This window comes from Burkholderia oklahomensis C6786, assembly GCF_000959365.1.
Lineage (GTDB): Bacteria > Pseudomonadota > Gammaproteobacteria > Burkholderiales > Burkholderiaceae > Burkholderia > Burkholderia oklahomensis.
In genome coordinates this window covers 1,671,818-1,728,627 of the sequence record NZ_CP009556.1, presented here as the reverse complement: position 1 = coordinate 1,728,627, position 56,810 = coordinate 1,671,818, and the positions used below count along the sequence as shown (strand labels likewise).

The 56,810-nt window shown below is 67.7% G+C and carries 55 protein-coding genes (2 of these 55 running past the window's edge); 24 read left to right on the top strand and 31 right to left on the bottom strand.

What is annotated here, in order from left to right; all coding sequences use genetic code 11:
- The 4 genes from BG90_RS25470 to BG90_RS25455 all read left to right on the top strand — a co-directional run.
- Positions 1–578, top strand: partial view of a GntR family transcriptional regulator gene (locus BG90_RS25470; RefSeq protein ID WP_010119163.1) — the 3' portion only. 148 nt of this gene lie to the left of the window's left edge; the window shows 578 of its 726 coding nt (coding positions 149–726); its start codon lies beyond the left edge, outside the window; the stop codon is at positions 576–578.
- A 90-nt stretch (positions 579–668) separates the two neighbouring features.
- Positions 669–1,961, top strand: a complete 1,293-nt coding sequence (locus BG90_RS25465; protein ID WP_010119164.1) for an MFS transporter — start codon at positions 669–671, stop codon at positions 1,959–1,961.
- 54 nt (positions 1,962–2,015) lie between these two features.
- The gene (locus tag BG90_RS25460; protein WP_010119165.1) at positions 2,016–2,906 is read left to right on the top strand and encodes an amidohydrolase family protein; all 891 of its coding nucleotides are present in this window, start codon (positions 2,016–2,018) and stop codon (positions 2,904–2,906) included.
- 630 nt (positions 2,907–3,536) lie between these two features.
- Positions 3,537–5,015, top strand: coding sequence for a metallophosphoesterase family protein (locus BG90_RS25455; RefSeq protein ID WP_025990256.1), 1,479 nt, complete (start codon positions 3,537–3,539; stop codon positions 5,013–5,015).
- A 163-nt stretch (positions 5,016–5,178) separates the two neighbouring features.
- On the opposite strand, the gene BG90_RS35700 is transcribed toward BG90_RS25455, so the two are convergent.
- Positions 5,179–5,460: a hypothetical protein gene (locus tag BG90_RS35700; protein WP_144411705.1), complete on the bottom strand. Its 282-nt coding sequence runs from the start codon at positions 5,458–5,460 to the stop codon at positions 5,179–5,181.
- Here BG90_RS35700 and BG90_RS25450 point away from each other — a divergent pair.
- From BG90_RS25450 to BG90_RS25435, 4 genes are all read left to right on the top strand, one after another.
- A complete protein-coding gene (locus BG90_RS25450) occupies positions 5,453–6,784 on the top strand; it encodes a cytochrome-c peroxidase (protein ID WP_045568567.1) in 1,332 nt (443 codons plus the stop codon). The two genes, BG90_RS35700 and BG90_RS25450, sit on opposite strands and share 8 nt — an antisense overlap.
- Before the next feature lie 171 nt (positions 6,785–6,955).
- Positions 6,956–7,813, top strand: coding sequence for a class I SAM-dependent methyltransferase (locus BG90_RS25445; protein WP_010119171.1), 858 nt, complete (start codon positions 6,956–6,958; stop codon positions 7,811–7,813).
- A gap of 396 nt (positions 7,814–8,209) precedes the next feature.
- The gene (locus tag BG90_RS25440; RefSeq protein WP_010119173.1) at positions 8,210–8,482 is read left to right on the top strand and encodes a CppA family protein; all 273 of its coding nucleotides are present in this window, start codon (positions 8,210–8,212) and stop codon (positions 8,480–8,482) included.
- Between the two features lie 328 nt (positions 8,483–8,810).
- On the top strand, positions 8,811–9,023 hold the full coding sequence (locus tag BG90_RS25435) for a DUF3079 domain-containing protein (protein WP_010109271.1): 213 nt from the start codon (positions 8,811–8,813) through the stop codon (positions 9,021–9,023).
- 256 nt (positions 9,024–9,279) lie between these two features.
- On the opposite strand, the gene BG90_RS25430 is transcribed toward BG90_RS25435, so the two are convergent.
- The 5 genes from BG90_RS25430 to BG90_RS38115 form a co-directional block, all read right to left on the bottom strand.
- Entirely contained in the window at positions 9,280–9,789 is a 510-nt protein-coding gene (locus tag BG90_RS25430) for a GNAT family N-acetyltransferase (protein ID WP_045568443.1), read from the bottom strand.
- 103 nt (positions 9,790–9,892) lie between these two features.
- Entirely contained in the window at positions 9,893–10,315 is a 423-nt protein-coding gene (locus BG90_RS25425) for a DUF6691 family protein (protein WP_010119174.1), read from the bottom strand.
- A gap of 1 nt (position 10,316) precedes the next feature.
- Positions 10,317–10,751 carry a YeeE/YedE family protein gene (locus BG90_RS25420; RefSeq protein WP_010119176.1) on the bottom strand — a complete coding sequence of 145 codons (435 nt, stop codon included), beginning with the start codon at positions 10,749–10,751 and terminating at the stop codon, positions 10,317–10,319.
- Positions 10,741–11,088 (bottom strand): ArsR/SmtB family transcription factor, encoded by a 348-nt coding sequence (locus BG90_RS25415; RefSeq protein WP_010119177.1) that lies wholly within the window; start codon positions 11,086–11,088, stop codon positions 10,741–10,743. The genes BG90_RS25420 and BG90_RS25415 overlap by 11 nt, the downstream gene beginning before the upstream one ends.
- A gap of 22 nt (positions 11,089–11,110) precedes the next feature.
- Positions 11,111–11,482, bottom strand: coding sequence for a hypothetical protein (locus BG90_RS38115; RefSeq protein WP_157135657.1), 372 nt, complete (start codon positions 11,480–11,482; stop codon positions 11,111–11,113).
- A 113-nt stretch (positions 11,483–11,595) separates the two neighbouring features.
- Here BG90_RS38115 and BG90_RS25405 point away from each other — a divergent pair, with 113 nt between their 5' ends.
- Positions 11,596–12,129: a cytochrome b gene (locus BG90_RS25405; protein WP_010109277.1), complete on the top strand. Its 534-nt coding sequence runs from the start codon at positions 11,596–11,598 to the stop codon at positions 12,127–12,129.
- A 287-nt stretch (positions 12,130–12,416) separates the two neighbouring features.
- Here BG90_RS25405 and BG90_RS25400 read toward each other — a convergent pair whose 3' ends face one another.
- From BG90_RS25400 to BG90_RS25380, 5 genes are all read right to left on the bottom strand, one after another.
- Positions 12,417–14,432 carry a family 2A encapsulin nanocompartment cargo protein cysteine desulfurase gene (locus BG90_RS25400; RefSeq protein WP_045568442.1) on the bottom strand — a complete coding sequence of 672 codons (2,016 nt, stop codon included), beginning with the start codon at positions 14,430–14,432 and terminating at the stop codon, positions 12,417–12,419.
- Positions 14,407–15,339: a family 2A encapsulin nanocompartment shell protein gene (locus BG90_RS25395; protein ID WP_010109279.1), complete on the bottom strand. Its 933-nt coding sequence runs from the start codon at positions 15,337–15,339 to the stop codon at positions 14,407–14,409. The genes BG90_RS25400 and BG90_RS25395 overlap by 26 nt, the downstream gene beginning before the upstream one ends.
- A 121-nt stretch (positions 15,340–15,460) precedes the next feature.
- A complete protein-coding gene (locus tag BG90_RS25390; protein ID WP_010109281.1) occupies positions 15,461–15,748 on the bottom strand; it encodes a helix-turn-helix domain-containing protein in 288 nt (95 codons plus the stop codon).
- Complete coding sequence (epsC, locus tag BG90_RS25385) at positions 15,745–16,743, bottom strand: serine O-acetyltransferase EpsC (RefSeq protein ID WP_010119184.1); 999 nt, start codon at positions 16,741–16,743, stop codon at positions 15,745–15,747. The genes BG90_RS25390 and epsC overlap by 4 nt, the downstream gene beginning before the upstream one ends.
- Positions 16,744–16,825: 82 nt before the next feature.
- On the bottom strand, positions 16,826–17,293 hold the full coding sequence (locus BG90_RS25380) for a rhodanese-like domain-containing protein (protein WP_010119186.1): 468 nt from the start codon (positions 17,291–17,293) through the stop codon (positions 16,826–16,828).
- A gap of 11 nt (positions 17,294–17,304) precedes the next feature.
- Between BG90_RS25380 and BG90_RS36270 the strand changes: the two genes are divergently transcribed.
- Both BG90_RS36270 and BG90_RS25375 read left to right on the top strand, forming a co-directional pair.
- Positions 17,305–17,661 (top strand): hypothetical protein, encoded by a 357-nt coding sequence (locus BG90_RS36270; protein WP_157135658.1) that lies wholly within the window; start codon positions 17,305–17,307, stop codon positions 17,659–17,661.
- A gap of 7 nt (positions 17,662–17,668) precedes the next feature.
- A complete protein-coding gene (locus BG90_RS25375; RefSeq protein WP_010119192.1) occupies positions 17,669–19,768 on the top strand; it encodes a prolyl oligopeptidase family serine peptidase in 2,100 nt (699 codons plus the stop codon).
- On the opposite strand, the gene BG90_RS25370 is transcribed toward BG90_RS25375, so the two are convergent.
- The 6 genes from BG90_RS25370 to BG90_RS25345 all read right to left on the bottom strand — a co-directional run bounded on the left by BG90_RS25370 (position 19,729) and on the right by BG90_RS25345 (position 27,478).
- Entirely contained in the window at positions 19,729–19,995 is a 267-nt protein-coding gene (locus BG90_RS25370) for a hypothetical protein (protein WP_010119194.1), read from the bottom strand. The two genes, BG90_RS25375 and BG90_RS25370, sit on opposite strands and share 40 nt — an antisense overlap.
- 242 nt (positions 19,996–20,237) lie before the next feature.
- Positions 20,238–21,500, bottom strand: coding sequence for an HlyD/EmrA/EmrK family protein (locus tag BG90_RS25365; protein WP_025990260.1), 1,263 nt, complete (start codon positions 21,498–21,500; stop codon positions 20,238–20,240).
- Between the two features lie 253 nt (positions 21,501–21,753).
- Entirely contained in the window at positions 21,754–23,307 is a 1,554-nt protein-coding gene (locus BG90_RS25360) for an efflux transporter outer membrane subunit (RefSeq protein WP_010109291.1), read from the bottom strand.
- Positions 23,308–23,388: 81 nt separating this feature from the next.
- Positions 23,389–24,468, bottom strand: coding sequence for a glycosyltransferase family 2 protein (locus BG90_RS25355; RefSeq protein WP_045568441.1), 1,080 nt, complete (start codon positions 24,466–24,468; stop codon positions 23,389–23,391).
- A gap of 155 nt (positions 24,469–24,623) precedes the next feature.
- Positions 24,624–26,180: a DHA2 family efflux MFS transporter permease subunit gene (locus tag BG90_RS25350; protein ID WP_010109293.1), complete on the bottom strand. Its 1,557-nt coding sequence runs from the start codon at positions 26,178–26,180 to the stop codon at positions 24,624–24,626.
- The gene (locus tag BG90_RS25345) at positions 26,177–27,478 is read right to left on the bottom strand and encodes a glycosyltransferase (RefSeq protein ID WP_045568566.1); all 1,302 of its coding nucleotides are present in this window, start codon (positions 27,476–27,478) and stop codon (positions 26,177–26,179) included. The genes BG90_RS25350 and BG90_RS25345 overlap by 4 nt, the downstream gene beginning before the upstream one ends.
- On the opposite strand from BG90_RS25345, the gene BG90_RS38110 reads away from it, so the two are divergent.
- Entirely contained in the window at positions 27,368–27,706 is a 339-nt protein-coding gene (locus BG90_RS38110; RefSeq protein ID WP_374189774.1) for a hypothetical protein, read from the top strand. The two genes, BG90_RS25345 and BG90_RS38110, sit on opposite strands and share 111 nt — an antisense overlap.
- Before the next feature lie 34 nt (positions 27,707–27,740).
- Here BG90_RS38110 and BG90_RS25340 read toward each other — a convergent pair whose 3' ends face one another.
- Positions 27,741–28,640, bottom strand: coding sequence for an alpha/beta fold hydrolase (locus tag BG90_RS25340; RefSeq protein WP_010109296.1), 900 nt, complete (start codon positions 28,638–28,640; stop codon positions 27,741–27,743).
- A gap of 993 nt (positions 28,641–29,633) precedes the next feature.
- Here BG90_RS25340 and betI point away from each other — a divergent pair.
- From betI to BG90_RS25315, 5 genes are all read left to right on the top strand, one after another.
- Positions 29,634–30,221: a transcriptional regulator BetI gene (gene betI, locus BG90_RS25335; RefSeq protein WP_041282166.1), complete on the top strand. Its 588-nt coding sequence runs from the start codon at positions 29,634–29,636 to the stop codon at positions 30,219–30,221.
- A 36-nt stretch (positions 30,222–30,257) separates the two neighbouring features.
- Positions 30,258–31,727, top strand: coding sequence for a betaine-aldehyde dehydrogenase (gene betB / locus BG90_RS25330; protein WP_010109299.1), 1,470 nt, complete (start codon positions 30,258–30,260; stop codon positions 31,725–31,727).
- A 21-nt stretch (positions 31,728–31,748) separates the two neighbouring features.
- The gene (betA, locus tag BG90_RS25325) at positions 31,749–33,446 is read left to right on the top strand and encodes a choline dehydrogenase (RefSeq protein WP_010119210.1); all 1,698 of its coding nucleotides are present in this window, start codon (positions 31,749–31,751) and stop codon (positions 33,444–33,446) included.
- A 1,187-nt stretch (positions 33,447–34,633) separates the two neighbouring features.
- A complete protein-coding gene (locus BG90_RS25320) occupies positions 34,634–38,011 on the top strand; it encodes a 3-keto-5-aminohexanoate cleavage protein (protein WP_010119212.1) in 3,378 nt (1,125 codons plus the stop codon).
- A 386-nt stretch (positions 38,012–38,397) separates the two neighbouring features.
- Positions 38,398–39,834, top strand: coding sequence for an MFS transporter (locus tag BG90_RS25315; RefSeq protein WP_025990261.1), 1,437 nt, complete (start codon positions 38,398–38,400; stop codon positions 39,832–39,834).
- A gap of 95 nt (positions 39,835–39,929) precedes the next feature.
- Here BG90_RS25315 and BG90_RS25310 read toward each other — a convergent pair whose 3' ends face one another.
- The 3 genes from BG90_RS25310 to BG90_RS25300 form a co-directional block, all read right to left on the bottom strand.
- Positions 39,930–40,151 (bottom strand): hypothetical protein, encoded by a 222-nt coding sequence (locus BG90_RS25310; RefSeq protein ID WP_010109304.1) that lies wholly within the window; start codon positions 40,149–40,151, stop codon positions 39,930–39,932.
- A gap of 146 nt (positions 40,152–40,297) precedes the next feature.
- Positions 40,298–40,786, bottom strand: coding sequence for an OsmC family protein (locus BG90_RS25305; protein WP_010119216.1), 489 nt, complete (start codon positions 40,784–40,786; stop codon positions 40,298–40,300).
- A 42-nt stretch (positions 40,787–40,828) separates the two neighbouring features.
- Positions 40,829–41,761, bottom strand: coding sequence for a 2-hydroxyacid dehydrogenase (locus BG90_RS25300; protein ID WP_010109306.1), 933 nt, complete (start codon positions 41,759–41,761; stop codon positions 40,829–40,831).
- Positions 41,762–42,277: 516 nt separating this feature from the next.
- Here BG90_RS25300 and BG90_RS25295 point away from each other — a divergent pair.
- Together BG90_RS25295 and BG90_RS25290 are read left to right on the top strand one after the other, a co-directional pair.
- Positions 42,278–42,976 carry an HAD-IA family hydrolase gene (locus tag BG90_RS25295; protein WP_010109307.1) on the top strand — a complete coding sequence of 233 codons (699 nt, stop codon included), beginning with the start codon at positions 42,278–42,280 and terminating at the stop codon, positions 42,974–42,976.
- Positions 42,977–43,041: 65 nt separating this feature from the next.
- On the top strand, positions 43,042–43,392 hold the full coding sequence (locus BG90_RS25290; RefSeq protein ID WP_010119218.1) for a cupin domain-containing protein: 351 nt from the start codon (positions 43,042–43,044) through the stop codon (positions 43,390–43,392).
- 28 nt (positions 43,393–43,420) lie between these two features.
- On the opposite strand, the gene BG90_RS25285 is transcribed toward BG90_RS25290, so the two are convergent.
- The gene (locus BG90_RS25285; protein WP_010109311.1) at positions 43,421–43,681 is read right to left on the bottom strand and encodes a hypothetical protein; all 261 of its coding nucleotides are present in this window, start codon (positions 43,679–43,681) and stop codon (positions 43,421–43,423) included.
- 275 nt (positions 43,682–43,956) lie between these two features.
- On the opposite strand from BG90_RS25285, the gene BG90_RS36520 reads away from it, so the two are divergent.
- Entirely contained in the window at positions 43,957–44,412 is a 456-nt protein-coding gene (locus BG90_RS36520; RefSeq protein ID WP_010109312.1) for a DUF3761 domain-containing protein, read from the top strand.
- Positions 44,413–44,441: 29 nt separating this feature from the next.
- Here BG90_RS36520 and BG90_RS25275 read toward each other — a convergent pair whose 3' ends face one another.
- From BG90_RS25275 to BG90_RS25265, 3 genes are all read right to left on the bottom strand, one after another.
- On the bottom strand, positions 44,442–44,789 hold the full coding sequence (locus BG90_RS25275; protein ID WP_010119220.1) for a hypothetical protein: 348 nt from the start codon (positions 44,787–44,789) through the stop codon (positions 44,442–44,444).
- A 162-nt stretch (positions 44,790–44,951) separates the two neighbouring features.
- Complete coding sequence (locus tag BG90_RS25270) at positions 44,952–45,167, bottom strand: hypothetical protein (RefSeq protein WP_010109313.1); 216 nt, start codon at positions 45,165–45,167, stop codon at positions 44,952–44,954.
- Positions 45,168–45,365: 198 nt separating this feature from the next.
- Positions 45,366–45,569 (bottom strand): cold-shock protein, encoded by a 204-nt coding sequence (locus tag BG90_RS25265; RefSeq protein WP_010109315.1) that lies wholly within the window; start codon positions 45,567–45,569, stop codon positions 45,366–45,368.
- A gap of 679 nt (positions 45,570–46,248) precedes the next feature.
- On the opposite strand from BG90_RS25265, the gene rpsU reads away from it, so the two are divergent.
- From rpsU to BG90_RS36865, 3 genes are all read left to right on the top strand, one after another.
- Entirely contained in the window at positions 46,249–46,461 is a 213-nt protein-coding gene (gene rpsU, locus BG90_RS25260; RefSeq protein WP_010109316.1) for a 30S ribosomal protein S21, read from the top strand.
- Between the two features lie 950 nt (positions 46,462–47,411).
- A complete protein-coding gene (locus BG90_RS25255) occupies positions 47,412–47,621 on the top strand; it encodes a hypothetical protein (RefSeq protein WP_025990262.1) in 210 nt (69 codons plus the stop codon).
- Between the two features lie 180 nt (positions 47,622–47,801).
- Entirely contained in the window at positions 47,802–47,975 is a 174-nt protein-coding gene (locus tag BG90_RS36865; RefSeq protein ID WP_010109318.1) for a hypothetical protein, read from the top strand.
- A 68-nt stretch (positions 47,976–48,043) separates the two neighbouring features.
- On the opposite strand, the gene BG90_RS25250 is transcribed toward BG90_RS36865, so the two are convergent.
- The 6 genes from BG90_RS25250 to BG90_RS25225 form a co-directional block, all read right to left on the bottom strand.
- The gene (locus BG90_RS25250; protein ID WP_010119222.1) at positions 48,044–48,502 is read right to left on the bottom strand and encodes a dihydroneopterin aldolase; all 459 of its coding nucleotides are present in this window, start codon (positions 48,500–48,502) and stop codon (positions 48,044–48,046) included.
- Positions 48,502–49,137, bottom strand: a complete 636-nt coding sequence (locus BG90_RS25245; RefSeq protein ID WP_038802089.1) for a sarcosine oxidase subunit gamma — start codon at positions 49,135–49,137, stop codon at positions 48,502–48,504. Before BG90_RS25245 ends, BG90_RS25250 begins: the two co-directional genes overlap by 1 nt.
- Positions 49,127–52,135, bottom strand: a complete 3,009-nt coding sequence (locus BG90_RS25240; RefSeq protein ID WP_010119227.1) for a sarcosine oxidase subunit alpha family protein — start codon at positions 52,133–52,135, stop codon at positions 49,127–49,129. The genes BG90_RS25245 and BG90_RS25240 overlap by 11 nt, the downstream gene beginning before the upstream one ends.
- Positions 52,132–52,440 carry a sarcosine oxidase subunit delta gene (locus tag BG90_RS25235; RefSeq protein ID WP_010119229.1) on the bottom strand — a complete coding sequence of 103 codons (309 nt, stop codon included), beginning with the start codon at positions 52,438–52,440 and terminating at the stop codon, positions 52,132–52,134. Before BG90_RS25235 ends, BG90_RS25240 begins: the two co-directional genes overlap by 4 nt.
- A 373-nt stretch (positions 52,441–52,813) precedes the next feature.
- Positions 52,814–54,058 carry a sarcosine oxidase subunit beta family protein gene (locus tag BG90_RS25230; protein WP_010119230.1) on the bottom strand — a complete coding sequence of 415 codons (1,245 nt, stop codon included), beginning with the start codon at positions 54,056–54,058 and terminating at the stop codon, positions 52,814–52,816.
- A gap of 16 nt (positions 54,059–54,074) precedes the next feature.
- Complete coding sequence (locus BG90_RS25225; protein WP_010119232.1) at positions 54,075–55,460, bottom strand: L-serine ammonia-lyase; 1,386 nt, start codon at positions 55,458–55,460, stop codon at positions 54,075–54,077.
- Between the two features lie 286 nt (positions 55,461–55,746).
- Here BG90_RS25225 and BG90_RS25220 point away from each other — a divergent pair, with 286 nt between their 5' ends.
- Positions 55,747–56,810, top strand: the 5' portion of a protein-coding gene (locus BG90_RS25220) for a GlxA family transcriptional regulator (protein WP_045568440.1). It continues 37 nt past the right edge of the window; 1,064 of the gene's 1,101 nt are visible here — the first part of the coding sequence; it begins with the start codon at positions 55,747–55,749; its stop codon lies beyond the right edge, outside the window.

Genomic DNA, 56,810 nt, shown 5'->3' with positions numbered 1-56,810 from the left:
TGCGCAAGGCGGTCGACCTGCTCGTCGCCGACGGAATGCTCGAACGCTTCCAGGGGCGCGGCACGTTCGTGCGGCGCGCGAGCTTCGACAGCTCGCTGTTCCGCTTCTTCCGCTTCCAGAGCAAGCAGGGCGAGCGCCGGATACCCGAGAGCCGGATCCTGCGCCGCGAGGTCGTCGAAGCGCCGTCGGCCGTCGCCGCCGCGCTGCAGATCCCGAGCCGCGCGTCCGTGATCGAGATGACGCGCCTGCGCCTGATCGACGGCGCGCCGATGCTCGCCGAGGAAATCTGGCTGCCGTACGACCGCTTCGCCGCGTTCGCGCGGCTCGAGCCCGACGCGATCGGCGACCTGCTGTATCCGGTCTACGAAGCGCACTGCAACCAGATCGTCGCGTCGGCCACCGAGACCTTGACGGTCGAGGCGATCGGGCCCGTGCATGCGCGCCTGCTGCGCATCGAGCCGGGCACGCCCGCCGTCGTGATCGAGCGGCTCGCGTACGGCTACGACCGCCGGCCGCTCGAATGGCGGCGCTCGCGCGGCCCCGCGAGCGAATTCATCTATCAGGCGGAGATCCGCTAGGGTCCGCTCGCGCGAGCGCGACCGACCGGCGACCGCCGCGCCGCGAGCAGCGGCAGGCGGCGACCGTCCGGCGCGGAACAGGAGACGACAGTGTTCAAATGGTTCGGCGCGATTTCGGCCCGCGAACGGCGCACGTTCTGGGCCTGCTTCGGCGGCTGGGCGCTCGATGCGCTCGACGTGCAGATGTTCAGCCTCGTGATTCCCGCGATCATCGCGGAATGGTCGCTCTCCCGCACGCAGGCGGGCTTCGTCGGCGGCGCGACGCTCGTCGCGTCGGCGATCGGCGGCTGGGCGGCCGGCATGCTGTCCGACCGCTTCGGCCGCGTTCGGACGCTGCAATGGACGATTGCGTTCTTCTCGGTCGGCACGTTCCTCTGCGCGTTCGCGACGAGCTATCCGCAATTCGTCATCCTGAAGACGCTGCAGGGCCTCGGCTTCGGCGGCGAATGGGCGGCGGGCGCCGTGCTGATGGCGGAAACGATCCGCGCCGAGCATCGCGGCAAGGCGATGGGGACCGTGCAGAGCGCGTGGGCGGTCGGCTGGGCGGCCGCCGTGCTGCTCTATGCGCTCGCGTTCTCGCTGATGCCCGCCGCGCTCGCGTGGCGCGTGATGTTCGGCGTCGGCCTGCTGCCCGCGCTGCTGATCGTCTACGTGCGGCGCGGGATCGTCGAGCCTTCGACGGATGCGCCCAAGACGCCGGCGGCATCGCAAGCCGCGGCGGCCGCGCCGCTCGTCGGCATCTTCGCGCGGGAGACGCTGCGGATGACGCTGATCGGCGCGCTGCTCGGCGTCGGCGCGCACGGCGGCTACTACGCGCTGATGACGTGGCTGCCGACCTATCTGAAGGTCGAGCGGCATCTGTCGGTGCTCGGCACGGGCGGCTATCTCGCCGTCATCATCGTCGCGTTCTTCTGCGGCTGCGTCGCGAGCGCGCACCTGCTCGACCGCATCGGACGGCGCAGCACGATCCTCGTGTTCTCCGCGTGCTGCGTCGCGACCGTGATCGCGTATCTGTTCCTGCCGCTCGGCAACGCCGCGATGCTCGTGCTCGGCTTTCCGCTCGGCTTTTTCGCGGCCGGCATCCCGGCGAGCATGGGCGCGCTCTTCAACGAGCTCTATCCGCGCGGCACGCGCGGCACGGGTGTCGGCTTTTGCTACAACTTCGGGCGCGTCGCATCGGCCGGCTTTCCGGTGCTCGTCGGCCACATGTCGGCCGGCATGCCGCTCGGCACCGCGATCGGCATCGATGCGGCGATCGCGTATTCGATCGTCGTCGCCGCGGTGCTGATGCTGCCCGAGACGCGCGGACGCGCGCTCGACGAAGGCGCCGATGCCGATGCGCGCACGCCTCGCATCGCGACGCCGGGCGCGCAGCATCGCTGATCGTCGCCGCATCGTTTTCAGGTTGTCGTTTCATCGAATGAGGAGCATCGAGCGTTGAGCGAGCAGGAGCGGAAAGCGCGCGCGCACGAAGCGCCGGCGCACGACGAGTCCGGCCGCATCACGGCCGTCGACGCGCATGCGCACGTCTTCGAGACGGGACTGCCGCTCGCCGGCCGGCGTCGCTACGCGCCCGGCTACGACGCGCCGCTCGGCGCGTACGTTGCGCAGCTCGACGCGCATCGCGTGTCGCACGGCGTGCTCGTGCAGCCGAGTTTTCTCGGCAGCGACTGCCGCTACCTGCTGCGCGCGCTCGCGCAACAGCCGGGGCGGCTGCGAGGCGTCGCGGTGATCGACGCCGGCTGTGGGCAGCACGCGCTCGACTCACTCGATCGCGCGGGCATCGTCGGCATTCGGCTGAACCTGATCGGGTTGCCCGATCCGGCACTCGACAGCCCGGCGTGGCGCGCGACGCTCGAGCGCGTTGCGGCGCTGCGCTGGCATGTCGAGCTGCACGCGGAAGCGGGACGGCTCAAACGGCTGATCGCGCCGCTGCTCGCGCATCGCGTGGATATCGTCGTCGATCACTTCGGCCGTCCGGATCCGGCGCTCGGCATCGCCGACGCGGGGTTTCGCCATCTGCTGCGCGCAGCCGCGACACGGCGCGTCTGGGTGAAGATTTCGGGCATCTACCGCAACTGGCCACTCGCGCCCGACGAAGCGGCGGCCCGCGCGCGCGCGGCGTTCGACGCGCTCGAAGCCGAATACGGCGCCGAGCGGCTCGTGTGGGGCAGCGACTGGCCGCACACGCAGTTCGAGCGAACCGAGACGTTCGGCCGTGCGTTCGCGCTCGCGCAGCAATGGATGCGCGACGCGGCGATGCGGCGCGCGATTCTCGTCGAGACGCCCGCGCGGCTCTTTCGATTCGACGAGGGGCGAAGCGCGTAACCGCGGGCGGCGGCGGCGCGCCGATATGCAGCGGGGGGCTGCGAAGCGCTGCGGTACGCTGCGGTTCGACGCGCGCCGGTCATCCACGCCGCGCCGATCTGGCGGGGCGGCAACGATGGCGGGTGCATCGCGCGCGTCGCTTGCCCGGCTCGTATCCGTCTTCCGTCATGCTCCGGCTGCGCACGACGCATTGCCTGCCGCTCGTCGTGCATCGCGTGGCGCTCGATGTCTGTCGTGGCGTTGCGCCGAATGCCGGCCTTCGTGCGGCGCGACATATCGCAGTTGCCGACTTGCGACTTGCGTCAAACGGCCCGCGCTTCATGCACCGAGCGTACGGGCCCTACGCTTCACGTCGAGTTCCGTCGCATTTCTTGCTTCTTGCTTCTTGCTTCTTGCTTCGGACTTCGGACTTCGGACTTCGGACTTCGGACTTCGGACTTCGGACTTCGGACAGCGTACCCCCTGCCATCAGTACCGTGCGTCGCGCTTCGCTCACCGGTTTGTTCGAGGCCCCCCTTACCCTCGGCCCCGTCTCGTCTCGTCCCGTCCCATCATGCAATGATGTCACGCCGCCTTCACATTTATTACATCGGCCATGCGTACTTTTACGGCTTTCCAACGGGAACGACCATGCCACGACCGATTCTTCGCCGCGCCGCCGCGCTCCTTCTGACACTCGCGGGCGCCACGCTGTTCCACGCCTGCACGAGCAGCATCGACAACCAGCCGGACGCCGCGAGCACACCCGCGAACATCCAGGCGGCGTGGGTCGAGATCGGCGACTCCAATCAGGCGATCGCCCGCGTGATCACGAGCTACACGCCGCCCGCCGCGGCGTCGGGCGAGCCGGCGCCCGCCGTCTGCCCGCAGTTGAGCGCCGACGGCAAGCTCGCGCGGATGACGCTGCGCGCCGCCGCGGGCACCGTCGCGCAACGTCCGACCGCGAGCGATCCGGCCGACTCGAAACCGTCGAGCTTTCCGGTGTCCGTGTGCGAAGCGACGCTGCCCGCGGGCGCGAAGGACGTGACCGTCGCCGGACGAGCGCTGCCGCTGCCGAAGGCCGAGCCGCAGCGCGTCGCGATCATCGCCGACACCGGCTGCCGGATGAAGAAGGCCGACAACGCGTTCCAGGCGTGCAGCGACGCGACGGTATGGCCGTTCGCGACCATTGCGTCGAGCGTCGCGCGGCTGAATCCGGATCTCGTGCTGCACGTCGGCGACTATCACTATCGCGAGAACGCGTGCCCGCCCGACATCGCCGGCTGCAAGAACAGCCCGTGGGGCTACGGCTGGGACACGTGGCGCGCGGACCTGTTCGAGCCCGCCGCGCCGCTCTTCGCAAAGGCGCCGTGGGTCGTCGTGCGCGGCAATCACGAGGAATGCGCACGCGCGGGCCAGGGCTGGTACCGCTTCCTCGATCCGCGCCCGTACTCGGACGCGCGCTCGTGCAACGATCCCGCGAACGACGGCAGCGCGAACTATTCGGAGCCCTACGCGGTGCCGCTCGGCACCGGCTCGCAGGTGATCGTGTTCGATACCGCGAAGGTCGGCCGCGCGGCGCTCAAGACGACGGACGTACAATTCCAGATCTATCAGAAGCAGTTCCAGACGGTGGCCGCGCTCGCGAACAAGCCGGGCATGTCGACGACGATCTTCACGAACCATCATCCGATCCTCGCGTTCGCGCCGATCCCGGGCAGCACGCCCGCGCCGGGCAATCTCGCGCTGCAGTCGGTGATGTCGAGCCTCTATGCGCAGGCGTACTACCCGCCCGGCGTGCAAGTCGCGCTGCACGGCCACGTGCACGACTTCCAGGCGATCAACTTCGCGTCCGGGCATCCGGCGACGATCGTGTCGGGCAACGGCGGCGACAACCTCGACGTCGCGCTGCCCGATCCATTCCCGGCGAACCTGACGCCCGCGCCGGGCGTCGTCATCGACAAGCTGTCGCACAACAACAGCTTCGGCTTCCTGATCATGGAGCGGCGCGCGGCGCCCGCGCGCGGCTGGACGTTCAAGGCGTACACGGCCGCGGGCAAGCTGCTCGCGACCTGCGACCAGGCCGGCACGACGCTCACGTGCGACAAGACCGGCTTCATCGCGCCGTGACGGCCGGGAAACGGACCACGCCGGCGCGGCATGCGCCGGCGTTCGCGGAGCGCGCGGGCCGCGCCGCGTCGTCGCGCGCGCCGAATGCAGCCGCCGCCGGCACGATCGACACAATCGACACGGCTGCGGCGCGCGCCGCCCGGCTTGATCGCGCGCCGACGCATCACGTGGCGGCGCGCGTCAGGCGCCCAGCGTCCGCTCGATGCACGCCCGGAATCGCGAGCCGCGCGCTCGCTGTCGCGTTCGCCGATCCGTCACCCGAGGCCGATCCGAAAACGGACGCTGCGATTCCGCCGCCGCTCGCGCCGCTTCGACGCACGACGAGAAAACGCCGCGCCATTTCGACGATCGCGCACACCGCCGGCGGCGCGCTCTTCGCGTCGATGGCGGCACTGGCACTCGCGGCCGGTCCCGCCGCGACGAGCGCAACGAAGGCGATGAGCACGGCAGGCGCGACGGATACGACGACCACGCCGAACACCGCCCGCGCCGCAGCCGAGTCGCCTCGATCGCCGACGACGGTCCTGCTCCCTGGCGCATCGCCGCAGCGCGTCGTCGGCACGATCGGCCGCGCCACGCCGCAGGTCGCGTCGAAGGTCGATACGACGACGGCCGTGTTCCGCCCGGACCCCGCGCTCGTCGCGCTCGGCCGGCGCGTGTTCTTCGATCCTCGGCTGTCGGAGCCGCGCGGCACGTCGTGCGCGAGCTGCCACGATCCGGGCCGCGCGTTCGCGCCGACGCTGTCGCCCGCGGCGCTCGCCGGCCCGCGCGTGCCGCAGGGCAGCCGCGTCGGCCACTTCAGCCGGCGCAACGCGCCGTCGCTGCTGTACGTGCGCTACGTGCCGCGCCGCCACTTCTATCAGGACGACGACGCGCTCGCGCCCGCGCCGTTCGGCGGCCTGTTCTCGGACGGCCGCGCCGACACGCTCGCCGAGCAGCTACGCGGCCCGCTCTTCGATCCGGACGAGATGAACAACGCATCGCCCGCGGCACTCTTGCGAAAGATCGACGGCACCGAGCTCGCCGCGGCGCTCGCCGAGCGTGTCGGCCCGGCGGTCCGGCGCGATCCCGAGCGGATGGTGCGCGCGCTCGGCGACGCGATGCAGGCGTATCTGCAGAGCGACGAAATGGCGCCCTTCTCGTCGCGCTACGACGCATACGTGACGAAGCGCGCGCCGCTCACGCCGCAGGAGTTGCGCGGGCTCGCGCTGTTCAAGAATCCGGACAAGGGCAACTGCATGAGTTGCCATACGCTGTCGGATACCGCGAGCCGCCCCGAGCGCTCGCTCTTCACCGACTTCGGCTACGACGCGATCGCGGTGCCGCGCAACCGCGCGCTGCCCGCGAACCGCGACCCGCGCCGCTTCGACAACGGCCTGTGCGACACGGCCGCGAAGCTGCGCTGGCCGGAGCCGACGCAATGGTGCGGCTATCTGCGCACGCCGGGGCTGCGCAACGTCGCGGTCAAGGAGTCGTTCATGCACAACGGTGTGTTCGACACGCTGCGCGACGCGGTCGCGTTCTACAACACGCGCTCGACCGATCCGAAACGCTGGTATCACGGCCGCGACACGTTCGACGACGTGCCGGCCGCCTATCGCGGCAACATCAACGTGAACTCGACGCCGATGAATCGCCGCCCCGGCACGCCGCCCGCGATGACGGACGCCGACGTCGACGATCTCGTCGCGTTCCTGCGCACGCTGACGGACGAGCGCTACGCCGGACTGATGCCGGCGATGCCGGGCGGCAAGGCGGCGCGGCCGTGACGTTCGCCCAACGAAAGCCGGCCCGAACCCGGAATGGGGCAACTTCCCGGGCGGACTGCCTGGGACGGACCTCCTGGGGCGACTTCCTGGACCAACCTCTTGGGGCGATGCCGGACGATCGATACACTATGACGATCGACGACATTCGTGCCTATTGAACGGGGGAACGTCATGCCGAACAAGTCCATCGCAGCCCCGGACAGCACCGCGGTGCGAGTCGCTCTATGGCGGGCCATGCATGTGCAGATCGATCCGCCGCCGCACGTGCTCGACGATGAGATCGGTCTGCAACTGGCCGCGCCGGACGACGACTGGCGCGAGCGTCCGGACATGGATCCGCAAGCGACCCGCGGCTACCGGGCGGCAATCGTCGGCCGGGCCCGCTTCATCGAGGATCTGGTCTGCGAGCAGGTCGAACGCGGCGTCGCCCAGTACGTGGTGCTCGGCGCCGGCTTCGACACGTTCGCCCAGCGCAGAACGAAGCTCGCGTCGCGCCTTCGGATATTCGAAGTCGACCAGCCCGGCGCGCAGGCCTGGAAGCGGCAGCGCCTGATCGCACTCGGCTTCGGCATCCCGGAATGGCTGCGGCTCGTGCCGGTCGATTTCGAGGCGGGAGGATCCTGGCGGGAACGGCTGGAGGCCGACGGCTTCGACGCCGGTCGGCCGGCCGTCGTGTCGTCGACCGGCGTCTCGATGTATCTGACCCGGGACGCGGTCGCCGCCACGCTGCGCGAGATCGCGACGCTCGCCCCGGGGTCTACGCTGGCGATGACGTTCCTGCTGCCGCTCGAACACCTCGATCCCGCCGAGCGCCCGCAGCACCAGGCCGTCTACGAGCGCGCGCGGGCGGCGGGCACCCCGTTCGTCAGCTTCTTCAGCCCGCCCGAGATGCTCGCGCTCGCCCGCGAAGCGGGATTCCGCGAAGTCCGGCACGTGTCCACCGACGATCTCACCCAGCGCTATTTCGCCGGCCGGGCCGACGGACTGCGGCCGGCGAGCGGCGAGGCGTTTCTGGTCGCGACGACTTGACGGCGCCGCGGAAGCCGATCGGGTTCGGAACGGCGAGTCGCGAAGGCCTCGCCCCGCGACGCGCTGTGTGGCGAACGCGGTGGCTTGGCGCCTCGTCGCGCCAAGCCACCGCGACGACCTGTCCGCCTCATCCTTGACGGCCATCCATCCGCGATTGCCGCGCGTCGATCGATACGCAACGGAGTCCGAGCGACGCTCGCCGAACCACACCCACGCCGCCGCGCGCCACTGCCCGCTCGCTTTATCCCACGCCCTTTCCCCGACGCCCGCGTCCTGCCCACGGCCCATCCACCGGCGTTCGCCGCCCACTCCTTCGCACCCCATTTAATTCGGTTGCACACCCGCAGAATACTGGATAAATTAACAGTACTGTATTTATAACCAGTGAGGTGTCAGATGGAGCACCTGGTTCGCATCGTCAACGATACCGACCGCCAAATCCTCGCGTGGCTGCGCAGCCAGGTCGGCGACGAGCGCGTGGAGCGCGCGGCGCGGCACATGGGGCGCGTCCGCAAGCCCTACCTGTCCGCCGTTTGCCGTTATCTGGGCGTCTGGCCGCCGATTTCGCTGCGTTATCCGGCACGGCGCGCCGAGACTGATCACACGGTCGGCGACCGTTATCTGACGCTGATCCGCCAGCACCTCGCCACACATGCCGTGGGCCGGTAAGCATCGCGCCGGGCGTCCGATTGACGCGAACGACGCCGGGCGGCGCCAAGTGGCGTCGGCTGGCATTGACTGGCATTGACTGGCGTCGGCTGGCGTGGCGCCACGCGACGCAACGTCGCATGGCGCGATTCGATGCGCAATATCAAGGCAAGTACGTCGCCCGATCGACAGAATGGGCAGGTCGCGGCGACAGAAACCTTGTCAGCTCGCCACGCACGAAATCGTGCGCGCGTCGCGCCGTTCCAAGCCATCTACCCCGCCCACCAAGGCGCCGTCCTGACATCGCTCGCCACGACACCCTCCAACGCACTTTGCGAGGCACCCCGGCATGGCGAAGAAATTCCCGCTGCATCCGAAGCACCCTGAACGCAACTGCTGGGGATGCGACCGATATTGCTCGGTCGACGCGCTGTCTTGCGGCAACGGCTCCGACCGGACGCAGCATCCGATCGAATTGCTCGGCGACGATTGGTACGAATGGGAACAGGAAAACGAAGCGGCGGCGCAACAACAAGGGCTGGCGCAAACCGTCGCTCGATGACCGCCGCGAACGTGCGGCGTGGAAAGCGAGTCGTTCAGCGGGTTGATCGCCGGCTCCGGCGAAGCAAGGAAACGCGCATCAAACAGCAGCGATGCCCGAGCGCGCCGGCCATCAACTGACTCGAGCGATCGAAGCGAGCAAGGCGACCAACTCGGCGCGGTGCTTGTCGAGCGAACGGACGTCGCACGACCGCGGCAGAACGAGCACGTCGACGGCGCACGCGGCCGATACCCCTCGCTTATCGTCGGCACCGCGCTCAGCGCAGCATTCGAACCATGTGTTGCTCGTCGTAAAACCGATTGCCGACACGCATCGCGCGCCGCTCGACGCCGAACGTCTCGAATCCAAGCGACGCATAGAGCGCTTTCGCGGGCTCATTCTCGGTATTCACACACAGATTGACCTGCGCGATGCGCCAGTCGCGCGACGCGTGCGTCAACGCCGCGTCGATCAACCGACGGGCGAGCCCCTTGCCGCGCTGCGGGGGCGCGACGAACACCCCCCAAAGCGTCGCCTTATGCCCGACTTGCACGAGCGCTTCCCTGCGCACGCCGACGATCGCGGCCAACTCGCCGGCGGCGGTCAGCGCGCCGAAAACTGCCTGCATATCCGACGCCCGGAGCCGCGCTTCCACTTCCTCGATCGAACGCGCGGCTTCCTCGGCGCGCGTCGGCCAGATCGCGGCCGGCGACGTGTCGATCTCGACGAGACGCAGCGCTTTGAACGCGGACGCGTCGGCCGGTTCGAGCAGGCGGATCGAGATCATCGAGAAGTCGAAATAGAAGACGAGAAGAAGCCGATCCTACACAATCTTGCGTTTTCACGGCGTGGGGCCGCACGCGCACGCTCACGCCGGCCACACGCGCTGCTCAACGCTTCGCTCCGGCGCGCTCGCGCCACTCGAACGCCGCCATCCCGACCAGCATCGCCGCGACGAAGCCGAACGCCTTCGCTCCACCGAGGCCGAGCGACACGACGGCCGGCCCCGGACAAAAGCCGACGAGCCCCCAGCCGACGCCGAACGCCGCGCTGCCCGCGACGAGCCTGAGCGTGACGGACCCGCGCGGCGGCATCTGCATCGGCAGCCCCAGCAGCGAACGCTCGCGCCGCTTCGCCAACGCGAACGCGATCGAGCCGACCGCGATCGCGCCGGCCATCACGAACGCGAGCGACGGATCCCAATGGCCCGCGAGATCGAGAAAACCCTGCACCTTCGCGGGATTCGCCATCCCGGACAGCAGCAGCCCCGCGCCGAACAGCAAGCCCGACAAGAATGCGAACAAGACGCTCATGTCACCCTCCCAAGACGTGGCGCAGCACGAATACCGTCGCGATGCCCGCGGTCATGAACACCACGGTGGCGACGATCGAGCGCAGCGCACCGCGCGAGATCCCGCAGACGCCGTGTCCGCTCGTGCAGCCGCCCGCATAGCGCGTACCGACGCCGACCAGCACGCCGCCGACGATCACTCTCGCCCAGCCGGCGTCGACGACCGGCGTCGGGAACCAGCCGAGCACATGCGCGACGAGCGCGGCCGCGATCAAGCCGGAGAGAAACGCCGCGCGCCATCCGGCATCGCTGCGCCGGCGGGCGAGCAGCCCGCCGACGATGCCGCTGATGCCGGCGATGCGGCCGTCGAAAAACACGAGCAGCGCGGCGGCCGCGCCGATCATCAGGCCGCCCGCGAGCGACAAGCCCGGCGTGAAATGAACGAGATCAACGGCCACGACGTTTCCCCTTCTTGCTCGTTGCACAGAACTGCTCGTAGAGCACGGACATGATGGCGATCGCCGGCTGGCTCGCCAGCGCGTAGTAGATGTTCTTGCCGTCGCGCCGCGTGTCGACGAGCGCGTTGTCGCGCAGCACCGCGAGCTGTTGCGACAGCGTCGGCTGATGAATGTCGAGGCGCGCCTCGATGTCGCTCACGCACAACTCGCCGCATTGCGCGAGCTCGCACATCATCAGCAATCGATCCGGATTCGACAGCACCTTCAGCAGCGCACACGCGGCATCGGCCGACGCACGCATCTCGGACAGGTCGATCGGCGAGCCGGCATCACGCATCTTTTCACCCTCAATCAATCTATCAAATAACATTATGTATTTTCACATAATGAATGGCACAGTGCAAAGAATATGTGCTCGTGCTGCGGCGTTCGAACCGGATCGTTAAGCATGCCTTAAGCGCATGCTCGTCACAGTAGCGGCAAGCGAATTCGGAGGCCGCATCGGCGAAAACGATATGAAACGCATTCTCATTTTGCTGCTCTGTCTCGGTACGCTTTTCGCGGCGAGTGGATGCGCGTCCCAACAGACTGTCGCCGACGCGCATGTCGCCGACGCGCATGTCGCCAACGCGCATGTCGACGCCCCTCACCCCGCGCACATGGGCCGGCCGAATTGGCTTTGAGCCGCCATCTGCGCAGCGCGATCCGCTCACCCGGCTCATCGCCGCCACGACCTTAAGATTTCCATAAGATTCGCGCGCGATAATCCGTCCGGCCCGGCAACGCACGACACGTCGGCCGGCCGATCCCTACGAACGGCTTACTCCACAGGACGATTCGCGCGATGACACGCTCCACCCGAACCTCAGATCGTTACGACCGGCTCAGCCGCCTCCTGCACTGGAGCGTCGCCGCGCTCGTGCTCGCCCAATTCGTGCTCGGCTGGACGATGCCGGACGTGCACGGCACGACGCCGCCCGCCGGCCTCGTCGCGTGGCACGTCGCGCTCGGCACCGCGCTGATCGCCGTCATCGCGGCACGCTTACTGTGGTCGCTCGTGCGCCGCAGTCCGCCCGCGCATCAGCAGAACGCGCTTCTCTCGTTCGCCGCGAGCGCGGTTCACAAGCTGCTATACGTCGCGCTGATCGCCGTGCCGTTGCTCGGCTGGCTGAACGCGAACGGCCGCACGTGGCAACTGAAGCTCGCGGGCGTCGTGCCGCTTCCGACCATTGCCGCACCGCACTCGCTCGGCGCGTCGATCGGCGAATGGCACAGCCTGTCGGCGACGCTCTTCATCGTGCTGATCGGCATGCATGCGTTCGCGGCGCTCGTGCATCGCTTCGTGATGAAGGATGGCGCGTTCGAACGGATGATCTGATTGAAAGGCGCGCGCGGCGACCGATTGCACGTCGGTCGCCCGCCCGCGACGGCTACGCGGAGTGATGTCGTTGCGACGAGGACTTGCCGGTTGCATGGCCATGGCCGGTCCAGCCTTCGCCGCTTGCATCGCTCTCTTCGACCCGGTTCTGAACCGGGTCTTTTTTCGTATGACGAACGAAATGCAGGCCGGGATTTCGGACGTTCGACGACGCGCCGGCCGGACCGGACGGATCGGCCGAGCCGTGCGAATCGGCCGAGCCGGTGCCGCCGCGAAGTAAAGCCGGCTTATGCGCGTCGCGCAGCCAGCCGCCGCACGACGTCGATCATCAAATCGACCTCGTCGCAAGTGTTGTAGAACGCGAACGACGGACGCACGGTGGCTTCGAGTCCGAAGCGGCGCAAGATCGGCTGCGCGCAGTGATGCCCGGAGCGCACCGCGATGCCTTGCTCGTTCAGCGCCTGCCCGACCTCTTCCGTCTCATGGCCCTTCAGCACGAACGACAGCACGCTCGCCTTGTCGCGCGCGGTTCCGACGAGCCGCACGCCCGGCACCGGCGCGAGCACGCTCGTCGCGTACGCAAGCAGATCGTGCTCGTACCGCGCGATGTTCTCGATGCCGATCCGCGTCACGTAGTCGAGCGCCGCGCCGAGCCCGACCGCGTCGGCAATGTTGCCCGTCCCTGCCTCGAAACGATTCGGCGGCGGCTGGAACACGGTGCGCTCGAACGTCACGTCGGCGATCATGTTGCCGCCGCCCTGCCACGGCGGCATGTCGTCGAGCAGCGCACGCTTGCCGTACACGACGCCGATGCCCGTCGGCCCATAGATCTTGTGCCCGGAAAACACGAAGAAGTCGGCGTCGAGCGCCTGCACGTCGACGCGCATGTGCGAGATCGACTGCGCGCCGTCGACGAGCGCCTTCGCGCCCGCGCGATGCGCAAGCTCGACGATCTCGCGAACCGGCACGACGGTGCCGAGCGCGTTCGATACTTGCGTCACCGACACGATCTTCGTGCGATCGTTGAGGAGCTTCCGGTATTCGTCGAGCCGCACCTGCCCCGAATCGTCGACCGGGATCACGCGCAGCGTCGCGCCTTGCGACGCGGCGAGCTGCTGCCACGGCACGATGTTCGCGTGATGCTCCAGATGCGACACGACGATCTCGTCGCCTTCTCCAACGTTCTGGACTCCCCACGTTTTTGCGATCAGGTTGATCGCCTCCGTCGTACCGCGCACGAACACGATCTCGTCCGGCGACGCCGCGCCGATGAAGCGCTGCACGGTCGCTCGCGCGTGCTCGTATGCATCCGTCGCGCGACCCGCGAGCGTGTGCGCCGCGCGGTGGATGTTCGAATTCTCGTGCGCGTAGAAGTACGCGAGCCGGTCGATCACCGACTGCGGCTTGTGCGTCGTCGCCGCGTTGTCGAACCAGACGAGCGGCTTGCCGTTCACGCGCTCGGCGAGAATCGGGAAGTCGCGGCGGATCGCATCGACGTCGAACGGCGGATGCGCACCGGCGCCGAGCGCCTGGAATGCCGCGGGCCGCGGCTCTGTATCGTCGATGAAGTAGCGCGCATCACCATGCCTGTCCGCCGCCGGCCGCTGGAACGACAGCAGATCGCGCAACGCGTCTTCGTCCGGCAGGCCGAACGCACCCGGCGACGCGATTCCATGCTGCGGCACGACGATCTGCGCCGCATCGCGCTGCCAGCCATCCCGTGCGCCGTCGACGAAGTAATACGGCGACGAACGCGCGCCCGCGACGTCAGACTGCGCGAGCGCCGGGGGTGCGGAAAGGGGCGCCTGCACGGGCGGCACGCCGAGCGCGATGCCGCCGGCGCGCGGCTCGAGCGCGGGCGCGATCGACACGACGCCATCCGGCAATCCGTTCTGCGCAGCCGCGTGCGGAACGAGCGCGGGCGCGCGATTGCCCAGCGACAGCACATGCGTTGGCGCGGACGCGAGGTTCGCGCCGGGCACCTTTCCCGGCGGCACACCCGCACCCGGCATGCCCGTTCCCGTGCCGCCGGGTCCGGCGAGCGGCGAGCCCGCCGGCGCGGGATTCGAAACCGATGCGAGAATCGGTGCGGCCGCCGGCAATGCCGACGGCACGCCGCCCGTCGCACCGCTTCCAGCGCCGACGTCCGGCGCGGCGGCCTGCCCCGGCAGCGCCGCGAGAAACGCCGACGCGAGACGCGCGAGCGTCGCCGGATCGGGCAATCCGGCGGGCAGCGTCGCTTCCGGCAGCGCGACGGGCGCCGCGCCCGTTGCGGGATTAACGGTAGGTGTCGGGATAGTCATGGTACTTGCCGATCTCCACGTCATCGAGAACAGCCAGCGCATCCGGCGAATGGACGGCGAGCGAGCAATAGAGCGAAATCAGATACGACGCGATCGCCTGATTGTTGATCCCCATGAAGCGAACCGACAGGCCCGGCCCCTGCTCGCCGGCGACGCCGGGCTGATAGAGGCCGACGACGCCCTGCCGCTTGTCGCCGACGCGCAGGAGCAGGATCTTCGTCTTGCCGTCAGCGACCGGCACCTTGTCCGACGGGATCAGCGGAATGCCGCGCCACGTCAGGAATTGCGAGCCGAACAGGCTGACGGTCGGCGGCGGCACGCCGCGCCGCGTGCACTCGCGGCCGAACGCGGCGATCGCGAGCGGATGCGTGAGAAAGAACGCGGGCTCCTTCCACACCTTCGTCAGCAGTTCGTCGAGGTCGTCGGGCGTCGGCGCGCCCGTCAGCGGAAACACGCGCTGCTCTTCCGCGACGTTCGCGAGCAGTCCGTAATCCGGATTGTTGATCAACTGGCTTTCCTGCAGCTCCTTGATCGTCTCGATCGTCAGGCGCAACTGCTCCTTGATCTGATCGTGCGGACTGCTATAGAGATCGGAGATCCGCGTATGCACGTCGAGCACCGTGCTCACCGCATTCAGGAAGTACTCGCGCGGCGCTTCCTCGTACGGCACGAACGTGCTCGGCAGCGCGCCCTCGTCCTCGCGCGCGGTGCAGGCGGCGCGCACCGCCTCCGGGTTCTTCACCTGATTCAGACGATAGATGCCCGCCTCGACGGGCACCCATTGCAGCAAGTGCGTCAGCCAGCGCGGCGTGATCGTGGAAAGCTGGGGAACGGTCTTGGTGGCATTGGCGAGTTGCCGTGCTGCGTTGTCGCCGAGCGCCGTCTGGCCGCTCACTATCGTCGACATAGGGGACTCCGGGGGCTATAGAACAAAAACCGAATTGCTTATCAGGAGAACGCATTATCGAGACGCCATTGGGGCGGCTCAACATGCTATAGACGCCAAGGTGCGGAGATTGACAAAGAACTCAGCGCGCGCCCGCCAGCGGCGCAATCGCCGCCGGCGATGCGCCAAATCCGGGCGGCGGCGGCTCGGATGGATCGCTCGCAGGCGGCAGCAGCCGCGCGATCGGCACGCCGAACGCGCGCGCGAGCTTGTCGACGGTGACGATCGACGCGATCGCGGTGCCGCGCTCGATCTCGCCAACGTACGAGCGATTCAGGCCCGCGTGCTCGGCGAGCTGCTCCTGCGACCACGCGCGCGCCTCGCGCAGCTCGCGGATCGCTGCGCCGAAGCGTTGGACGAGCGCCGTCATCGCAGCGCTCCTGCGGCGAAACGCGAGCCGCCGTTCGCGCCATGCGTGCCATTCGCGTCGTGCTGCGATGGCGCCGCATCGGCCGGCCGCGCCGGATCGCTGCGCGTGACGGCCTGCGTGACGTGGCTGCCGGGCGCGACGTCCTGCGTGATCCAGACATTGCCGCCGATCACCGCGCCCTTGCCGATCGTCACGCGGCCGAGGATCGTTGCGCCCGCATAGATCACGACGTCGTCTTCGACGATCGGATGGCGGGCGAGACCTTTTTCCAGATGCCCGGACGCATCGCGGGGAAAACGCTTCGCGCCGAGCGTGACCGCCTGGTAGATGCGCACGCGCTCGCCGACGATTGCGGTCTCGCCGATCACGACGCCCGTGCCGTGATCGATGAAGAAGCCGCCGCCGATCCGCGCGCCGGGATGGATGTCGATGCCCGTCTGCGCATGCGCGTGTTCCGCGACGATGCGCGCGAGGAGCGGCAACTCGAGGCGATACAGCTCGTGCGCGAGCCGGTGATGAATCATCGCGAGCACGCCGGGATAGCAGAGCAGCACTTCGTCCACGCTGCCGGCGGCCGGATCGCCGTGAAACGCGGCGAGCACGTCGCTGTCGAGCAGCACGCGGATCGCCGGCAGGCGCGCGGCGAACGCGCGCACCGCGTCGTCGGCCCGCCCTTCGATCGTGGCCTCGGCTTGCACGGAGACATCGTGCCGGACCTTGTAGCTCAATTCGAGCCGCGCCTGCGCGAGGAGCGCGTGCAACGCGTCGTCGAGCGCGTGGCTCACGTAGAAGTTCTCGCTCTCCTGTCGAAGATCGGGCGGCCCGAGCCGCATCGGGAACAACACGCCCTTCAACGTCTCGACGATGCCCGCGAGCGCCTCGCGCGCCGGCAAATCGCGACCGCCCGGCTCGAGCGAGCGGCGCTGCACTTCGCGCCAACGCTGGCGCACGGTTTGAAGCGATTGAACGATGTCGTCGATGTCGAATACCGCCACGGCTGCCGCTCCTTGTTGCTGCTTGTTGCTGCTTGTTGCTGCTTGTCGCTGTTCGACGCTTTCGCCGCCCGAGTCGAATGAATCAACTCTGCTTCCACGGAAGCCCGTGCAGACGCCAGCCGTTGGTCGCGCCGCGATGGCCGGCGTCGTCGAGATCGCCCTCGAAGCCTTCGAGCACGTTGAAAACCTGCGTAAAGCCCGCCTTCGCCGCGGCTTCGGCGGCGAGCGCCGAGCGGTTGCCGCTGCGGCACAACAGCAGCACGACCGCATCCTTGCCCGTTTTCGCTTCGAGCTCGCGCACGAAGCGCGGATTGCGCGTCAGGCTCGTGCCCGTCGCCCACGCGACGTGCAGGCTCTCGGGCACGTGGCCGACGAATGCACGCTCCTCGGCCGTGCGCACGTCGACGAGCCGCGCGTCGCCGGCCTCGACGAGCGCCCAGGCGTCCTGCGGCGACACGCCGCCCGCGTACGGCAGTCCCGCCGAGCGCGCGGCTTCGCGCGCCGCTTCGAGCACGGCATGAGTGGAGCGTGCTTCGAGTTCAATCGTCATGGCGTCTCCTTATGGATATCGCGCATCGCGCGCGAGACATGGGCCAGGCTCGACGGCGAGCGCCGTCTATAGCCATCAGGGATCCACTATGGAAGAAGCGCCGAAAAAGCCGAACCAATTATTTTTCATTTCGAAATGAGGTCGCGCATGAGAGCGATAGTCAGGAAGGCGAACGGGTTTGGGCGGGAAGCGAAGCGTGCGCGACGCCGCCATTCGGGATGGTCATGTATGACGAAAGCGTGCGCGTGAAGCGCCAGCACTGCCTGGCGGCGAACCTCGACAATGGACAGCCGGGCATCGCCCGTTCCGGAATCGACGAGCGGGCACACTTCGGCTTACGCTACCATTACGCGCACCGCCTCTCATGAACTCTCCATGCCACATGCTTTCTGGCCCGAACAGGCCGATCCGTATCGCTTCCTCGAAGAACTGGACAACCCCGCGAGCATCGACTGGGTCGACGCGCAGAACGCCCGCACGCGCGACGCTCGATGGCTGAACGACGCGCGCTATCGCGAGCTGGTCGACCGCTTCACGAAAGCGCTGTTGCCGCGCGAGCGGCCGGTGATCCCGCAACGCTGGCAGCACTGGGCCTACGACGTATGGCAGGACGAGCGCCATCCGAAAGGCCTGTGGCGTCGCACGTCGTGGGCGAGCTGGCGCAGCGGCCGCCCCGAGTGGCAGACGCTCATCGATCTCGACGCGCTCGGCGAAGCGGAAGACGTCCAATGGGTGTTCGACGATCAGCTCATCCTCGAGCCGGACGGCGACCGCGCACTGATCGTGCTGTCCGACGGCGGCGCCGATGCGGTCGTCGTGCGCGAATTCGACATCGAGCAATGCCGGTTCATCGACGACGGCTTCTCGATCGAGGCGGCCGGCAAGCATTCGATCGAATGGATCGATCGCGACACCCTCTATGTCGGCTGGGACAATGGCGGCGCGACCGTCACGCGTTCCGGCTATCCGCGCGAAGTCAGGCGCTGGACGCGCGGCACGCCGCTATCCGATGCGCCCGTCGTGTTTCGCGGCGCGCGCGGCGACATCTCCGTCGACGCGCAATATGATCCGATCGATCGTCATCATGCGATCGAGCAGGCGATCAACTTCTATGACGCGAACACGTATCGCCGCGACGAAAACGGCGCGTGGATTCGCTTCGACGTGCCGGCGCACGTCGAAGTCGGCTACTGGAGCGGATGGCTGCTGCTCCAGCCGAGGCTCGACTGGAATTGCGATGGCGCTCGCTACGCGGGCGGCAGCCTGCTCGCGATCCGCGAAGATGCGTTCGTCGCCGGCGACCGCGCCTTCGCGACGCTGTTCGAGCCGAACGATCGCACGTCCGCCTGCGGCTGGACGCATACCCGCCGTTTTCTGCTGGTGTCGTGGCTCGACGACGTGCTCACACGCACGATGCTCTGGCAGCCCGAGCGGCAAGTCGACGGCGCATGGAGCTGGCGTGCGCGCCCGTTCCCGGCGCGCGGACTCGCGCAAGTCGACGTGTCGCCGGTCGAACCGACGTTCGACGATGAAGTGTACGTGAGCGTCGGCGATTACCTGACGCCGCCCGAGTATTCGCTTGCCGATCTCGCGGCCGACGACCTGTCGGCGTGGACGCTCCTCGATCGATGGCCGACGCAATTCGACGCCGCCGCGCTGACGGTGCGGCGCGAACATGCGCGCTCGCGCGACGGCACGCTGGTGCCCTATACGCTGGTCGGCCCGCGCGACGTGTTGGACGCTGCAGAGCGATCGCCCCGTCCGTGCTTGTTGAACGGCTATGGCGGCTTCGCGATTCCGCTCACGCCCGACTACGATCCGCTGCTCGGCATCGGCTGGCTCGAAAAAGGCGGCATCGCGGTCTTCGCCCATATTCGCGGCGGCGGCGAGTTCGGCACGCGATGGCACGAAGCGGCGCGGCAAGCGGACCGTCAACGCTCGTTCGACGATTTCATCGCCGTCGCGGAAAAGCTCGTTGCGGACGGCGTGACGACTGCCGCGCAACTCGGCATCCGTGGCGGCAGCAACGGCGGACTGCTGGTCGCGGCATGCATGATCCAGCGCCCGGACCTGTTCGGCGCGGTGGTCAGTGAAGTACCGCTGCTCGACATGCAACGCTACCCGCTGCTGCACGCGGGCGCGTCGTGGCTCGACGAATTTGGCGATCCTGACGATCCGGCGCATGCGAAAACGCTCGCATCTTATTCGCCGTATCACCAGGTGACGCGCGACGTCGCCTATCCGCCGGCGCTCTTCACGACGTCGACGAGCGACGATCGCGTGCATCCCGCGCATGCACGAAAGATGGTGGCGCGCATGCAGGCGCAGGAGCATCGGAACGTATGGCTGCTCGAGAAAACCGATGGCGGTCACGGCAGCGCCGACGCAATCGACACGGCCGAACACGAGGCGATCGGATTTGTATTCCTGTGGAATCATTTGTCGTCGCGCGGCGCGGACGACGGACGCGGGTAAATCGCCGTGAGAAGACGGGCGGCTGCGTGATGCCCGCCCGTCTCGCCGCTCATCGCGAGAGGCAATTCGGGGTTGTCGTCCGCATGCAGAAGTCTTGCCGACACGAACGAAATTTCGTCGCTCGTCGCTGTTTGCGGGAATCGCCGCTTTATCGCCCACCTCTCTGCGTTGTTCGCGAAACGCATTCGTCGATCGCGGTCGGCGAAATTATCGTTGCGGCTCTGCATCGGCCAATCAGGCGATCGCACTCGACGAGAATCTCGCCGTGGTGAGCCACTCGACGTTGCCGTGAGCCTGCGTCGCTCGGCAAAGCAATCGCTGGTGGTACATGACATCCCCCATCCGATCGCGCCACGTCGCACGCCGATCCTGGCAGCACGCCGATCCGGCGGAACCGTGGGCATCCCGGCGATACGACCGGCGCGAAGCCGTCGCGCGCCTGATCGATCAACCTCCCGCCGACGCCCGCTCACTTCCCGCCGTCGTTCGCCCGAATCACCGCGTCGGCGGCCGCATCGGCCTCCTCCGCATCGCCGTCGTGCACCCGCGTGCGCAGCCCCGGCAGCGGCGCTTCGCCGTCCAGCAAATGCCCCCCGCGCGCCTTCGTCTCCACGGTCGCCCGCATCGACAGCCCCACCCGCAGCGGATGCGCCGTCAATTCCGACGCCTCCAGCGAGATCACCACCGGCACCCGCTGCACCACCTTGATCCAGTTCCCCGCCGCGTTCTGCGACGGCAGCATCGAGAACGCGCTCCCCGTCCCCGCCGAGAAGCCCTCCACCCGACCGTGATACGTCACCCGCGAGCCGTACAGGTCCGATTCCAGCCGCACCGGCTGCCCGACCCGCATGTGGCGGATCTGCCCTTCCTTGAAGTTCGCCTCCACCCACACCTGCCGCAACTGCACCACCGACATCAGCGGCACGCCCGGCCCCACCTGCTGGCCGATCTGCACCGACCGCTGCCCCACCGTGCCGTCCACCGGCGACACGATCGTCGTCCGCTTCAGGTTCCGGTACGCGAGCTTGTACTGCGCGGCCGCCTGCTGCACCGACGGGTTCTGCTCCACCGGCCGCTCGCTGCCCAGCGCGCGCGCCGCGTCCCGCTGCGCCCGCGCGCTCGCCAGCGCCGCCTGCGCGTTCGCCAGGTTCGACTTCGCCCGCACCAGCTCCTCCGGCGCCACCACCTCCACCGACGCCCCCGCCCGCGCCCGATACGCCTGCTGCGCGAGCTTCAGGTCCGCCTCCCGCGCCTTCACCGTCTCCTCGTACATCCCCATCGAGATCCGCGTGTTCGCGACCTGCCGCACCGCCTGCGCGAGCTGCGCCTGCGCCTGCTCGAACGTCGCCGACGCGTCCGCGTCGTCCAGCTTCGCCAGCACCTGGCCCGCCTTCACCTGCTGCGTGTCCGTCACCCGGATGTCCGTCACCGTCCCCTGGATCTGCGCGGCGATCTGCACGATGTTGCCGGCGACGTACGCGTCGTCGGTCTCCTCGCTGTAGCGGCCGACGAGGAACCAGTAAAGCCCCGCCGCCAGCGCCACGATCGCCAGCAGTCCGAACAGCACCGTGAAGCGGCGGCGGCGCGTCGCGCGGCGGGCGGCGAGGGACGCGGCGTCTTCGGGGCGGGCGGACGGTCCGTCCGCGGCCGGATGCTTCGCGGGCGAGCCGTCGGCGCTCGCCGTGTCGTTTTGCGTCTTCGCGCGCAGGGGGTCGGTGGCGGTATCGTTCAAGGTCTTCGCGTGCGTGGTGTCGGTGGCGCCATGATGCGGCGGCCAGGTGGGCTCGGGCGCGACGGCGGTCTTGCCCGATGCGCTCGCATGCTCGGTAACGGTGTCGGTCGATTCTCTCGGGTGCACGATGGAAGTGGCGTTCGATGGGTTCGGGTTTGACGGGGTCGTGTGCGCGGCGCGCTTGCCTCGGCCGGCTCGCTCGTCGACCGGGTCGTCAGCTTGGTCGCATGCGCGCGGCCATTCGCCGGCTCGATCAATCATGCGGCGTCTCGGCCGGCCGCGGCGCCGCCGCGAACGGCTTGCCCGCCTGCGCGAGCGGCGCGCCGCTCGCCTGCCGTCCGTCGAAGCCCCCGCCCAGCGCACCGATCAGCCCCACCCGCAGCGTCCGCCGACGCGCCTGCAGCTCGATCGCGTGCGACCGCTCGTCCAGCAGCGTCAGCCTCGCCAGGTTCACGTCCTTCTGCATCCCCATCCCCCGCCGGTGCCGGTCCTCCGCCAGCGCCACCATCCGCTGCGCCGAGCGCACCGCCTGCTGCTGCTCCTTCAGCAGCGCATCGACCGTCGACAGCGACGTCAACTGCCGCGCCACCTCGCCCAGCGCCGCATCCACCGTCTGGTTGTACAGCGCCAGCGCCACGTCCGCGTTCGCCACGTCGCCCCCCAGCTTCGCCTTCAGCCGGCCGCGATCGAAGACCGGCAGCGACAGCGCCGGCCCGATCGAGCCGCCCAGCGCGTCCCGCGAGAACAGCGACGCCGGCGTCAGCGCGAACAGCCCGCCCAGCGCCGCCAGGTTCACGTCCGGGTAGAACGACGCGCGCGTGCCGTCGATCGCCGCGTACGCCGATTCCACCCGCAGCCGCGCCGCGACGATGTCCGGCCGCCGCCCCAGCAGCTCCGCCGGCAGCCGCGCCGGCAGCGGCGCGTCGGCGAGCGGCGCGAGCTTCGGCCGCGCGAGCGACAGCCCCCGCTCCGGCCCGCGACCCGTCAGCCCCCCCAGTTGCAGCTTCAGCAGCTGGATCTGCTCGCCGGTCAGCGCGATCTGCTCGAGCAGCTTGCTGCGCTTGAGCGCCGCGTCGTCGGCGTCGTAGCCGTTGTCGATCCCGCGCGCCGCGCGCTCGCGCAGCACCGTCTCGACCTGCTCGCTCGACCGGCGCTTCTGCTGCAGCAGGTCGCGCAGCGCGTAGGCGCGGTCCAGCTCGCCGTACAGCGTCACCATCGCCACCGACAGCGTGAGCCGCGCCTGCTCCGCCTCGACCCGCGCCGCGTCGCGCATCGACATCAAGCCGCGCGTCGCCGCCGCGTTCTTGCCCCACAGGTCCATCTGGTAGTTCAGCCCGACGAACAGCGACGACGACGACATCACCGATTCGCCGACGAGCGGCACCGACACCGGGAAGCCGTTCACCACCGTGTTCACGGTGCCGCCCGAGCGCGGCAGGTGCGCCTTGCTCAGCGACGCGCCCGCCGTCGCCGTCAGGCCCGTCAGCGATTCGAACTGCTGCAGCTGCGACTGCGCGACGCCGATCCGCGCCTGCGCGGCCTGCAGCGTCGGGTTGCGCTGCAGCGCTTCGCCGACCAGCGTGTCGAGCTGCGGATCGCCGAACTGCCTGACCCAGTCCGGGCTCGGCCAGGCGCCGTGCGTGGCGCCGCCCGTCGTCTGCGCGAGCGCGTCGCCGTCAAGCTCGCGCGGCGCGAGCGTCGGCTTGAAGCCCGACGGCACGCAGCCGGCGAGCGTCCATGCGAGTGTCGCGAGCGCGAGCCAGCGCGCCCCACGTCCGACTGCCGTTCTCGTTGCTTCCTGATTCATCCGCGTCGGGTGTCCTTCATGCGCGCCGGGTCGTTTGTCATGATGTAGCGTTGCGTGCGTCAAGTTCGACAGATCATCCGCCTACCGTCCGGTTTCATCGACAGCCGGATTCCAAGGTTGTCTCGCCGTGATCTCACCCTCGTGACGCAAGGCGTCAGGCATCACGTCGCGGCGAGGTTCGTTCGGGCTGCTTGACGATTCCGGTTGACCCGCCCCGCGTTGCCGCACGGGCGACCCAGCCGCCCCGCCCGAGCGCGCCGCCTCGATCGAGCCCAAGCGGCCGAACAATCCGTCGAGCACGCCCAGCGCGATCCCGCGCAGCTTCGCGCCCTTCTCCCGCTCGCACAGCACCACCTGGATCACCTGCCACACCGTCAGCAGATTCGGCACCAGCGCGACCGGAAACCGCAAGCCGTACTGCAGCCCCAGATGCATCGCGTTGCGCGCGCCGTAATACCGCCGCTGCCACGAATGATGCATCGCGGTCAGCTCGAACGGCCCCACCCGGTGCCGCCGGCGCGCGCCGATCCGGTGCGTCAGCACGAGCGACGGCACCACGTACAGCGGCACGTTGCGCGCCAGCGCCCGCAGGCAATACTCGGTGTCGACGTGGTCGATGAACAGCGCCTCGTCGAACCGCCCCAGCGCCGCATAGGCCGCCCGCGAGATCACGCTGCCCGACGAGATCAGGAACGCGCAGCGCTGCGGTGCCGTCTCGCCTTCCACCCGCACCCGATGCACCATCACGCCGCTCGTCATCAGCTCCGGCAGGAACCGCCGATCGTTCGCGTCGTAGATCCGCGGCCCCGCGATGAACGCGCCCGCGCCCAGTCGCGCGCACGTGTCGCGCATCCGCGCCACGAACGTCGCCGGCACCGTCGAATCCTGGTCGAACAGCGCGACCGCGTCGATGCCCTGCGCGAACAGCGCCGACAGCCCCGCGTTGTACGCGCCCGCCACCCCGCCGCGGTTGCCGTGGTGCCGCCACACGACGTTCGCCCGCGACGGCAGCGCGCGCACCCGCTCGCGCGCGAGCGCGTGCTCCTGCGGCGTGTTGTCGACCACCGCGAGCGCGTCGCTGTCGCGCGCGAGCGCCGCCAGGCCCGATAGCTGCTCGTCCGTCGGGTAATACAGAATCACCAGCGCGCCCAAGGTCGTCATCGTGCTTCCTTCGGTGGTTCGAGGTTGTCGCTTCGTCGCCGCATCGATGCCCCCAGTCGTCAGGACTTCGATGCATCGCCCTTCGTCTTCGTCTTCGGCAAACCAGGGGGAGAGCGGCCGATCGCGGCCGCACGCACGCGGGCGGCCACACCGCCTCAATGCCCCAGCGTCGCCGCCGCCCCCCGCTTCGGCCGCGTCAGCCACATCAGCCCCGCCAGCAGCAGGCACGTCCCGCTCGCCATGTAGAACATGTCGTTCGTCGCCATCATGTACGCCTGCTGCCGCACCACCTGGTGCAGCGAGCTCAGCTCCCGCGCCCCGTGCATCCCCATCGCGTGCAGCGCGTCCACGTACCGCTGCGTGTTCTCCGACGCCCGCGTCACCGACTGCGACACCACCGCGTAGTGGTACGTCGCACGGTTGTCCCACCACGTCACGCTCAGCGCCGTCCCGAACGCCGCCGACAGCGTCCTCAGGAAGTTCGACAGGCTCGACGCCGCCGCCAGCTTCTCGTCCGGCACCCGCGACAGCGTCGCCGCCGTCAGCGGAATGAAGAAGCACGGCAGCCCCACCCCCTGGATCAGCCGCGGCGTCACCACCTGCGCGAACGTCATCGTCAGCGTGAAGTGCGTGCTCCACCACATCACCCCCGCGAACACCCCAAACCCGAACGTCACCAGCACCCGCGCGTCCACCCGGCTCGCGTACACCCCCACCAGGATCGAGAACACCAGCGCCAGCACCCCCATCGACGCCGTCGCCAGCCCCGCCTGGTAGGCCGTGTATCCCATCACCGCCTGCAGCCACAGCGGAAACACCACCCCCACCACCGAGAAACTCATCATCCCCAGCGAGATGATCACCACGCAGAACGTGAAGGTCCGCTCCCGGAACAGGCTCAGGTCCACCACCGGATGCGCCTCCCCCGCCTCCCAGATCAGCAGCGACGTGAGCGACACCCCCGCCGTGATCGCCAGCGTCGTGATCAGCGACGAATCGAACCAGCCCCGGTCGTGACCCAGGTCCAGCATCGCCTGCAGCGACCCCACCCCGATCACCAGCAGCACGATCCCCGGCACGTCGATCGGGCTCGCCTCGCCCCGCCGCGCCTCCGGGCTCAGCAGCAGCGCGCACACCGCGAACGAGAACAGCCCGATCGGCAAATTGATCAGGAAGATCCACGGCCACGAGAAGTTGTCGATCAGCCAGCCGCCCACCACCGGCCCGAAGATCGGCGCGAGCAGCACCGTCATCCCCCACAGCGCGAGCGCGAGCGTGCGCTTCGCCGGCGGGAACGACCGCATCAGGATCGTCTGCGACAGCGGCACCATCGGCCCCGAGAACAGCCCCTGCAGCGCCCGGCACGCAACCAGCATCTCCAGGTCCCGCGCGAGCCCGCACAACAGCGACGTCAGCGTGAACAGGATCACCGACGCGACGAACAGCCTCCGCTCGCCCACCCGCCGCGCGAGCCAGCCCGTCAGCGGCACCGCGATCGCCGCGGCCACCGAGTACGAGCTGATCACCCACGTGCCCTGGCTGTTCGACACCCCCAGGCTCCCCGAGATCGCCGGCACCGCCACGTTCGCCACCGTCGAGTCCAGCACCTCGATGAAGGTCGCGAGCGACAGCGCGAACGTCAGGAGCGCGAGCCTCGCGCCGCGCAGCGGCACCGACGCCGGCGCAGCGTTCGACAGCGGCACCGCGCTCATGCCGGCTGCGCCTGCCGTGCCGCGACGCTCGGCGCGAAGCGCTCGATGAAGCGCGCCGCCTCGTCGCAGCCGTTCGGCTCCGCCGCCATCCGCGCCCGCACCTGCGCGCAGCGCGCCGCGATGGCGTCATCGCCCAGCACCCGCAGCAGCGCCCGACCGAGCGCCTCGCCCTGCACCGGCGCGTCCAGCCTCACCCCGCAGCCGCTCGCCGCGACCCGCTGCGCGTTGTCGAACTGGTCGTGCGCGAACGGCGTCACCACCTGCGGCACGCCCGCCGCGTACGCCAGCGACGCCGTCCCCACCCCGCCGTGGTGCACCAGCGCGCGGCAGCGCGGCAGCAGCGCCGCCAGCGGCACGTAGCGCCGCCTCAGCAGCGCTACTTCGCCCGTCTTCGTTCTCGTTGGCCCCGTCGCCCCGTCCGATGCCGCCGGCGCGTCCGGCGCGAGCAGAATCCCACGCCCCCCCGTCGCCCGCAGCGCCGCCATCACCGCCGCCTCGTACCCCGCGCCGTCCACCCGCGTCGAGCCCGCCGTGAACACCACCGGCGCTTCGCCCGACCCGACGAACGCGTCCAGCTCCGGGTCCGCGTCCCGCGCCCCCGTCTCGTTGAACAGCGGAAACCCGCTTTGCAGATGATTCGCCGGCCAGTCCGGCTGCGCCGCCGCGAACCACGACGGAAACAGGCACAGCACCCCGTCCGTCGAATGCAGCCAGCGCCCCAGGATCCGCCGCGCCGGCGCCAGCCCCAGCGACTGCCGCGCCGCGTTCAGCTCCGGCCCGCACACCCGGTCCAGCACCTGACGCTCGATCAGCGTCATCAGCCCCGCCTTCACCGGCAGCGGCAAGCCCTTCGGGATCGTCAGCCGCTTGTGCGTCGGCGGCGCGTGCGCCGACAGCAGCGTCGACGGCGACACCTGCACCGACACGTAGCGCGTCCCGTAGCGCTCCTGCATCAGCCGCGCCGAGAACGCCCATAGCGTCCCCACCAGCACCGTGTCCGCGTCGCTCAGCGAACGCAGCACGTCGAAGTGCGGCCGCACCACCGGCGAGATCACCCGCCACAGCGTCTTGAACGACGTCCGCGGATGCCACAGCGCCGGGTCCGCCATCGCCTGCGCGTATTCCTCCGCCGTGCCCACCGGCACGAACGCGAATCCGCTCGCCCGCGCCGCCGCCTCGAACGGCGGATGCGTGCAGAACACCACCTCGTGGCCACGCGCCGCCAGCGCCCGGCTCACCCCGAGCAGCGGGTGCACGTCCCCCGCCGACCCGATCGCCGTCACGATTACTTTCGACATCGCTTCGTCACTCAATGCACGCGGCATCCGACGGACGCGCGCAGCGGGCCGTGTTCGAACCGGATAGGCCGCCATCGGCCTGGCCCAATGCGGACGCCGCCGCGCGCTTCCGTCGAACGAACGATCCTCGCCGTGGCCGGCCATCGCCACGAGGCCCGATACGCGTCACGCCGATTTGCCTGTTTGAACGAGCCGGGACCGCCGCGCGCCGAACGGCCGCGCGCATGACATCCTCCCGTCTGCCTTGGACCGCCGCCCCGCGCTACGACAGCGCCGGCATCTGCCCGAGCGGCGCGAGCGCCTCGCCCTGCGCCGCGTCCCGCGCCGCGCTCGCCCGCTCCTCGCCGAAGAAGCTCAGGACCGTCGAGCGAACCTGCTCCTGCTGCTGCCGCCCTTCGAGATCCAGGAAGTGGCCCGCCTGGCGGATCGTCGCAAACTCCGCCCGGCGCACGTACGCGCCGAGCCGGCGCACGTCCGACGACGTCGTGTACTCGTCCAGCTCGCCGTTGACGAACTTCACGTCGCAGCCGATGTTGCGGAATTCCGGCAGATACTGCTCCGGCTGCATCGACAGGATCTGGTCGACGTGGAACGCCACCTGGTCCTGCTCCTTGCGCGGCAGCTTCGTCAGGTAGCGGTAGTTGTACAGCTTCATGATCCGCGGCAGGTAGCGCCCCACCGTGTCGTTCAGCAGTTGCGCCGCCTTCAGGTTCTCGCCCGCCGCGATGTGGTCGCGCGCGCGCGTCACGTAGTCCGTCATCGCGTCGTTCAGGAACGGCGAGAACGACGCGATCACCGCCCGGCGCACGCTCGCGCAGCCCCGCGCCAGCGCGAACAGCGACGCCACCCCGCCCCACGACACCGACAGCAGATAACTCGGCGCGAACCGCGCCGCCAGGTACAGCAGAATCTCGACCTCGTCGTCCTTCGTCAGAATGTACTCGCCCGGATTGTGCTGCCGCGACTGGCCCGCGTACGGCAAGTCGAAGCACACCGCGTTCAGGCGCTCGCCCAGGTAACGGATCGTCTGGCCGAACGACGCGGTCGTCGCCAGTGCGCCGTTGACGAGGATGACCGTCTCGAAGGCCGGATCGAACACGTGACGCTCGACGTGGACCTTCAGTCCGTTCGGCAGCGCTACGACCTGTTTCTCGATAGGCATGGCGTATCTCCCGCATCTGCTCGGCAAATGAGCTGATCCCGCGCCCCTCCCTCGAAGGACGCCTCCATGTAGCCGCCCGCCCTCCCGCGCGATCTGCCCGCCCTGCCTCGCGCGCGCCGTGACGGCTACCCACTCGCCGGAGCCGCGCATCGCCTCGTCCCAATTCCAACCGGCAATACGCTCCCCCGGGCCCGCCGCGGTCACCCCGCTTCCCTCGGCCCGTGGTCTCCAGCGCCTCTATCTCGCATGACGCCTCTTGAGGAAATAACCGCCTTTTCCCATCGCCATCCCGCTTTCATAACCGACGCGCGGTGACTTGCGTTTTTGCGGTGTTAATACTAATACGCTGAATACAACCTCCTCAACTATTTTTAATGTTTTGCCTCAAAAAAACTCATCAGTACGCTCTTTCGCACATTGAACAAATCACTCTAAAAACCCCTCTTCGATTAACCCCTTCATCGCATTGAAATATTTTTTGTGATATAGAACGCATCGTGCGAACATCGGCTGAGATGCCTGTCCCACAACCCCATCCAGCCCAATGCAGAACGACAAGTCCAGACATTGCATCCATCGGCCCAATACATCAAAAAACAAAAAATCCCCAATCCGGCTCGATCCCGATACCCAATCACATCATTCATCCGCTATCGCCACACCCAATTTAGGGCGGCGCGCACCAAAACTGCCCCCCCATCCCATGCCCACCTCCATTAGCGGCGGCTCATAACACGAATTCATAACACTGGAATTACCGATTAAAACGTTTTAAACATTCTTGGCTTACTTCCGATTAACTTTCACTGACGCGGCTTAACCGCCCGTCCGCGCACTGCGCACGGGCCAGTCACCGGCGCCGGCCCAACCAACTCCCCCACACCACCTCAACCCGATGATCGATCCCCCCGATATTTTTTGTTGATTGAACGATCAATAAAAAACCGCTATCCTTCGGGCTTCGCCACCCGCCGCGCCCACGAAGGCCCCGCGATGCCCAAACTCGGAATGCGCGAGATCCGCCGCGCCCAATTGATCGACGCGACGCTGCGCACCATCGACGAGGCCGGCCTGCCCGGCACGACGCTCGCGTCCGTCGCGCAGCGCGCGAACATTTCGACGGGCATCGTCAGCCATTACTTCGGCGACAAGGACGGCCTGCTCGAAGCGACGATGCGCCACGTGCTGCGCGACCTGTGGGCCGCGACCGCGCGCCGTCGGGCCGCCGCGCCCGCCGAGCCGCGCACGCGCCTGCGCGCCGTCGTCGCCGCCAATTTCGACGACACGCAGATCAGCGCGCCCGTGATGAAGACCTGGCTCGCGTTCTGGTCGCAGAGCATGCATGAGCCGACGTTGAAACGCCTGCAGCGCGTCAACACGCGCCGACTCTATTCGAATCTGTGTGCGGAGTTTGCCAAAACGCTGCCGCGCGCACGAGCCCGCGAGGCCGCCAGCGGCCTCGCCGCGCTGATCGACGGCCTGTGGCTGCGCGGCGCGCTCGCGGGCGAACCGTTCGACACGAAGGCGGCCCTGAAGCTCGCCAACGATTACATCGACCTGCTGCTCGCGCCGCGCGCCTGACGCGCAACGCGTCCTCGCCTACTCAAGGAGATCCTTATGTCCGTATACGGCCTGCAACGCCTTTACATCGCCGGCGCCTACGCCGACGCCACGAGCGGCAAGACGTTCGACACGTTCGATCCGGCGACGGGCGAACGGCTCGCGAGCGTCCAGCAAGCGAGCGACGACGACGTCGAGCGCGCGGTCGCGTCCGCGCACGAAGGTCAGCGCGAATGGGCCGCGATGACCGCGATGCAGCGCTCGCGCATCCTGCGCCGCGCGGTCGAGCTATTGCGCGAGCGCAACGACGAGCTCGCCGAGCTCGAGATGCGCGACACGGGCAAGCCGATCGCGGAGACGCGCGCCGTCGACATCGTCACGGGCGCCGACGTGATCGAGTACTACGCGGGCCTCGCAACGGCAATCGAAGGCCTGCAAGTGCCGCTGCGTCCGGACTCGTTCGTCTATACGCGCCGCGAGCCGCTCGGCGTGTGCGCGGGCATCGGCGCATGGAACTATCCGATCCAGATCGCATGCTGGAAGAGCGCGCCCGCGCTCGCCGCCGGCAACGCGATGATCTTCAAGCCGAGCGAAGTCACGCCGCTGTCCGCGCTCAAGCTCGCCGAGATCTACACCGAAGCGGGCGTGCCCGCCGGCGTGTTCAACGTCGTGCAGGGCGACGGCTCGGTCGGCGCGCTGCTGACCGCGCATCCGGGGATCGCGAAGGTGTCGTTTACAGGCGGCGTCGAGACCGGCAAGAAGGTGATGTCGCTCGCGGGCGCGTCCTCGCTGAAGGAAGTGACGATGGAGTTGGGCGGCAAGTCGCCCCTCATCGTGTTCGACGACGCCGACCTCGATCGCGCGGCCGACATCGCCGTCACCGCGAACTTCTTCAGCGCCGGCCAGGTGTGCACGAACGGCACGCGCGTGTTCGTCCAGCAAGCGGTGAAGGACGCATTCGTTCAGCGCGTGCTCGAACGCGTCGCGCGGATCCGCATCGGCAAACCTTCGGACCCCGACACGAATTTCGGCCCGCTCGCAAGTGCGGCGCAGCTCGACAAGGTGCTCGGCTACATCGAGAGCGGCCAGGCCGAAGGCGCGAAGCTGCTCGCGGGCGGCACGCGCGTCGCGCACGATCACTTCGCGAACGGCCAGTATGTCGCGCCGACCGTGTTCGGCGATTGCCGCGACGACATGAAGATCGTCCGCGAAGAAATCTTCGGCCCGGTGATGAGCATTCTGTCGTTCGAAACGGAAGACGAGGCGATCGCACGCGCGAACGCAACCGAGTACGGCCTCGCCGCGGGCGTCGTCACCGAGAACCTGTCGCGCGCGCACCGTGCGATCCATCGTCTCGAAGCCGGCATCTGCTGGATCAACACATGGGGCGAATCGCCCGCCGAGATGCCGGTTGGCGGCTATAAGCAATCCGGTGTCGGACGCGAGAACGGCATCACGACGCTCGAGCACTACACTCGAATCAAATCGGTGCAGGTCGAGCTCGGCCGCTATCAACCGGTGTTCTAAGCATCCAGGAGAACCGCAACGATGACGACACGCGAATTCGATTACATCATCTGCGGCGCAGGCTCCGCGGGCAACGTGCTCGCGACTCGCCTCACCGAGGATCCGGACGTCACCGTGCTGCTCCTCGAGGCGGGCGGCCCCGACTACCGGTTCGACTTCCGCACGCAGATGCCCGCGGCGCTCGCGTACCCGCTGCAGGGCCGGCGCTACAACTGGGCATACGAAACCGATCCCGAGCCGCACATGAACCATCGCCGGATGGAGTGCGGGCGCGGCAAGGGCCTCGGCGGCTCGTCGCTGATCAACGGGATGTGCTACATCCGCGGCAACGCGCTCGACTACGACAACTGGTCGACCCACGAGGGCCTCGACGACTGGACATACCTCGACTGCCTGCCGTACTTCAGGAAGGCCGAGACGCGCGACGTCGGCCCGAACGACTATCACGGCGGCGACGGCCCGGTGTCGGTCACGACGAGCAAGCCCGGCGTGAATCCGCTCTTCGAAGCGATGGTCGAGGCCGGCGTGCAGGCGGGCTATCCGCGCACCGACGACCTCAACGGCTATCAGCAGGAAGGCTTCGGCCCGATGGATCGCACGGTTACGCCGCGCGGCCGCCGTGCGTCGACCGCGCGCGGCTATCTCGACCAGGCCCGCTCGCGCCCGAATCTCGAGATCGTCACACATGCGCTCGCCGATCGCATTCTGTTCTCCGGCAAGCGCGCGACGGGCGTCACGTTCCTTCACGGCAGCGAGCGCGTCACCGCGCACGCGCGCCGCGAAGTGCTCGTGTGCAGCGGCGCGATCGCGTCGCCGCAACTGCTGCAACGCTCCGGCATCGGTCCCGGCGAATGGCTGCGCGAACTCGACATACCGGTCGTGCTCGATCTGCCCGGCGTCGGCCGCAATCTGCAGGATCACCTGGAGATGTACATCCAGTACGAATGCAAGGAGCCCGTGTCGCTGTATCCGGCGCTCAAGTGGCGGAACCAGCCGAAGATCGGCCTCGAATGGATGATCAACGGCACGGGCCTCGGCGCAAGCAATCATTTCGAGGCAGGCGGATTCATCCGCACGCGCGACGACGATCTCTGGCCGAACATTCAGTACCACTTCCTGCCCGTCGCGATCAATTACAACGGCTCGAACGCGATCGAGATGCACGGTTTCCAGGCGCACGTCGGCTCGATGCGCTCGCCGAGCCGCGGCCGCGTGAAGCTGCGCTCGCGCGATCCGAATGCGCATCCGAGCATTCTGTTCAACTACATGTCGGAAGCACTCGACTGGCGCGAGTTCCGCGATGCGATTCGCGCGACGCGCGAGATCATGCGCCAGCCTGCGCTCGACCGCTATCGCGGCCACGAGCTGAACCCGGGCGTCGACCTGAAGAGCGACGACGATCTCGACACGTTCGTGCGCACACGCGCGGAAACGGCGTTCCATCCGTCGTGCTCGTGCAAGATGGGCTTCGACAACATGGCCGTCGTCGACAACGAAGGGCGCGTGCACGGGCTCGAGGGGCTGCGGGTCGTCGACGCGTCGATCATGCCGATCATCACGACCGGCAATCTGAACGCGCCGACGATCATGATCGCCGAGAAGATCGCCGACAAGATCCGCAAGCGCAAGCCGCTCGAACGCTCGAACGCGCGGTACTACGTCGCGAACGGCGCGCCCGCGCGCGGCAACAAGCCCGCACGGGCGCCCGCCACCGTGTAAACGTATTCGGCGATAGTCGCGCCGGCGGTCGTCGATGCTAGAGCGCATCCGATGCGACTGCCGGCGCACCGCACGCCGCCGGCCACTCGTTCTGCCGGCCAACGCAGGCGCGCCCGACGCGCGCGACTCATCTCGCAACCGGAAGCGCACGCGCTCCGTGCAATCCCTCCATCCTCCGCAGAGATTCGGCGTCGGCAACGAGAAGGACGGCACGCCATTCCGCGAACACCACGTGCACCACGCCGCACAATTTCAGTCGTCGCGAGCGAAATAACCAAAGGCCCCGTGATACCGCGCGCTCAACCACGTCAATCGCAGACCGGCGCTCGCGGCAAATCGTTGTGCGCCACCTTCTTTGCGGACCGTTTGTTGTCGGCCGCTCCTTTCAAGATCGCCAAACGACACGGGATCGCCCGTACCGCCGGCAAGACCGATGGCGCACGCCTTCGTGCGATGCAGCGCACGGCCGGACGATCGTCATGGGCCCCACCGTGACCATCGAGCATCCTCCAACCCTGTTTTGCAGGCCTGCCTCTCGCACGCGACGCTCGAACCCGCCCATTTCTCGATTACCCCGACTATCGAGCACGGCATTCGCGCAGTAGTGCATTCGACGCAACATTGAAGCAATTGAAATGCAATCCAACGAAGCATCAATTACACAAAACAAGCACCATTCGAACCCAATCCAAAAAAACAAATTCTTCAGCAGGCATCGAATCAATTAAAAGATTCGAAACACATCATTTTCAAACCTGCTTTTTTTCGCAACAAGATCGCACCCTGTTTCATCGGAATATCGAAATCAAGATAAGGCATAAGCCCCCGCCAACCGCGCGCCTGGTCTTACGGCAAGCGCTCGCTCCAATTGCATCATCGCAATTCGACCCCACTGAAACAAACGACTCGAATAAATTAACCATCATTGAAATTACATCTATTTTAATTTCGCGATATTCAACACGGAATTATTTTTATAAATCTCCGTAATTTTATTGTAAGATGTCTGCAAGGCAGCTTACGGCCAACTCAGTGAGATGCCTCCCGCATTTAGGCGGACGAGCCGTTTCTCGATCCGGTCCCGACGGAATGCAGCCTCCCTCGGCCCGGTGACTCGACGGCACCATGAAATGTCGTATCCGATCTCAGTTATTTAGGATCACTTTTTAACGTAATTCAGGACGATCATGGTCAAGACCTTCTACATCACCGCAGCCCCTGTCGGCGCTGTCCCGAAGTTCCTCGATCCGTTGGAGCCGAAGTTCATCCCGGATGCCCTGCTCGGGCTGCTGCCCGCGGACACGCGCGAAGCGACGATCAACGCGCTCGCGGCGAACGGATGGGAGGCCGTACCCGCAGGCGGCATCGTGCGCGAACACGGCTTCGACGCACCGATCGATCTCACCGAATACGACGGCGCACGCGAAGCGGCGTCCGTGCCGGATGCGCTGCGTCAGAACGGCTGGACGCCGAACGGCGCCGTATGGCACCGCACGTCGATTTCGCCTTCCCTAGCTCAGCCGCCGCTGATCACGCGCACCACGCTCGAGCGCCTGTCGTCGATCGAGCTGGTCCGGCAGATCGTCCTGCAGCTCACGACATTCGGCTGGACCGCGACCGACGACGGGCACCTGACCTGGACCCACGATCGAATCCACACATATTTGTCGCCGGATTTCGTCGAGCGAATTCGCGCCGACAACGCGGCCGTGCTCGATTTGCTGTTCGAAAACGGCTGGCGGATATGCGGCGCCGGCTATTGGCAACCGGGCAAGGCGCGTTCGCCTTATCTGCCGATCACGGCGGACGGCATCGTCGAAGCATCGCGCGAAGCCCTCCGCGAAGGCGCGGCGGCGGTCCACTTGCACACGCGCGCGACCGACGATCAGGCGACACTCGCAATTCCCGGGCTGAACGCTCCGATCAGCATCGGCTCGCAGCGCAACCACATCGTGCTCGAGGACTACGACCACATCATGCCCGCGCTGCTCGACCTGGAGCCGTCCGCGATCCTGAATCTGTCGACGAGCGCGCGCGGCGACCGGCGCGCGTCGCAAAGCCCGCTGCGGCGTGCGCACCTGAAGCGCTACGGCCATGCGCAACTCGCGCCCGACGTCGCGTCGTTCAGCCCCGGCCCCGTCGTATTCCAGGCGGGCGGCGGCTACGACAACCCGAATGCGTTCCTTGCCGATCAGCTCGCCCATTTCGCGGACCTCGGCGTGCGGCCCGAGATCGAAGTGTTCAACCACACGATCGTCGAGAACTCGATCACGCTCTATCAGTCGCCGCTCGTCAAAGCCGGCGTGCCGGTGCTGTTCATGCTCGTGGCCGCGGTCGATCAGCACCATCGCGACCCCGTCAGCGGCGACACGAGCGACGACTCGCTGATCGACGTGCCCACGCGCAAGGCGATCGCGAAGCTGCTGCAGGCGGGCACCGACGATGCGCACGAGAAGGCCGTCGAACTGGCTGCCACGCAACTGCGTCCGACCGTCGACAAGCTGCGCGACCACTTCCCGTCGTGCAAGATTTCGCTGCTGCTGCCGGGCCCGTTCCAGGCGATGCTCGTCGACGTGGCGATCGCGCTCGACCTCGACGGCATCCGCGTCGGCCTCGAAGACGCGCTGAACGTGTTCGACACGCGCGTGCCGGGCGGCGTGCGCAAGGCGTGCGGAACGGGCGATCAGGTCCGTTGGCTGCGGCTCGAGCTCGAGCGCCGCGGCATCGGCATCGTCGATGCCGAAACGCTGCGCGACGAGCTCGGGATGTCGCGCCCCGACGTCGCGCTGTTCCGGCAAGCCGAGGCGGCGCTCGCGCACTATCCGGCCGACGAGCGTCTCGTATCGGCCGACACGATCCTCGACGCGCTGCGGCCGATCGTCGACACGTATCGCAAGATCGAGGACCGGCTCGCCGCCCACCTCGCGAGCTCGGCGTCGCTGCCGACCGATCCCGCCGCGCTCGCGGAGCACGTATTCACGGCCGCGCGCAGCTTCGGCGTCACGATTCGTTCGTTTGTCGAAGAACTCGATCGCTATGAAGACCACGAATATCTGGTCGCCCGCTACATCCAGATCCCGCAGGCGCTGAATTTCGCGCGCGAGCTGCTCGTGCCGCGCGGCCATTCGATCGATGCGTACGACCGCGCGCTCGAAGACTATGCGCGCCCCGGCAAGACCGTGACGCGCGACAACGCGAGCTACAGCGTGCGCATCGACCAGTTCAAGCCGCTGCCGCTGCGCTGCCTCGAATATTTGGTCGGGATTCCTTGCCGATACAACAGCGACTACAGCAACGTCGTCAATCTCGGCTTGCGCCAGAGCCCGCGCTACAGCGCGACGATGGCGCTGCTCTATCACGCGCTGCGCGAGCTCACGCTCGAGCTGCGCGACCGCTCGAACGCGTCGCACAAGGCGTGCGGCCCCGTCTGGACCGTGCTCGAGACGTCGGCCGCGGCGGGCGAACCGCCCGTGCGCCGCGACGTCGCGCCGGACGAGCTGCCGGCCGCGATCGGCAGCGTCGACTGGGTCGTGCTGCCCAGCACGCCGACCACGAACTATCCGCTCGGCCTCAAGCTGTCGAACGGAATGGCTCAGCTATTCCATGGCTTCGTCGCGCAGATCGCCGCCGATCCGACGCTGCGCCCGCCCAAGCAGGCGCCTCGCGACACACCGCTGCGCCTGCTCGCGATCACGCATTCGGGACGCCGCGACGACGGCGAAACGGTGATCGAAGCCAGCATGCTGCACAACCGCTTCGCACTGAACGCGGATCCGGCCGGCAGCTACTTCAGCCAGGAATCGCAACTGATCTACGAGCGCCTGATGCTGCCGCGCCTCGTCGACAAGCCGGCCAAGCTCGCCTACACGGACCAGCAGCTCGTGCGCCGCGACGCGGCCGGATTCCCGCTTTACCAGGACGGCTCGCGCGCGCGGCGCATCAAGCACGAGCAGATCGAACGGTTGCCGTTCCTCAAGTGCTTCGCGCACAGCTCCGGGATCGCGACCGCACAGCAACTCGACGTACAGACGTGCCGCGACGGCGAGCGCCTCGGCCTCACGAGCGACGAACTCCGGGCGTTCTTCGATCGCGCGCTCTTCGTGTCGTTCGGCTCCGCTGCGGACATTCATCTGGACTGGCTCGGCACGTCGGTCGTCGACGTGACCGCCTTCAACGACGTGCGCAGCCTCGCCGGCACCACGAGCCGTCATTACGTGATCCAGCCCGGCGAACATGCGGACGTGCTGCAGCATTGCCTCGTGCACACGCAGCCCGCCGACTATCGCTACGATCACGCGACGCCGATCTGGCAGGAAGGTCAGCAGGGCAAGATCGTCGCGCGGCTGACGGGCGTGTTCCTGCTCGACGACCACGCGCGGCTCGACGACGGCCATTCGATTCGCCGCTACCTGGCCGCGAGCCCGCTGTGGCTTCGTCAGTGGATCGCGCGATTCCACGACGCGCCAGCCGACACCGGCGCGCATGCGATCCTGCGCGAGCTGCAGTCGTCGATGATCGACTATCGGGCGAGCGCAAATCAGACGACGCGGCGGGCACTCGCGTAAGCGGGTCGGCACGTCGGCGCCCGCGCGCCGGCGTGCCGGTTCCCGCTGGCGCGGGGCGATGCCCGCTCTCATCGTCGCCGGACGAATGCGATGGCCCGCGCAGCGCGACGACGCCCGAATGACGCAGCATGTCGACCGACGATCCGCCTCGCGCGCCAAACGGGTGCGCGACGGGCGTCACGCCCCATCTGCAACGCTCGTCACCCGCCGGCGCTTCGCCATCGCGCCGCATCGGCAGGATGCGTGCGGGCGCCCTTGCCCATGGCGCACCCGTTCCAGCCGCATGCCGCTTTCCTTCTATGGCGGCGAATAATGGTCAAGTCTACTGAAGAAACCGCGCGCCCCGCGCATCCCGCGCCGGGGCCGCCTTCCGACCAGAGACCGCCATGCCAGCCGCCCCCGCCGCCCCTTCGAGCGCCGCGCGCGCCAGCGCCGCCGCCCGCCTCGAACGATTGCCGTTTTCCGGCTATCACAAGCTCATCTTCGTGATCATCGCGATCGCGTTCTTCTTCGATTCGGTCGACCTCGGCACGATGACCTTCGTGCTCGGTTCGATCAAGAAGGAGTTCGGCCTGTCGACCGCGACTGCCGGCCTCGTCGCCAGCGCGAGCTTCTTCGGGATGGTGCTCGGCGCCGCGGTCGCGGGCCTCCTCGCCGACCGGTTCGGCCGGCGCCCCGTGTTCCAGTGGAGCATGGTGCTGTGGGGCGCGGCGTCGTACCTGTGCTCGACCGCGCAAAGCGTCGACGCGCTGATCGTCTACCGCGTGCTGCTCGGCATCGGCATGGGGATGGAATTTCCGGTCGCGCAGACGCTGCTGTCCGAGTTCGTCCCCGCCGCGAGGCGCGGCCGGCTGATCGCGCTGATGGACGGCTTCTGGCCGCTCGGCTTCATCACCGCCGGAATCGTTTCGTACTTCGTATTGCCGCTGTTCGGCTGGCGCACCGTGTTCGCGCTGCTTGCGCTTCCCGCCGTGTTTGTGCTCGTCGTGCGCCGCCTCGTGCCGGAATCGCCGCGCTGGCTCGAGCATCACGGCCGACTCGCCGAGGCCGAGCGCGTGCTCGCGCACGTCGAGACGAAAGTGATGCAGTCCGCGCGCGTCTCGAGCCTGCCTGCACCATCGCGGCTCGCGGAGCCCGTCGCCGCGCGCGGCCGAGGCGCGTTCCGCGAAATCTGGAGCGCCGCTTACCGCCGCCGCACGACGATGGTGTGGCTGCTGTGGTTCTTCGCGCTGCTCGGGTTCTACGGCCTCACGTCGTGGCTCGGCGCGCTGCTGCAGCAGGCCGGCTTCGCCGTCACGCAATCGGTGTTCTATACGGTGCTGATCTCGCTCGGCGGCATCCCCGGCTTCTTGTGCGCCGCATGGCTCGTCGAGCGCTGGGGACGCAAGCCGACGTGCATCGCTTCGCTCATCGGCGGCGGCGCGATGGCTTACGCATACGGCCAAAGCGCGCTGTTCGGCGGCAGCGCGACGCTGCTCGTCTGCACCGGGCTCGCGATGCAGTTCTTCCTGTTCGGGATGTGGGCAGTGCTCTATACGTACACGCCGGAGCTGTACGGCACGGGCGCGCGCGCGACGGGCTCGGGTTTCGCATCGGCGATCGGGCGGATCGGCTCGCTGATCGGACCGTACGCGGTCGGCATCGTGCTGCCGATCTTCGGGCAAGGCGGCGTGTTCACCCTCGGCGCGCTGTCGTTCGTCATCGCTGCGCTTACGGTCGGCGTACTGGGGATCGAGACGAAAGGCATGGCGCTCGAGTCGCTCGCATCGACGGATGACACGAGCGACGCCGCCCGCGATTCCGCCGGCGCGGTGGCGAACTGATCGGCGGCCACGGCCACCGCCGCAGTCGCGGCGAACGGCGCGAACGTGGCCGCGGACCACCGCGACGCGGCCCGCTCCGCCCCGGTTCCTTCCGCTTATCGCTTCCGATATTCGGCCGGCGTGACGCCCACGTGCTCGACGAATGCGCGTTGCAGCGAGATTCGGCCCACAGCCACGCCCGCCAGCAGCACGGGCTGCGGAGCCCTACGCTTCAGCGGTTCGCCGGGCCGCGTCGCAAGGAACGTTTCAATCTCGCATTCCGCCGGTAGATGCTCGGCGAGATCGCGCGGGAAGCGCGCTAGCGGCACCGTGTCCATTCGCCCCGGCAATCGCGATTCGCCTCTCGCTCATTGCGCGGCGCGCCGGCTGCCGCCGGAAAACTTCGGCATGCCAACTTGCATGACCCACGTACACGGCACGCTTCGCTCGACATGCGCCCGCCGCGCGTCGTTCGCGGCTTTCGTCAGTCGGGCGCGCGCTCGTGCGCCCAACTCCCTTCGACGCCGATCTCGGTCTTGACCGAATTCGCGAGATAGCACGCCTCGTGCGCCGCGTGATGCAGCGCGTCGACGTCTTCGTGCGTCGGCACGCGCTCGCCACCGAACGTGACGTACGGCTTCAGCACGACGCGCGTCATCACTTCCTTGCCTTCGGCGTTCTTTTCCATCGTGCCTTCGGCCACATCGCGGTAGCCCGTCACGACGAACTTCTTCTGCGCGGCGAGCGACAGGAACCACAGCATGTGGCAGCTCGACAATGCCGCGACGAACGCCTCTTCCGGATCGACCGCCGCCGGATCGGAAAACGGCACGCGCACCACGTGCGGCGAGCTCGACGCCGGTACGCGGACACCGCCGTCGAAGCGCCACTCGTGCTTCCTGCTGTAGCGGTTGTCCGTGAACGCCTCACTTTCCTGCTTCTGCCACGTCACTTCGGCCGTGTAGGTCGACATCGCTTCTCCTTCTCCTTGAGTCGGCGTTGGGATTCCCGTTCGTCAGATCGGCGTCAGCACTGGCTGCCCCGCGAAGTGACGCGCCGCGTTGTCGAGGAACTGCCGCACCGAGCGGTCGAACGCCTCCGGCGACCAGCCGCCCATATGCGGCGTCAGCACGACGTTGTCGAGACCGGTCAGCGCGCTCGGCGGCTCAGGCTCGCCTTCATAGACGTCGAGCCCTGCGCCGGCAATGCGGCCCGCACGCAATGCGTCGGCGAGCGCCGCCGTGTCGACGACGCTGCCGCGCGACACGTTGACGAGAAAACCGTGCTCGCCGAGCGCACCGAGAATGCGCGCGTCGATCAGATGCCGCGTCGCTGCGCCGCCCGGCGTCGCGACGACGAGAAAATCCGCCCAGCGCGCAAGCGCTTCGAGCTCGGCGAAATAGCGGTACGCGACGCCTTCGCGCGACGTGCGATTGTGATAGCCGATCTCGAGATCGAAGCCCGCCGCGCGGCGCGCGACTTTCTGGCCGATGCTGCCGAGGCCGACGATCCCGAGCTTCTTGCCGGAAACGTTCGGCTGCATCGGCAGCGCGTCGCGCCATACGCCCGCACGGCACGCCGCATCGAGCCTCGCGACGCCGCGCACCGCCGCGAGCAGCAGCGCGAACGCGTGATCGGCGACGCAGTCGTCGTTGGTGCCCGCGCCGTTGACGACGACGATCCCTCGCGAGCGCGCGTCGGCCACCGCGACGTTCTCGTAGCCGGCGCCGAGCGCACCGACGAACTCGAGGTTCGGCAAGCGCGCGATCTCGTCGGCGAGCAGGCCGGTAGTGCCGTTCGTCAGCACGGCGCGCACGGCGGCGCCGCGTTCCGTTATCGCGTGGCTGCGTTCGTCGGGGCCGGGCGCGTAGACGACGTCGAATGCGTCGGCGAGTTGCGCGTGCGCATGGTCGCGCAGCGGGATCAGCACGAGAAGCTGGGGCTTCATGGCGGGCTTCGGCAGAGGGAAAGTTGACGCAAGTGTAACAATGGAACGCGCAATGTCGGCGGGAAGCCCTATTCGAGGAAAGGGCTCGGCAGGATCGGATGAATGCGCGGGCGGCACACTGCGTGGCTGGGCCAGGTGCAACGCGGCCGTCGGACGCGCCGCAGCGGGAACCCATATTTCAGCCGCCGAGCGTATCCGGATTCGCCTTCGCCTCGCCCGAAGCTCACGATTCGACACATTTCCCCAGTCGAGCCCGGCAATTCGGCATACGCTGCGGTCCGCCCCGGCCAATTCGGCATCGCTGCGACGCGGCCTGCGTTTAAGCTGATCGCACGCCGAACGATGTCCGGCGCGACACGCGACCGGTCCGCAGCAACGCGCGCGAATCCGCGACGCGCGACGCTGGCCGCACTGCCGTCGTCGTCATCGGCACCGAATGCCGGCGCGTCGACAGTCATCGTGTCGGCCGGCCACATCACGCGTCACATCGCCCCAACCCAGCGAGCCCGCCCCACCATGAGCGTCACCCGATTCAAAGTCCTGACCTTCGACGTCGTCGGCACGTTGATCGACTTCGAGCGCGGCATGCTCGACTACGTGCACGACGTCGCGCCCGGCGCGCGAATCACCGACGAGGATTTCCTGCGCGCCTACCGCATCGCCCGCAAGGACGCGAACGCGACCTGGTATCCCGACGACCTCGTCCGATGCTGGCGCGCGGTCGCGCCCGCGCTCGGCCTGCCAGACGACGATGCGATCGCCCGGGGCTTTCGCGACTCGGTCGCGCGCTGGCCCGCCTTCGCCGATTCGGTCGACGCGCTCAAGCGTCTGCGCAAGCATTTCAAGCTGGTGACGATGACGAATGCGCAGCAGTGGGCGCTCGAGCATTTCTGCGCGACGCTCGATCATCCGTTCGATCTCGAACTGAGCTGCGACGACGCGCTATGCGAAAAACCCGATCCGCGCTACTTCGCGTATGCGCGCGGCCGTTTCGAAGGCGCGTGGGGCTATCGACAGGAAGACAACCTGCACGTCGCGCAGAGCCAGTATCACGACATCGGCGTGTCGATGCGGCTCGGCATCGCGACTTGCTGGATCGAGCGCCGCCATGCGCAGCGAGGTTCGGGCGGCACGATCGAATCCGAGATCACCCGCCCCGACTATCACTTCCGCTCGCTCGCGGAACTCGCGGACGCGGTCGACGCCGGCCGTTGACCGGCGCGCCGCGCGCGGCGTTCCTTTCAATTTCCAATCAGCACGAACCGTACGGAACGAGTCAGATGCCCATCACCGTCATTTCCCAATCCGTCGGCGCCGCCGGCCTCGAGGACGCCGGCGCGGTCGCCCGTCCGCTCGGCGCGACCGTCGCGCGCACCCGCTGCCTCGACGTCCCGCTCGAAGGCGCGGGCGACAATCAGGCCGGGCTGTGGGAATGCTCGCCGGGCCGCTTCGAGCGGCAGCTCGCGAACGCCGAGGTGATGCACATCCTGTCGGGCGCGTGCACGTTCACGCCGGCGGGCGGCGGGCCGGTCGAGCTTCGCGCGGGCGACACGCTGTTCTTCCCCGCCGATACCGTCGGCGTATGGGAAATCCGCGATACGCTGCGCAAGGTCTACGTCGCGATGGCATGACCGGCGCGGCCTGCGGCCGGCCGCAGCGTCACGCGTCCTCGGGCGGATGCGCTTCGAGCCACGCGACGATTTGCTGCTCGGCCTGCAGCGGCGTCACGGTTTCGCCCATCGCGAGCACTTCATATTTGTAAGGATCGGAGCCGTCGAGGTTGTCCGGCTCCGGCTGCGAAATCGTCCACCGCCAGTCGATCCGATCGGCGATCGGCGACGGCGCGCCCTCGATGCTGCAACGGCATCCGTCGATTTCCGCGACAAACCCGGTGGCGGTCGGTTCAAAACTCGCAAACACGGCGACTCCCGTCGATATACGCCGCAACGCGGCAGGGTGGCGAGTATCTCATGACCGCACCGGCCGCCCCGCCGCGCCAGGCCCGTTACACATTGTCACGCATCGTTGCAACGATACGAGGCCATCCGCGATTCGCCGGTCAACCGGATGCTAGGCCCGGGAGTTATTGACAGTACTGGCGCATGCATCCGCGTCAGGGCCGCACGCGTGCCGCAATGCGAGCGCGCACGGTCACGCAAGCGCATATGCGCCAACCCGGATAGTCAGGAGTAGAAATGAAAAAGACCGCCATTCTCACGGCACTCGCCGCCGGCTTGTGCATCTCGATCAGCAGCTTTGCGCAAGCGCCGGCAAGCGCGCCCGCCGGCACGACCGGTCTTTGCAAAGACGGCACGTTCTATTCCGGCGCATCGAAGAAAGGAGCATGCTCGAGCCACAAGGGCTTGAAGTCCTGGTACGGCGCATCGAAGGCCGTGGCAGCGAGCGGCACGCCGATGGCTGCCGCGCCCGTCGCGGCGGCATCGGGCGCGGTTGCCGCGTCGGGTGCGACGGCAGCGAAAAGTTCGGCGCCGGCCGGCGCCCCGGGCCAAGTGTGGGTGAATACCGGCACGAAGGTCTATCACTGCCCGAGCGACAAACGCTATGGCAAGACGAAGCAAGGAGCATACATGTCGGAATCCGAAGCGAAGGCGAAGGGCTTCCGCCCGTCGCACGGCAAGACCTGCTCGTAACGTCGTCCGGCTTCACCGCGCGACGAAATTCAGGGTGCCCTCATGCGCCCGCCCGGGTGTCGGCGGAAGCCTTTCCGCGGGCGCCCGGCGCACGACGCCGGATTCGACGCATCGTGAATCGACGCAGATCGCGCAAGCCGATGCGCGTCGCCAGGCAACATCGCGATGCGAACCGTATCGCATTCCGCCGGTCCGCCCGACCGTTCGAGCGGACCGCACCGATGCGACGCGGCTGCATCATGATCGGCCAGCGTCCAGCCGAACTGGCGCGCAGACGCGCTCATTTCCCGCCCGATTTCCGGCTCGAGCAACGACGGCGCCAGCACTTCGAGCGCGGCAAATTCGTCGAACGACTGCACATCGATCTCGGCGTCCACGCAAGCCCGGAGCAACCGCGCGCATATCGTTGTGCAGCCCGAACGGCGCGCTCCATGCGCAAGAGATGCTCCGTCGTGATCCGGCGCCGCCGCGCGCGCCGTCCGCGACGCTCGTCGACGGCTCGACCGCGCGTCGCTCACCCCAGCGCGACGCGTCGACATTCAGCCGCGCGTATCGATCCAGTTGCGCGCCCAGCGGCTCGAGTAGCGAACCGCCTCTTCCTCGGTGGAAAAATAGTCGAGCGCATAGAAGCGATAAAGCGCCTCGTCGGCGTGTGCCTGCGATTTCTCGAGCAACAGGTTGGATGAAAAATAGCCGTCGGACAGACGGTGCGCGAAAGATTGAACCGCGTAACCGCGGTAAGTCATGGAAGTCATTTGCATTGTAATTTTAGTAGTCGAACGTGAATTCCGCCGATCTCTGTCGGCACGAATTCGTTCGCGAAGAGGCGCGGACGCAGGCAAGTGAGCGAGCGTCGCCTTGGGAGGGGAGATCGATGCGCGGCCGGCTTCGTGGAAATCCGGCCCATAGGCCCGATGCACGTTTGCGGCATCGGGCGTATCGAGCGTTACAGCTTACAGCGCCTTGATGTTGGCTGCCTGAAGGCCCTTCGGGCCTCGCTTCGTCTCGAAGCTCACCTTCTGGTTCTCGGCCAGCGTCTTGAATCCTTCGCCCCTGATTTCGGAGAAGTGCGCGAACAGATCGTCGCCTCCCGAATCCGGCGAAATGAAGCCAAAACCCTTGCTGTCGTTGAACCACTTGACGGTACCGGTATCCATAAGAATCCCTAAAAAAAGTTGATATGTTCCTGCCCCATGCAGGTATGGGGAAGCATCAAGGAGGGAGAGGACAACGAATTCCGCGCGAGTGGCGGCAAAGTGATGAACAGCAATCGGACTTCTTGAGGGCTTCTGCCGCGACAATACGCGGTACGGCACACTCGGTCAAGGCATTTCTGAAAATAATCGGAACGCGCGCATTCGAGGCATCCCCGCGCCGCTCGCCGACGCGTGGTGCTCGGCATGGCGCTCGCGTCGCGCGGATCGAGCGCATCAAGCGCATCGATGCGCGATTCGGTCCCTCGCCAAAAATGAATCGTGCTTCATGTTGATTCGCGTGTATAGTGGCACCGTCGTATCTTCGGGCTTCCGTGCTCCAGATACGCCACACCTGACCGCGTCGCATGCGTTCGGCTTCGATGCCATCGCGCGCCAGCGGTCGCCGCGTCGCCCCGCGACGCGTGCCAATGCACACGCTGCACTCGACATGCAGCAGCCCGTGTCGGCCGACATCGCCGCCACGCTGCGTTCCACGCGTCAACCAGCCGACGACTTCGCCGACGGAAAGAAGCAAGCGCATCCGTCGCCGCCCTCCCCAAGGCCTACGCGCTACCGGCGAGCCGCGAATGCGCGTGATCGCGCCGACGTCCCATCGCCCGGGCCCCAACCAAGGACCAATTTGACCACGATCATCCTCAATCCAAACGAACCGGTAGAAGTCGCGCTGCGGCGCTTCCGTCGCACGATCGAAAGAACCGGCCTGATCAAGGAACTTCGCGCGCGGACGAGCTATGAAAAGCCCACCACCGAGCGCAAGCGGAAGAAGGCCTCCGCCGTCGCGAGATTGCGCAAGCAAATTCGCCGATCGATGCCGCCGAAGAAGATGTATTGAACATCGGCGTCCGGGCCAGGCCGGCGCGGGCGCGCCGCCAGGCGCGTCACGCTCGAAGCGCGTCCATTCGCGCGCGGGCCGGGCCATCGGCGTCACCGCGACGCCGCCTCGCAACGGCCTCGGACCCGGCGATATCGTTCGCATACGTGCAATCGCGACGCGCCGCTCATGCGTTGTTCGATACGACGCTCCAACCGTCTTCCGATCGCCGCTGGCGACGTCTCGCCATTCCTGCAACGGACGGGCGGCGCGGGATGACTTCCGCCACGCTCCGCACGCGCTCGGATGGTCGATGAGCAAGCTGTCGACCGCTCATTCACCGCTCATCGGTCACGCACGACGGCGCGCATCGCATGCCGCAATCGACGTGCGCATCCAATGCGCTGCCCCCGCCATCCTCGATGCTCGGCGCACGCACGTGTCGGCATCGTTGCCTCTCAATATCCGCAGAAGCTGCACGCGGGCACCGACGTCGGCCATTAGCCACGCTCGCGCCATCCCGATGCACAGACGCGTGAATGCCGTCAGTCCCGAGCGGCAGCGCTCGTCATGCGCCCCCGCATTCCGGCAACGCCAACCGGCGGACAGTCAAATCTGCTCGCACGAGCGGCAATCCGAGGAGATTGCGCCCGGATCGGGCTCGAACAGGACCGCGCGCGCCTGTTGCAATTAATTGGTCGACATTTCCGCCAGAGAGCGGATCATGGATAGCTCGTATAGGGCACGCACCCACCCCTGCGCATCATGACGGCTTCGGCGCGGCAATCCGGATTGCCCAAGCGGCACCGACACCGCGCTCACCCGACCCAAGCCTTCGAGCCGACCGATGAGTCCCCCCCTTTACGATCGACGGCGATGCGCAGCGCATCGGCCGCAGACGACGTAGCGTTCACGCCCAGCCGCTCGAACTACCGACTCAAAGAGGGCCGAGCGATGCCTCGGCAGTTGTGATGAATCGAGATGATGTACTGAATCTGGTGTACCAGAATGAAGTCGTTCAAGCCGACAGCAAGCGCCTGGACGAAACCGACATCAACCTGGAATGCAATCAGCGCGAATTCCTGATGTTCGCTGCGCTCCGCGAGCTATTGCGTGCGAACGGGTACTCGGAATTCGAGGCGGACGAGATGGCGAGCGATGTGATGTGCCAACTCAGATGACCGCATGCGCCTTCTCCGGAACCCACGGCTCGCGCGCCACGTGCCGACGCGATCGACGCCGCGCTCGAAACCGCTTTTGGGATCGATGCCAATTGGAAACCCCGCCGCGCCGGGCCGGCGATCCTGAACCGGATCGCGGCCCGAGCGCCTCCGACAAACGCCGACAACCCGAGCGCCGCCATGATGAAAAATCGACTCGACAAAACATTTGAACGCACGCCCAGCCGCTTCGAAACGTCGCAGCAAGATCGTTTGCGCACGCTGAAACTCGCGGACGAAGCACGCGCGCTGCAACGGGACAAAGAGTATCGCCTGATCGATCCGTCGGCGGAAAAATGGCGCTACAAGCCGTGAGCCGCGCGTTCCTTCAAACAGGATATCCGTCGGATGCCTGACGAAATTCCGGCTTGCGAGACAATGCGTCAAGCCGGCCGCGCTCCGTGGTGTCGCGCGACCGAGTCGCTCCACGTCAGATAATCCGCCCTCGTCCAATCCAGCTCGACGCCCACCCGCTTCGTCCCCAGCCGAATCTTCGGCTTGTGCGCGGCGATCGTCAGCGCCTCCAGCACCGGCCATTCCCGAAACGACAGCACCGCGATCTCCGCGACCAGGGTTTCCAGCAACCTCGTATGCGGCTTCGCCGCGAGGTACGCCGCGATTTCCGCGCAGTATCCGTCGTAATCGATCCAGCCGCCTTCCTCGCAAGGCTCGCATCGATAGCCGAGCCGCGCATCGATCACGATCGGCTGCGGCGCGTCATGCTCGTGCGGATGAATGCCGATGCGCGCCGGCACCTCCAGTCCGTCGACGAAAATGCTCCAGCCGCGCCCTCTCAGGCGCGGCGCATCGAGCGAGACGAACGGCTCGTCGACGGGCTTCATCAGACGAGCGGCGCCGCCGCGTCGAGCATGATGCGGCTGAAGTAATCGGCGAAGCTGCGGCGCACGACGATGTCGAACGCATCGTCGCCCATCGGCACGAGCGCGATCGACGCCTTGAAGTAATGGCTCTGCGCGCACTGCCCGACGCCGAACATGCGAGGATGCAGATCGAGCGGGCAGCCGCGCGCGAGCACGTCGCGCGCGCGTTCGCCGCTCACCTCGACGACCGTGTAGCCGCTGCCGACGTCGACGGCCGTCGCATACATGCCCTGCACCGCCTCCGCGAGCTTCGCTTCGAGCGCGCCCGCCGCAACCGCGCCGTTCGAGCGCACGAGCCATTCGTCGGGACCGAGCCACAGCACGTCGTAGTCCGCGCTGCGCGCGACCGTGTTCGGCTTCACGGGCGGCCGGCAGCCGACCACCTGCTCGAATGCGCGCACGAACGCGGGATCGTTCGGCTCGCCGCGCACGTTCACGAGATCGAGGAACGGCCGCTCGCGAAACCGGAATTTCTTCGATGCGCGCGCGTCGTGCGCCTTCAACGCGTCGCCGGCGCCGACGAGCGGCGATTCGAGCCGCACGCCGCCCTGCGCGTGCGCCGCCACCGAAGCTTCATTTCTCGTTTCATTCCACATGCTGACGTACCCCTTCGGTGTCGTAGAAAACCGGGCTCGAAATCGTCGCGACCACGCGCCGGCCGTTTGCGAGCGAGATCGCGACGCGCTCGCCCATCCGGGTCAATCCGCCCTTCACGACTGCGAGCGCGATCGAGCGCTTCAGAATCGGGCTGTAATAGCTCGACGTCACGTGGCCGAGCATCGCGGTCGTGCCGTCCGCGCGCGCGGACGCATCGGCCTCGACGATCTGGCCGCCTTCGGGCAGCACGTACTGCGCGTCTTCCGTCAGCAAGCCGACGAGCTGCTTGCGCCCGCTCTTCGCGGTATCGGAGCGCGTGAGCGAACGGCGGCCGAGGAAGTCCTTCGACTTCGCGACGAGCCCGCCCATCCCGAGATCGAACGGCGTGACCGATCCGTCGGTATCCTGACCGACGATGATGTAACCCTTCTCCGCGCGCAGCACGTGCATCGTCTCGGTGCCGTACGGCGTGATGTCGAACTCCGCGCCCGCCTCCATCAGCGCTTCCCACACCGCGCGGCCCGCGTTCGCCGGCACGTTCACTTCATACGCGAGCTCGCCCGAGAAGCTGATCCGCATCACGCGCGACTTCACGCCGGCGACCGTGCCGTCGCGATAGCTCATGAACGGAAACGCGTCGTTCGCGAAGTCGATGTCCTTGCACACCTTCTGCACGACCTTGCGGCTCTTCGGGCCGACCACCGCGAACGTCGCCCAGTGGTCGGTGACGGACGCAAGGCGCACCTTCATGTCGGGCCACTCGGTCTGCAGCCAGCGTTCGAGCCACGTCAGCACGCGCGCGGCGCCGCCCGTCGTCGTCGTCATCATGAAGTGCTGGTCGCCGAGGCGCACGGTCACGCCGTCGTCGAACACCATCCCGTTCTCGTCGAGCATCAGCCCGTAGCGGCATTTGCCGACTTCGAGCTTGTTCCATGGATTCGTGTAGACCCAGTTCAGCAGCTTCACCGCGTCCGGGCCCTGGATGTCGATCTTGCCGAGCGTCGACGCATCGAGCATGCCGACGCCGCTGCGCACCGCGAGGCACTCGCGCGCAACAGCCGCGTGCAGGTCCTCGCCCTTCTTCGGGAAATACCACGGCCGCTTCCAGTTGCCGACGTCCTCGAACATCGCGCCGTGCTCGACGTGCCATTCATGAACGCAGGTCTTGCGGACCGGATCGAGGAAGTCGCCGAGCTCGCGGCCCGCGAACGCGCCGAACGACACGGGCGTGTAGTTCGGGCGGAACGTCGTCGTGCCCGTCTCGGGGATCGACTTGCCGAGCGCCTGCGCGAGAATCGCCATCCCGTTGATGTTGCCGAGCTTGCCCTGATCGGTGCCGAAGCCCATCGCCGTATAGCGCTTCACGTGCTCGACCGATTCGAAGCCCTCGCGCGCGGCGAGCAGGATGTCGGCCGCGCCGACGTCGTTCTGGAAATCGACGAACTGCTTCGGACCGCGAACCGCCGCATCGAAGCCGCTCGCGAGCCATAGCGGCAGCAGCGCGTCCTCGACCGCCTCGGCGACCTTCGGCACCGGCGGCCGCTCGGCCGCGTGGCCCGACGACTTCGCGGCGGCGACGCCCGCGTCGACCGCGAGCCGCAGCGCGCGCGACAGGTCGAATTCGCCCGCCGCCGCGCCGACGCTCGCTTCCGGCTGCACCGGCTTGCCCGGCACGAAGCACGCCTTGTCGTCGTTCCAGTGCGCCTTGCCGCCCGATTGCGCGAACAGGTGCAGCACCGGGCTGAAGCCGCCCGACATCGCGACGAGATCGCACGGCAGCGTCGCGATCTTGCCGCCCGCCTTGCCGTTTGCATACGATTCGACGTCGACCGATGCGACGCGCAGCTTGCCCGTCGCGGCCGACACGACCGCGCCGCTCATCACCGCGATGCCGTTGCGCTTCGCGACCGCGGGCAGCGCGCCGCGCGTCGACGCGCGCGCGTCGACGACCGTCACCTTCGCGCCGCACGCCTTCAGATCGAGCGCGCATTGATAGCCGCGATCGTTGTTCGTCGCGACGACCGCGACGCGCCCCGGCAGCACGCCGTAGCGATGGACGTAGGTCGACACGGCCGACGCGGTCATCACGCCGGGCAGGTCGTTGTTGCCGAATACGAGCGGACGCTCGTGCGCGCCCGTCGCGAGGATCACGCGCTTCGCGCGGACCTTCCACAACAGCTCGCGCGTGCCCTTGCGCATCGACACCGGCAGATGGTCGGTCAGCCGCTGCACGACGGTCACGAGGTTGTGATCCTGATAGCCGAACGCGGTGCTGCGCGCGAGGATCCTCACGTCGGGCAGCTTCGCGAGCTCGGCCTCGATCTTCTCGACCCATTGCAGCGCGGGCTTGCCGTCGATCTCCGCGCGGCACGCGAGCAGGCTGCCGCCGAGCTCGCGCTGATCGTCGACGAGGACCACGCGCGCGCCGTTCACGGCCGCCGCGTGCGCGGCCGCGAGCCCCGTCGGGCCGCCGCCGACGACGAGCACGTCGCAGTGCGCGTAGCACTTGTCGTAGCGGTCGGCGTCGAGCGTGTCGGGCGCCTTGCCGAGGCCTGCCGCGTCGCGAATCTTCTCTTCGTATTTCGGCCACATCTTGCGCGGCCACATGAACGTCTTGTAGTAGAAGCCCGCCGGCAGGAAGCGCGAGAACTTCTGCATGACGGCCATCCGGTCGTGCTCGAGCGACGGCTGCGCGTTCACGCTCGTCGCGACGAGTCCCTGATACAGCTCGATCTCCGTCGCGCGCGCGTTCGGCACCGTGTACGGGCCGGTTTCGAGCTGCACGACGGCGTTCGGCTCGTCGACGCCCGCCGTCACGATCCCGCGCGGCCGGTGATACTTGAAGCTGCGCGCGACGAAGTGCACGCCGTTCGCGAGCAGCGCCGACGCGAGCGTGTCGCCCTGGAAGCCCTGATACGTGCGGCCGTTGAACGTGAAGGTAAGCGGCTGTGCGCGGTTGATGCGCCCGCCTGCGCCGAGTCGGTTTTTCTGGCTCATTTGCTCGTGTCCTCTGCTGCGGTGGCGGCGGGCTTGCTGGCGGCAGCGGTGCCGAACGTGTCGTAGCCCTGGAAGTCGTAAGTGACGGTGTCGCGCTGCGCCATGAACCAGCGGCGGCAGCCCTGCGTGTGCAGCCATTGCTCGCGGTGCGTGCCGCGCGGGTTCTTGCGCATGAACAGGTAATCGCCCCATTCGCGGTCGGACAGCTTGTCCGTATCGAGTGGGCGCGCGATGTCGGCTTCGCCGCCGCAGCTGAACTCGGATTCGGCGCGCGGACCGCACCACGGACATTCGATCAGCAACATGTTCGTTCTCCTCTGTCGACCAGAGTTAGCGCTTTAGCGCTTACTCTGGTCCCATGCTTCGCGGTCGACCAGAGTTAGCGCTTTAGCGCTTACTCTGGTCCCATGCTTTGCGGTCGACCCGAGCTAGCACTTCAGCGCTTACTCTGGTCCCATGCTTCGCAGTCGACCCGAGCTAGCACTTCAGCACTTACTCTGGCCCCATGCTTCGCAGTCGACCCGAGCTAGCACTTCAGCACTTACTCTGGCCCCATGCTTTACAGTCGACCCGAGCTAGCACTTCAGCACTTCCTCTGGTCCCATGCTTTACAGTCGACCCGAGCTAGCGCTTCAGCACTTACTCTGGTCCCATGCACGTCAGTACGCGGCGGTTCGGTCAGTGCGCGACGGCGGCCGCGCCGTGCTCGTCGATCAGGTGGCCGCTGTAGAAGCGGTCGAGCGCGAACGGCGCGTTCAGCGGATGCGGCTCGTCGCGCGCGATCGTGTGCGCGAACACCCAGCCCGAGCCCGGCGTCGCCTTGAAGCCGCCCGTGCCCCAGCCGCAGTTGAAATACAGGCCCTTCACGTCGGTCTTGCTGATGATCGGGCATGCGTCCGGCGACACGTCGACGATGCCGCCCCACTGGCGGTTCATCCGCACGCGCGAGAACACCGGGAACATCTCGACGATCGCCTCCAGCGTGCCTTCGATGATCTGGAAGCTGCCGCGCTGGCCGAAGCCCGTGTACTGGTCGATGCCCGCGCCGATCACGAGGTCGCCCTTGTCGGACTGGCTGATGTACGCGTGCACCGCGTTCGACATCACGACCGTATTGACGACGGGCTTGATCGGCTCCGACACGAGCGCCTGCAGCGGATGGCTTTCGAGCGGCAGCCGCACGCCCGCCATGTCGGCGAGCGTCGTCGTGTTGCCCGCGGCGACGACCGCGACCTTCTTCGCCTTGATGAAGCCCTTCACCGTGTCGACGCCGACCACCGCGCCGCCTTCGCGGCGAATGCCCGTCACCTGGCAGTTCTGGATGATGTCGACGCCCGCGCGGTCCGCACCGCGCGCGAAGCCCCACGCGACCGCGTCGTGGCGCGCGACGCCGCCGCGCCGCTGGATCGACGCGCCCAGCACCGGATAGCGGCTGTTCAGGTTGATCGTCGGCTCGATCGCCTTGATCTGCGCGGGCGTCAGGAACTCGGCGTCGACGCCGTTCAGGCGGTTCGCGTTCACGCGCCGCTCGGTGTCGCGCACGTCCTGCAGCGTATGCGCGAGGTTCATCACGCCGCGCTGGCTGAACATCACGTTGTAGTTCAGGTCCTGCGACAGGCCTTCCCACAGCTTCATCGCCTTTTCGTAGAGCGCGGCGGATTCGTCCCACAGGTAGTTCGAGCGGACGATCGTCGTGTTGCGCGCGGTGTTGCCGCCGCCGATCCAGCCCTTCTCGAGGATCGCGACGTTCGTGATCCCGTGCTCCTTCGCAAGGTAGTACGCGGTCGCGAGGCCGTGCCCGCCGCCGCCGACGATCACGACGTCGTACTCGCGCTTCGGCTCCGGGCTCTTCCACTGCTTTTCCCAGTTCTCGTGATACGACAGGCCGTTGCGGAACAGGCTGAATATCGAGTAGCGGCTCATGTTGATGGACCCTTCGTTAGCATTCGATGACGTTCACGGCAAGGCCGCCGCGCGACGTTTCCTTGTATTTCGTCTTCATGTCGGCGCCCGTTTCGCGCATCGTCTTGATGACGGAATCGAGCGACACGTAGTGCTGGCCGTCGCCCTTGAGCGCGATCCGCGACGCGTTGAGCGCCTTGATCGCGCCCATCGCGTTGCGCTCGATGCACGGGATCTGCACGAGGCCGCCGACGGGATCGCACGTCATCCCGAGGTTGTGCTCCATGCCGATCTCGGCTGCGTTCTCGACCTGGCCGGGCGTGCCGCCCATCACCGCGGAGAGCGCGGCCGCGGCCATCGAGCACGCGACGCCGACCTCGCCCTGGCAGCCGACTTCCGCGCCGGAGATCGACGCGGTTTCCTTGTAGATGATCCCGATCGCGGCGGCCGTCAGCAGGAAGTCGACGATCCCCTGCTCGTTCGAGCCGGGCACGAACTTCACGTAGTAATGGAGGATGGCCGGAATCACGCCCGCCGCGCCGTTCGTCGGCGCGGTGACGACGCGCCCGCCCGCCGCGTTCTCCTCGTTGACCGCCATCGCGTACAGGTTCACCCAGTCGAGCATCGACAGCGGGTCGCGCAGCGACTCCTCCGAGCGGTTGCGCAGCCGCGCATGGAGCTCGGCCGCGCGGCGCTTCACGCGCATCGGGCCCGGCAGCTCGCCGTCGACCTTGCAGCCGCGCTCGACGCACGCGGCCATCGTCCGCCAGATCGCGAGCAGGCCCGCGCGCACTTCTTCGGCGGGACGCAGCGCGCATTCGTTGCGGAACGTGAGCTCGGCGATCGACAGGCCGCTGTCGCGGCATGCGCGCATCAGGTCGTCGCCGGTGCGGAACGGATGCGGCACCTCGGCCGCCGCGCGCACGCCGTTCACGCGATCGCCGTCGCGATTGACGACGAAGCCGCCGCCGACCGAGTAATACTCTTTCTCGACGAGCAGCTGGCCGTGCTCGTCGAACGCCTGGAAGCGCATCCCGTTCGGGTGGACGATGCTCGTGCCGCCCATCAGCTTCCGGTAGAAGCCGAGATCGTCCTTCTCGTCGAAGCGGATGCTGCGCTTGCCGAGCACCGAAAGCGACTTCTCGGCGCGGATCGCCTTCAGGCGGGGTTCGATCAGGTCCGGATCGATCAGATCCGGCAGATGGCCTTCGAGGCCGAGCAATACCGCCTTGTCGGTGCCGTGGCCCTTGCCCGTCGCGCCGAGCGAGCCGTACAGCTCGACCCGCACGCGGCGCACGAAGCCGAGCAGGTTCGCATCCTCGACGTGCGACGCGAACCGGCACGCGGCGATCATCGGCCCGACGGTGTGCGAGCTCGACGGTCCGATGCCGATCTTGAACAGATCGAAAACGCTGACGTTCATCTGGCTGCCCTTGCGTAGCGAAGCTTGGTTGACATTGGGCGTCAGTACATCAAAGCGTAAAATCCGCCGATAGAACAAAAACGGCATCGGCGTGGGACGCCGCCGCCAACCGCCGCGCGCGACGGGCGCTCCGTGCGTTTCGGCGATGGTTCGCGGCGAAAAAACACAAGTCCCGCGCAGCCCGATCGGCGACGCTCGCAGTACGGACTGCGCGGCGGCCGGCCTTCGGGCGCCCCGCAGACTGGAGACACGCCGGGCCGAGCCCGGCCAACCGACGATTGCAGCCATGACCGCCGACGTACCCGCCTCACCCCTCGCCGCCGATTCCTCGCAGCCGCGCCTGCGCTTCGGGATCGTGCTGCTGCCGAACTTCACGCTGACCGCGTTCTCGGGGTTCGTCGACATGCTGCGGCTGTCCGCCGACGACGGCGACTACAGCAAGCCGGTGCGCTGCTCGTGGACCGTGATCGGCGACACGCTCGCGCCCGTGCGCGCGAGCTGCGGGATCCAGGTCACGCCGTGGCGGACGTTCGACGAAGCGGACGCGTTCGACTACGTCGTCGTCGTGGGCGGGCTGCTGCATTCGGGGCCGCAAGCGGGGTCGGAGACGCTGCAGTTCATCCGCCGCGCGGCGGCGGCGGGCGCGAACCTCGTCGGGATCTGCACGGGCGCGTTCGCGCTGATGCGCGCGGGCGTGCTCGACGGGCACCGCGTCTGCGTCAGCTGGTTCCATTATTGGGACTTCATCGAGCGCTTCCCGAGCGTCGATCCGGATCTCCTGATCGCCGACCGCCTGTTCGTGATCGACCGGCGGCGGATCACCTGCTCGGGCGGGCGCGCGTCGATCGACGTCGCCGCGGCGATCCTGTTGCGCCACTTCGATCACGCGACCGTGCAGAAGGCGCTGCGGATCCTGCTCGTCGGCGAGATGCAGAAAGGCAACGCGCCGCAGCCGCATCCGCCCGGCCTGGAGCCGGCGACGCATCCGAAGGTCAAGCGCGCGATTCTGCTGATGGAACAGCACGTCGGGCGCGCGCTGCCGCTCGACGAGCTCGCGTGCAAGCTCGATCTGTCGACGCGACAGCTCGAACGGCTCTTCAAGGCGGAGACGGGCAAGAGCCCGCAGGCGTTCGCGAAGCAGGTGCGGCTGCGCACCGCCGCGTGGCTGCTGACGAGCTCGGACCGGACCGTCGCCGACATCGCGACGAGCTGCGGGTTCGCCGACGCGTCGCACCTCGGGCGCGAGTTCCGCAAGCAGTTCGGCGTGCCGCCCGCGGCTTACCGCGAGAAAGGCGGCGCGAGCGGGGACGGGGACGCGGCGGCGACGGCGTGCGCGCTCGACGATGCGGA

Coding starts and splice junctions, on each gene's coding strand:
- BG90_RS25455 (WP_025990256.1), top strand. CDS start 3,537: ATGCCACGACCGATTCTTCGCCGCGCCGCCGCGCTCCTTCTGACACTC.
- BG90_RS25450 (WP_045568567.1), top strand. CDS start 5,453: ATGAGCACGGCAGGCGCGACGGATACGACGACCACGCCGAACACCGCC.
- BG90_RS25445 (WP_010119171.1), top strand. CDS start 6,956: ATGCCGAACAAGTCCATCGCAGCCCCGGACAGCACCGCGGTGCGAGTC.
- BG90_RS25440 (WP_010119173.1), top strand. CDS start 8,210: ATGGAGCACCTGGTTCGCATCGTCAACGATACCGACCGCCAAATCCTC.
- BG90_RS25435 (WP_010109271.1), top strand. CDS start 8,811: ATGGCGAAGAAATTCCCGCTGCATCCGAAGCACCCTGAACGCAACTGC.
- BG90_RS25430 (WP_045568443.1), bottom strand. CDS start 9,789: ATGATCTCGATCCGCCTGCTCGAACCGGCCGACGCGTCCGCGTTCAAA.
- BG90_RS25425 (WP_010119174.1), bottom strand. CDS start 10,315: ATGAGCGTCTTGTTCGCATTCTTGTCGGGCTTGCTGTTCGGCGCGGGG.
- BG90_RS25415 (WP_010119177.1), bottom strand. CDS start 11,088: ATGCGTGATGCCGGCTCGCCGATCGACCTGTCCGAGATGCGTGCGTCG.
- BG90_RS25405 (WP_010109277.1), top strand. CDS start 11,596: ATGACACGCTCCACCCGAACCTCAGATCGTTACGACCGGCTCAGCCGC.
- BG90_RS25400 (WP_045568442.1), bottom strand. CDS start 14,432: ATGACTATCCCGACACCTACCGTTAATCCCGCAACGGGCGCGGCGCCC.
- BG90_RS25395 (WP_010109279.1), bottom strand. CDS start 15,339: ATGTCGACGATAGTGAGCGGCCAGACGGCGCTCGGCGACAACGCAGCA.
- BG90_RS25390 (WP_010109281.1), bottom strand. CDS start 15,748: ATGACGGCGCTCGTCCAACGCTTCGGCGCAGCGATCCGCGAGCTGCGC.
- BG90_RS25380 (WP_010119186.1), bottom strand. CDS start 17,293: ATGACGATTGAACTCGAAGCACGCTCCACTCATGCCGTGCTCGAAGCG.
- BG90_RS36270 (WP_157135658.1), top strand. CDS start 17,305: ATGGATATCGCGCATCGCGCGCGAGACATGGGCCAGGCTCGACGGCGA.
- BG90_RS25375 (WP_010119192.1), top strand. CDS start 17,669: ATGCCACATGCTTTCTGGCCCGAACAGGCCGATCCGTATCGCTTCCTC.
- BG90_RS25370 (WP_010119194.1), bottom strand. CDS start 19,995: ATGCAGAGCCGCAACGATAATTTCGCCGACCGCGATCGACGAATGCGT.
- BG90_RS25360 (WP_010109291.1), bottom strand. CDS start 23,307: ATGAATCAGGAAGCAACGAGAACGGCAGTCGGACGTGGGGCGCGCTGG.
- BG90_RS25355 (WP_045568441.1), bottom strand. CDS start 24,468: ATGACGACCTTGGGCGCGCTGGTGATTCTGTATTACCCGACGGACGAG.
- BG90_RS25350 (WP_010109293.1), bottom strand. CDS start 26,180: ATGAGCGCGGTGCCGCTGTCGAACGCTGCGCCGGCGTCGGTGCCGCTG.
- BG90_RS38110 (WP_374189774.1), top strand. CDS start 27,368: ATGCGTGCAGAACACCACCTCGTGGCCACGCGCCGCCAGCGCCCGGCT.
- BG90_RS25345 (WP_045568566.1), bottom strand. CDS start 27,478: ATGTCGAAAGTAATCGTGACGGCGATCGGGTCGGCGGGGGACGTGCAC.
- BG90_RS25340 (WP_010109296.1), bottom strand. CDS start 28,640: ATGCCTATCGAGAAACAGGTCGTAGCGCTGCCGAACGGACTGAAGGTC.
- betI (WP_041282166.1), top strand. CDS start 29,634: ATGCCCAAACTCGGAATGCGCGAGATCCGCCGCGCCCAATTGATCGAC.
- betB (WP_010109299.1), top strand. CDS start 30,258: ATGTCCGTATACGGCCTGCAACGCCTTTACATCGCCGGCGCCTACGCC.
- betA (WP_010119210.1), top strand. CDS start 31,749: ATGACGACACGCGAATTCGATTACATCATCTGCGGCGCAGGCTCCGCG.
- BG90_RS25320 (WP_010119212.1), top strand. CDS start 34,634: ATGGTCAAGACCTTCTACATCACCGCAGCCCCTGTCGGCGCTGTCCCG.
- BG90_RS25315 (WP_025990261.1), top strand. CDS start 38,398: ATGCCAGCCGCCCCCGCCGCCCCTTCGAGCGCCGCGCGCGCCAGCGCC.
- BG90_RS25310 (WP_010109304.1), bottom strand. CDS start 40,151: ATGGACACGGTGCCGCTAGCGCGCTTCCCGCGCGATCTCGCCGAGCAT.
- BG90_RS25305 (WP_010119216.1), bottom strand. CDS start 40,786: ATGTCGACCTACACGGCCGAAGTGACGTGGCAGAAGCAGGAAAGTGAG.
- BG90_RS25300 (WP_010109306.1), bottom strand. CDS start 41,761: ATGAAGCCCCAGCTTCTCGTGCTGATCCCGCTGCGCGACCATGCGCAC.
- BG90_RS25295 (WP_010109307.1), top strand. CDS start 42,278: ATGAGCGTCACCCGATTCAAAGTCCTGACCTTCGACGTCGTCGGCACG.
- BG90_RS25290 (WP_010119218.1), top strand. CDS start 43,042: ATGCCCATCACCGTCATTTCCCAATCCGTCGGCGCCGCCGGCCTCGAG.
- BG90_RS36520 (WP_010109312.1), top strand. CDS start 43,957: ATGAAAAAGACCGCCATTCTCACGGCACTCGCCGCCGGCTTGTGCATC.
- BG90_RS25270 (WP_010109313.1), bottom strand. CDS start 45,167: ATGACTTCCATGACTTACCGCGGTTACGCGGTTCAATCTTTCGCGCAC.
- BG90_RS25265 (WP_010109315.1), bottom strand. CDS start 45,569: ATGGATACCGGTACCGTCAAGTGGTTCAACGACAGCAAGGGTTTTGGC.
- BG90_RS25255 (WP_025990262.1), top strand. CDS start 47,412: ATGAATCGAGATGATGTACTGAATCTGGTGTACCAGAATGAAGTCGTT.
- BG90_RS36865 (WP_010109318.1), top strand. CDS start 47,802: ATGATGAAAAATCGACTCGACAAAACATTTGAACGCACGCCCAGCCGC.
- BG90_RS25250 (WP_010119222.1), bottom strand. CDS start 48,502: ATGAAGCCCGTCGACGAGCCGTTCGTCTCGCTCGATGCGCCGCGCCTG.
- BG90_RS25245 (WP_038802089.1), bottom strand. CDS start 49,137: ATGTGGAATGAAACGAGAAATGAAGCTTCGGTGGCGGCGCACGCGCAG.
- BG90_RS25240 (WP_010119227.1), bottom strand. CDS start 52,135: ATGAGCCAGAAAAACCGACTCGGCGCAGGCGGGCGCATCAACCGCGCA.
- BG90_RS25235 (WP_010119229.1), bottom strand. CDS start 52,440: ATGTTGCTGATCGAATGTCCGTGGTGCGGTCCGCGCGCCGAATCCGAG.
- BG90_RS25230 (WP_010119230.1), bottom strand. CDS start 54,058: ATGAGCCGCTACTCGATATTCAGCCTGTTCCGCAACGGCCTGTCGTAT.
- BG90_RS25225 (WP_010119232.1), bottom strand. CDS start 55,460: ATGAACGTCAGCGTTTTCGATCTGTTCAAGATCGGCATCGGACCGTCG.